This window comes from Actinophytocola xanthii (assembly GCF_001921205.1).
GTDB lineage: Bacteria > Actinomycetota > Actinomycetes > Mycobacteriales > Pseudonocardiaceae > Actinophytocola > Actinophytocola xanthii.
The window spans coordinates 1-57,021 of record NZ_MSIE01000032.1 but is presented as its reverse complement, the minus strand read 5'-3'; the positions used below and the strand labels follow the sequence as shown (position 1 = coordinate 57,021).

54 protein-coding genes and 1 riboswitch (1 of these 55 only partly in view) are annotated in these 57,021 nt (G+C 73.0%); of the genes, 12 read left to right on the top strand and 42 right to left on the bottom strand.

All coding sequences use genetic code 11. The features are described 5' to 3' along the window. The 3 genes in view from nadC to nadA are tightly spaced (each overlapping or abutting the next) and all read right to left on the bottom strand, a layout consistent with a single transcriptional unit that may run on beyond the window. Positions 1-578, bottom strand: partial view of a carboxylating nicotinate-nucleotide diphosphorylase gene (gene nadC, locus BU204_RS18335; protein ID WP_075126910.1) — the 5' portion only. Its footprint begins 271 nt before the window's first position; 578 of the gene's 849 nt are visible here — the first part of the coding sequence; its start codon is at positions 576-578; its stop codon lies off the left edge, out of view. After that, positions 575-2,185 carry an L-aspartate oxidase gene (locus BU204_RS18330; RefSeq protein WP_075126909.1) on the bottom strand — a complete coding sequence of 537 codons (1,611 nt, stop codon included), beginning with the start codon at positions 2,183-2,185 and terminating at the stop codon, positions 575-577. The genes nadC and BU204_RS18330 overlap by 4 nt, the downstream gene beginning before the upstream one ends. Beyond that, the gene (nadA, locus tag BU204_RS18325; RefSeq protein ID WP_075126908.1) at positions 2,182-3,204 is read right to left on the bottom strand and encodes a quinolinate synthase NadA; all 1,023 of its coding nucleotides are present in this window, start codon (positions 3,202-3,204) and stop codon (positions 2,182-2,184) included. The genes BU204_RS18330 and nadA overlap by 4 nt, the downstream gene beginning before the upstream one ends. Positions 3,205-3,273: 69 nt before the next feature. On the opposite strand from nadA, the gene BU204_RS18320 reads away from it, so the two are divergent. Together BU204_RS18320 and BU204_RS18315 are read left to right on the top strand one after the other, a co-directional pair. Beyond that, entirely contained in the window at positions 3,274-3,990 is a 717-nt protein-coding gene (locus tag BU204_RS18320) for an NUDIX hydrolase (protein WP_075126907.1), read from the top strand. A gap of 9 nt (positions 3,991-3,999) precedes the next feature. Then, positions 4,000-4,692, top strand: a complete 693-nt coding sequence (locus BU204_RS18315; protein ID WP_075126906.1) for an LON peptidase substrate-binding domain-containing protein — start codon at positions 4,000-4,002, stop codon at positions 4,690-4,692. Between the two features lie 2 nt (positions 4,693-4,694). Here BU204_RS18315 and BU204_RS41385 read toward each other — a convergent pair whose 3' ends face one another. The 4 genes from BU204_RS41385 to bioD form a co-directional block, all read right to left on the bottom strand. After that, the gene (locus BU204_RS41385) at positions 4,695-5,660 is read right to left on the bottom strand and encodes a DUF2567 domain-containing protein (protein ID WP_233160398.1); all 966 of its coding nucleotides are present in this window, start codon (positions 5,658-5,660) and stop codon (positions 4,695-4,697) included. A gap of 45 nt (positions 5,661-5,705) precedes the next feature. Continuing rightward, positions 5,706-5,963, bottom strand: a complete 258-nt coding sequence (gene bsaP, locus BU204_RS18305; RefSeq protein WP_075126905.1) for a biotin synthase auxiliary protein BsaP — start codon at positions 5,961-5,963, stop codon at positions 5,706-5,708. After that, the gene (gene bioB, locus BU204_RS18300) at positions 5,960-6,949 is read right to left on the bottom strand and encodes a biotin synthase BioB (RefSeq protein ID WP_408608017.1); all 990 of its coding nucleotides are present in this window, start codon (positions 6,947-6,949) and stop codon (positions 5,960-5,962) included. The genes bsaP and bioB overlap by 4 nt, the downstream gene beginning before the upstream one ends. Positions 6,950-7,119: 170 nt before the next feature. After that, the gene (gene bioD, locus BU204_RS18295; RefSeq protein WP_075126903.1) at positions 7,120-7,839 is read right to left on the bottom strand and encodes a dethiobiotin synthase; all 720 of its coding nucleotides are present in this window, start codon (positions 7,837-7,839) and stop codon (positions 7,120-7,122) included. 69 nt (positions 7,840-7,908) lie between these two features. On the opposite strand from bioD, the gene BU204_RS18290 reads away from it, so the two are divergent. Then, positions 7,909-8,196: a glutaredoxin family protein gene (locus BU204_RS18290; RefSeq protein ID WP_075126902.1), complete on the top strand. Its 288-nt coding sequence runs from the start codon at positions 7,909-7,911 to the stop codon at positions 8,194-8,196. 45 nt (positions 8,197-8,241) lie between these two features. Here BU204_RS18290 and BU204_RS18285 read toward each other — a convergent pair whose 3' ends face one another. The 3 genes from BU204_RS18285 to dnaE are packed head-to-tail and all read right to left on the bottom strand — an operon-like array spanning position 8,242 to position 14,692. After that, positions 8,242-9,510 carry an adenosylmethionine--8-amino-7-oxononanoate transaminase gene (locus tag BU204_RS18285; RefSeq protein WP_075126901.1) on the bottom strand — a complete coding sequence of 423 codons (1,269 nt, stop codon included), beginning with the start codon at positions 9,508-9,510 and terminating at the stop codon, positions 8,242-8,244. An 8-nt stretch (positions 9,511-9,518) separates the two neighbouring features. Beyond that, complete coding sequence (locus tag BU204_RS18280) at positions 9,519-11,114, bottom strand: phosphodiester glycosidase family protein (protein ID WP_075126900.1); 1,596 nt, start codon at positions 11,112-11,114, stop codon at positions 9,519-9,521. Next, positions 11,111-14,692, bottom strand: coding sequence for a DNA polymerase III subunit alpha (gene dnaE, locus BU204_RS18275; RefSeq protein WP_075126899.1), 3,582 nt, complete (start codon positions 14,690-14,692; stop codon positions 11,111-11,113). Before dnaE ends, BU204_RS18280 begins: the two co-directional genes overlap by 4 nt. Positions 14,693-14,822: 130 nt before the next feature. Here dnaE and BU204_RS18270 point away from each other — a divergent pair, with 130 nt between their 5' ends. The 3 genes from BU204_RS18270 (at position 14,823) to BU204_RS18260 (ending at position 16,575) form a co-directional block, all read left to right on the top strand. Further along, on the top strand, positions 14,823-15,458 hold the full coding sequence (locus BU204_RS18270; protein WP_075126898.1) for a nucleoside/nucleotide kinase family protein: 636 nt from the start codon (positions 14,823-14,825) through the stop codon (positions 15,456-15,458). Between the two features lie 136 nt (positions 15,459-15,594). Beyond that, positions 15,595-16,020 (top strand): OsmC family peroxiredoxin, encoded by a 426-nt coding sequence (locus BU204_RS18265; protein ID WP_075126897.1) that lies wholly within the window; start codon positions 15,595-15,597, stop codon positions 16,018-16,020. Positions 16,021-16,062: 42 nt separating this feature from the next. Next, on the top strand, positions 16,063-16,575 hold the full coding sequence (locus BU204_RS18260; RefSeq protein WP_075126896.1) for a GNAT family N-acetyltransferase: 513 nt from the start codon (positions 16,063-16,065) through the stop codon (positions 16,573-16,575). Positions 16,576-16,584: 9 nt separating this feature from the next. Here the strand turns inward: BU204_RS18260 and BU204_RS18255 are convergent, their stop codons facing one another. Continuing rightward, positions 16,585-17,211, bottom strand: a complete 627-nt coding sequence (locus BU204_RS18255) for a LysE family translocator (protein ID WP_075126895.1) — start codon at positions 17,209-17,211, stop codon at positions 16,585-16,587. Between the two features lie 246 nt (positions 17,212-17,457). Here BU204_RS18255 and BU204_RS18250 point away from each other — a divergent pair, with 246 nt between their 5' ends. From BU204_RS18250 to BU204_RS18245, 3 genes are read left to right on the top strand one after another with little or no spacing between them, the layout of a single operon-like run. Then, positions 17,458-17,673 carry a hypothetical protein gene (locus tag BU204_RS18250; protein ID WP_075126894.1) on the top strand — a complete coding sequence of 72 codons (216 nt, stop codon included), beginning with the start codon at positions 17,458-17,460 and terminating at the stop codon, positions 17,671-17,673. A gap of 28 nt (positions 17,674-17,701) precedes the next feature. Continuing rightward, positions 17,702-17,836, top strand: coding sequence for a hypothetical protein (locus BU204_RS41960; RefSeq protein WP_269844651.1), 135 nt, complete (start codon positions 17,702-17,704; stop codon positions 17,834-17,836). Continuing rightward, positions 17,833-18,012, top strand: coding sequence for a hypothetical protein (locus tag BU204_RS18245; RefSeq protein ID WP_075126893.1), 180 nt, complete (start codon positions 17,833-17,835; stop codon positions 18,010-18,012). Before BU204_RS41960 ends, BU204_RS18245 begins: the two co-directional genes overlap by 4 nt. Positions 18,013-18,027: 15 nt before the next feature. On the opposite strand, the gene BU204_RS18240 is transcribed toward BU204_RS18245, so the two are convergent. From BU204_RS18240 to BU204_RS18220, 5 genes are all read right to left on the bottom strand, one after another. Further along, entirely contained in the window at positions 18,028-19,095 is a 1,068-nt protein-coding gene (locus BU204_RS18240; RefSeq protein ID WP_075126892.1) for an ABC transporter ATP-binding protein, read from the bottom strand. After that, positions 19,095-19,916 carry a carbohydrate ABC transporter permease gene (locus BU204_RS18235; RefSeq protein WP_075126891.1) on the bottom strand — a complete coding sequence of 274 codons (822 nt, stop codon included), beginning with the start codon at positions 19,914-19,916 and terminating at the stop codon, positions 19,095-19,097. The genes BU204_RS18240 and BU204_RS18235 overlap by 1 nt, the downstream gene beginning before the upstream one ends. After that, positions 19,913-20,788, bottom strand: coding sequence for a carbohydrate ABC transporter permease (locus tag BU204_RS18230; RefSeq protein WP_075126890.1), 876 nt, complete (start codon positions 20,786-20,788; stop codon positions 19,913-19,915). Before BU204_RS18230 ends, BU204_RS18235 begins: the two co-directional genes overlap by 4 nt. Next, positions 20,781-22,178, bottom strand: coding sequence for an extracellular solute-binding protein (locus BU204_RS18225; RefSeq protein WP_198942910.1), 1,398 nt, complete (start codon positions 22,176-22,178; stop codon positions 20,781-20,783). The genes BU204_RS18230 and BU204_RS18225 overlap by 8 nt, the downstream gene beginning before the upstream one ends. Before the next feature lie 95 nt (positions 22,179-22,273). After that, a complete protein-coding gene (locus BU204_RS18220; RefSeq protein ID WP_075126889.1) occupies positions 22,274-23,485 on the bottom strand; it encodes a CehA/McbA family metallohydrolase in 1,212 nt (403 codons plus the stop codon). A gap of 122 nt (positions 23,486-23,607) precedes the next feature. Between BU204_RS18220 and BU204_RS18215 the strand changes: the two genes are divergently transcribed. Beyond that, positions 23,608-24,567, top strand: coding sequence for an AsnC family protein (locus BU204_RS18215; protein WP_075126970.1), 960 nt, complete (start codon positions 23,608-23,610; stop codon positions 24,565-24,567). On the opposite strand, the gene BU204_RS18210 is transcribed toward BU204_RS18215, so the two are convergent. The 4 genes from BU204_RS18210 to BU204_RS18195 form a co-directional block, all read right to left on the bottom strand. After that, positions 24,564-24,824 (bottom strand): hypothetical protein, encoded by a 261-nt coding sequence (locus BU204_RS18210; RefSeq protein ID WP_075126888.1) that lies wholly within the window; start codon positions 24,822-24,824, stop codon positions 24,564-24,566. The two genes, BU204_RS18215 and BU204_RS18210, sit on opposite strands and share 4 nt — an antisense overlap. Before the next feature lie 67 nt (positions 24,825-24,891). Then, entirely contained in the window at positions 24,892-25,818 is a 927-nt protein-coding gene (locus tag BU204_RS18205) for an RluA family pseudouridine synthase (RefSeq protein ID WP_143229575.1), read from the bottom strand. Beyond that, positions 25,815-26,474 (bottom strand): signal peptidase II, encoded by a 660-nt coding sequence (gene lspA / locus BU204_RS18200; RefSeq protein ID WP_075126887.1) that lies wholly within the window; start codon positions 26,472-26,474, stop codon positions 25,815-25,817. Before lspA ends, BU204_RS18205 begins: the two co-directional genes overlap by 4 nt. Before the next feature lie 35 nt (positions 26,475-26,509). Then, entirely contained in the window at positions 26,510-27,838 is a 1,329-nt protein-coding gene (locus BU204_RS18195; RefSeq protein ID WP_075126886.1) for an aminotransferase class V-fold PLP-dependent enzyme, read from the bottom strand. A 34-nt stretch (positions 27,839-27,872) separates the two neighbouring features. Further along, a riboswitch (SAM riboswitch) is annotated at positions 27,873-27,988 on the bottom strand. A gap of 51 nt (positions 27,989-28,039) precedes the next feature. Here BU204_RS18195 and sthA point away from each other — a divergent pair. Then, positions 28,040-29,452, top strand: a complete 1,413-nt coding sequence (gene sthA / locus BU204_RS18190; RefSeq protein WP_408608015.1) for a Si-specific NAD(P)(+) transhydrogenase — start codon at positions 28,040-28,042, stop codon at positions 29,450-29,452. 15 nt (positions 29,453-29,467) lie between these two features. Here sthA and BU204_RS18185 read toward each other — a convergent pair whose 3' ends face one another. Then, the gene (locus BU204_RS18185; protein WP_075126885.1) at positions 29,468-30,955 is read right to left on the bottom strand and encodes a potassium/proton antiporter; all 1,488 of its coding nucleotides are present in this window, start codon (positions 30,953-30,955) and stop codon (positions 29,468-29,470) included. A gap of 107 nt (positions 30,956-31,062) precedes the next feature. Between BU204_RS18185 and BU204_RS18180 the strand changes: the two genes are divergently transcribed. Then, the gene (locus BU204_RS18180) at positions 31,063-32,094 is read left to right on the top strand and encodes a M28 family metallopeptidase (protein WP_075126884.1); all 1,032 of its coding nucleotides are present in this window, start codon (positions 31,063-31,065) and stop codon (positions 32,092-32,094) included. On the opposite strand, the gene BU204_RS18175 is transcribed toward BU204_RS18180, so the two are convergent. From BU204_RS18175 to BU204_RS18075, 21 genes are all read right to left on the bottom strand, one after another. Beyond that, positions 32,075-32,350, bottom strand: a complete 276-nt coding sequence (locus BU204_RS18175; protein ID WP_075126967.1) for a DUF167 domain-containing protein — start codon at positions 32,348-32,350, stop codon at positions 32,075-32,077. The two genes, BU204_RS18180 and BU204_RS18175, sit on opposite strands and share 20 nt — an antisense overlap. A gap of 23 nt (positions 32,351-32,373) precedes the next feature. Further along, a complete protein-coding gene (gene ileS / locus BU204_RS18170; protein ID WP_075126883.1) occupies positions 32,374-35,499 on the bottom strand; it encodes an isoleucine--tRNA ligase in 3,126 nt (1,041 codons plus the stop codon). A 241-nt stretch (positions 35,500-35,740) separates the two neighbouring features. Continuing rightward, entirely contained in the window at positions 35,741-36,442 is a 702-nt protein-coding gene (locus BU204_RS18165; RefSeq protein ID WP_075126882.1) for a hypothetical protein, read from the bottom strand. Positions 36,443-36,480: 38 nt separating this feature from the next. Then, on the bottom strand, positions 36,481-37,311 hold the full coding sequence (gene wag31, locus BU204_RS18160) for a DivIVA-like cell division protein Wag31 (RefSeq protein WP_075126881.1): 831 nt from the start codon (positions 37,309-37,311) through the stop codon (positions 36,481-36,483). A 46-nt stretch (positions 37,312-37,357) separates the two neighbouring features. After that, the gene (locus BU204_RS18155; protein ID WP_075126880.1) at positions 37,358-37,642 is read right to left on the bottom strand and encodes a YggT family protein; all 285 of its coding nucleotides are present in this window, start codon (positions 37,640-37,642) and stop codon (positions 37,358-37,360) included. A gap of 20 nt (positions 37,643-37,662) precedes the next feature. Next, a complete protein-coding gene (locus BU204_RS18150; protein ID WP_075126879.1) occupies positions 37,663-38,346 on the bottom strand; it encodes a cell division protein SepF in 684 nt (227 codons plus the stop codon). Between the two features lie 46 nt (positions 38,347-38,392). Then, positions 38,393-39,142: a YggS family pyridoxal phosphate-dependent enzyme gene (locus tag BU204_RS18145; protein ID WP_075126878.1), complete on the bottom strand. Its 750-nt coding sequence runs from the start codon at positions 39,140-39,142 to the stop codon at positions 38,393-38,395. 10 nt (positions 39,143-39,152) lie between these two features. Beyond that, positions 39,153-39,869: a peptidoglycan editing factor PgeF gene (gene pgeF, locus BU204_RS18140; RefSeq protein WP_075126966.1), complete on the bottom strand. Its 717-nt coding sequence runs from the start codon at positions 39,867-39,869 to the stop codon at positions 39,153-39,155. 16 nt (positions 39,870-39,885) lie between these two features. After that, positions 39,886-41,232 carry a cell division protein FtsZ gene (gene ftsZ / locus BU204_RS18135; protein ID WP_075126877.1) on the bottom strand — a complete coding sequence of 449 codons (1,347 nt, stop codon included), beginning with the start codon at positions 41,230-41,232 and terminating at the stop codon, positions 39,886-39,888. 168 nt (positions 41,233-41,400) lie between these two features. Then, on the bottom strand, positions 41,401-42,165 hold the full coding sequence (locus BU204_RS18130) for a cell division protein FtsQ/DivIB (RefSeq protein ID WP_075126876.1): 765 nt from the start codon (positions 42,163-42,165) through the stop codon (positions 41,401-41,403). Then, complete coding sequence (gene murC, locus BU204_RS18125; RefSeq protein WP_408608016.1) at positions 42,162-43,613, bottom strand: UDP-N-acetylmuramate--L-alanine ligase; 1,452 nt, start codon at positions 43,611-43,613, stop codon at positions 42,162-42,164. The genes BU204_RS18130 and murC overlap by 4 nt, the downstream gene beginning before the upstream one ends. 60 nt (positions 43,614-43,673) lie before the next feature. Further along, entirely contained in the window at positions 43,674-44,774 is a 1,101-nt protein-coding gene (murG, locus tag BU204_RS39180; protein ID WP_075126874.1) for an undecaprenyldiphospho-muramoylpentapeptide beta-N-acetylglucosaminyltransferase, read from the bottom strand. Beyond that, positions 44,771-46,162: a putative lipid II flippase FtsW gene (gene ftsW, locus BU204_RS18115; RefSeq protein WP_143229574.1), complete on the bottom strand. Its 1,392-nt coding sequence runs from the start codon at positions 46,160-46,162 to the stop codon at positions 44,771-44,773. Before ftsW ends, murG begins: the two co-directional genes overlap by 4 nt. Beyond that, positions 46,159-47,547: a UDP-N-acetylmuramoyl-L-alanine--D-glutamate ligase gene (murD, locus tag BU204_RS18110; protein WP_083661411.1), complete on the bottom strand. Its 1,389-nt coding sequence runs from the start codon at positions 47,545-47,547 to the stop codon at positions 46,159-46,161. Before murD ends, ftsW begins: the two co-directional genes overlap by 4 nt. 25 nt (positions 47,548-47,572) lie before the next feature. Then, positions 47,573-48,676: a phospho-N-acetylmuramoyl-pentapeptide-transferase gene (mraY, locus tag BU204_RS18105; RefSeq protein WP_075126872.1), complete on the bottom strand. Its 1,104-nt coding sequence runs from the start codon at positions 48,674-48,676 to the stop codon at positions 47,573-47,575. Then, entirely contained in the window at positions 48,673-50,136 is a 1,464-nt protein-coding gene (locus BU204_RS18100; RefSeq protein WP_075126871.1) for a UDP-N-acetylmuramoyl-tripeptide--D-alanyl-D-alanine ligase, read from the bottom strand. Before BU204_RS18100 ends, mraY begins: the two co-directional genes overlap by 4 nt. Continuing rightward, positions 50,133-51,683 carry a UDP-N-acetylmuramoyl-L-alanyl-D-glutamate--2,6-diaminopimelate ligase gene (locus BU204_RS18095; RefSeq protein WP_233160396.1) on the bottom strand — a complete coding sequence of 517 codons (1,551 nt, stop codon included), beginning with the start codon at positions 51,681-51,683 and terminating at the stop codon, positions 50,133-50,135. The genes BU204_RS18100 and BU204_RS18095 overlap by 4 nt, the downstream gene beginning before the upstream one ends. 71 nt (positions 51,684-51,754) lie before the next feature. Then, the gene (locus BU204_RS18090; protein ID WP_075126870.1) at positions 51,755-52,426 is read right to left on the bottom strand and encodes a rhomboid family intramembrane serine protease; all 672 of its coding nucleotides are present in this window, start codon (positions 52,424-52,426) and stop codon (positions 51,755-51,757) included. A gap of 72 nt (positions 52,427-52,498) precedes the next feature. Beyond that, entirely contained in the window at positions 52,499-54,109 is a 1,611-nt protein-coding gene (locus tag BU204_RS18085; protein ID WP_075126869.1) for an SWIM zinc finger family protein, read from the bottom strand. Then, positions 54,106-55,002, bottom strand: a complete 897-nt coding sequence (locus tag BU204_RS18080) for a haloalkane dehalogenase (RefSeq protein ID WP_075126868.1) — start codon at positions 55,000-55,002, stop codon at positions 54,106-54,108. Before BU204_RS18080 ends, BU204_RS18085 begins: the two co-directional genes overlap by 4 nt. 9 nt (positions 55,003-55,011) lie before the next feature. Then, positions 55,012-57,021, bottom strand: a 2,010-nt coding sequence (locus BU204_RS18075; protein ID WP_233160395.1) for a peptidoglycan D,D-transpeptidase FtsI family protein, incomplete at its 5' end; no start/stop codon positions are given.

The window sequence follows — 57,021 nt, the reverse complement described above, 5'->3', positions numbered from 1 at the left end:
GGCAGGTCCGGGGCGTGTTCGCGGGCCGCGGTCAGGGCGGCGGTGACCGAACCCGCCGCCAGGACGTGGTTGTCCTTGATCAACACCGCGTCGCCCAGGCCCAGGCGGTGGTTGCTGCCGCCGCCGCACCGGACGGCGTACTTCTCGAGGAGGCGCAGGCCCGGGAGGGTCTTGCGGGAGTCCCTCACCACGGCGCCGGTGCCGGCGAGTGCGTCCACCCACGCCGCCGTCGCCGTGGCGATGCCGGACAGGTGGCAGAGCAGGTTCAACGCCGTGCGTTCCGCGGTCAGCAGGCCGCGGACCCTGCCTCTGACCACCAGGACAGGCTCACCGGGGGCGACCCGTTCGCCGTCCTCGCGTCGGGACAGCACCTCGACGTCGGGCAGGACCGTCTCGAACACGGCCAGCGCGGCGGGGACGCCGGCGACCGTGCCGGAGGCGCGCGGGGTGAGCTCGGCGACGGCCTCGGTGGCCTCCGCGACGGTGGCCGCGGTCGTCGCGTCCGGGCCGTAGCGCAGGTCCTCCTCCAGGGCCGTCGCCACCACCCGGCGCAGGTCCGCCAGGTCCAGGTCGGTCATGCCGCTCCTCGGGTCAGCAGCGCCGGACGGTCCAGCATCGGTTGGCCGGACGGGGTGAGGCGCACCGCCAGGCCGTGCGCGAAGCCCTCGTCGACCTGCGGGAAGTCGGTGCGCACGTGGCAGCCGCGGGACTCTGTCCTGGCCTGCGCCGCCGCGATCAGGGCCCGCGCGGTGAGGGTGAGCGCGGCGTCCTCCACCGCCGCCCTGCTCGACAGGGGGCGGTCCACGGCCGACACGTCGAGGACCGAGCCCACCACCGCGAGCCCTTCGGCGTCCCGGCCGATGCCGGCGTAGCGGCTCATCACCCGCTGCAGGGTGTCGCGGCCGGCGGCCGGCGCCACCGGCACCGGCGGGCACGCGGCGAGCCGCCGCTCGGCCCGCGGCGCGGCGGCCAGGTCCGCCGCCACCGCCTCGGCCGCGCGCGCTCCCACGACCAGGCCCTCCAGCAGGCTGTTGGAGGCAAGGCGGTTCGCGCCGTGCAGCCCGGTGCGCGCGACCTCGCCCGCGGCGTACAGGCCGGGCACCGCGGTCCGTCCGTCCACAGTAGACATAACGCCGCCGCAGGCGAAGTGGGCGGCCGGCGAGACCGGGATCGGGTCCACGACGGGGTCCACGCCAGCGGCCTGGCAGGCCGCGAGCACGGTGGGGAACCGGCGCTCGAACGTGGGGCGGTCCAGGTGGGTGGCGTCCAGGAACACGTGGTCCTCGCCCAACGCCGCCAGCCGGCGGTTGATCGCGGCCGACACCACGTCGCGCGGGGCCAGGTCGGCCAGCGGGTGGACGCCGGCCATCACCCGGGCACCAGTCGAGTCGACCAGCACCGCACCCTCGCCGCGCACGGCCTCGGTCACCAGCGGGCACCGGCCGCGCGCGCCCTCGCCGGTGTAGAGCACGGTGGGGTGGAACTGCACGAACTCCAGGTCCTGGACGGGCGCGCCGGCCCGCAGCGCGAGGGCCACGCCGTCGGCGGTGGCCACCGCCGGGTTCGAGGTCGCCTGGTACAGCTGGCCGAGCCCGCCGGTCGCCAGCAGCACGGCGGGAGCGGTGAGCACCCCGGGCACCCCGTCGCCGTCGAGCACGAGCAGACCGGCCACCTCACCGGCCGGCGTGCGCAGGGTGTCGACGGCGACATGGTGCTCCAGCACGGGCAGCCCGCCGTCCCGCGACGCGGCCAGCAGCGCGCGCTCCACCTCGGCCCCGGTGGCGTCGCCGCCGGCGTGCACGACGCGTAAGGCGGTGTGGCCGCCCTCCCGGGTGCGCGCCAGCCGCTCCGGTGGGCCGTCGAACACCGCACCGCGTGCCCGGAGCCGGGCCACCGCGGCCGGGCCCGCGCCGATGATTCGCGTCGTGGCCTCGAGATCGCACAGGCCGCCGCCGGCCACCAGGGTGTCCTCGACGTGGCGCCGCACCGAGTCGTCGGGCATGTCGCCGAGCACCACGGCGACCCCGCCCTGGGCCCAGCGGGTGTTTCCGCCGTCGGCCGCCTCCTTGGTGACCACCAGCACCCGCAGGCCGAGTTCGCGCGCCCGCAGCGCCGCGGTCAACCCGGCGACACCGGTGCCCACGACCACCAGGTCCGCACGCGCCTCCCAGCTGGGGCCGCTCACTCGCCACCGCCCGGCTTGCCGATCTCGATCATGCGGCGGACCGCACCCCTGGCCCGCTCGGCGACCGCCGGGTCGACGTGCACCTCGTCGGCGCCCTCGCGCAGGGACCGCAGCAGGGCCGCCGGCGTGATCATCTTCATGTACCGGCAGGAGGCGCGGTCGTTCACCGCGCGGAAGTCGATGTCCGGTGCGGCCCGGCGCAGCTGGTGGAGCATGCCGACCTCGGTGGCGACGAGCACCGTCGTGGCCCGCGTCGCCCTGGCCTCGGTGACCATGTCGCCGGTGGAGAGGATCTTGACCTGGGCGGCGGGCACCACGCCCTCGCCGGCCAGGTAGAGCGCCGAGGTCGCGCAGCCGCACTCGGGGTGCACGAACAGGTCGGCCTCCGGGTCGGCCGCGGCCCGCGCGGCGAGCTCCGGACCGTTGATCCCCGCGTGCACGTGGCACTCCCCCGCCCAGATGTGCAGGTTCTCCCGGCCGGTCTCCCGGCGCACGTGGGCACCGAGGAACTGGTCGGGCAGGAACAGCACCTCGCGGTCGGCCGGGATCGAGCGGACCACGTCCACGGCGTTGGACGAGGTGCAGCAGATGTCGGTCTCCGCCTTCACCTCGGCCGTGGTGTTGACGTAGGAGACGACGACGGCGCCGGGGTGCTCGGCCTTCCACGCGCGCAGCTGGGCGGCGTCGATGGAGTCGGCGAGCGAGCAGCCGGCCCGGGCGTCCGGGATCAGCACGGTCTTGTGCGGGCTCAGGATCTTCGCCGTCTCGGCCATGAAGTGCACGCCGCAGAACACGATCGTCGAGGCGTCGCTCTCGGCGGCGATCCGGCTCAGCGCGAGGGAGTCGCCGGTGTGGTGGGCGATGTCCTGGATCTCCGGCAGCTGGTAGTTGTGCGCGAGCAGCACCGCGTCGCGTTCCTCGGCCAGCCGGCGCACCTCGTCGCGCCACGCCGCGTCGGCCTCGACGCCGCCGTAGGGCGTCAGGTCGTCGGTCCGCTCACGTTCCGCGGTAGCGGCCATGTCGTCCTCCTCGCATTGGCAACCCTTGCCGGTTTCCCATCCCGAGGTTTTCGCCTTAGGATCGAAAACATGGTCGATGCTACCACTCCTCCCCTGCCCGTAGCCCATGAAGTCCTGGCCGCGGTGCTCCAGGTGCGAGCAGGCTCACTCCAGGTCCTGCTGTGGGAACGCGCGCTGGAGCCGCATGCGCACCGGTGGTCACTGCCCGGCGGGCGGCTCGGCGCGGCCGAGGACGTGGAGAGCTCGATCAAGCGCCAGCTGGCGGAGAAGGTCGACGTGCGGCAGCTCTCCCACGTCGAGCAGCTCGCCGTGTTCAGCGCGCCGGACCGGATCCCGGACGAGCGCGTCGTGGCAACCGCGTTCCTGGGCCTGGTCCCCTCCGACGTCGACCCCGGCCTGCCGCCGGACACCCGCTGGCACCCGCTCGACGCCCTGCCGCCCACGGCGTTCGACCACCAGTCGATCGTGCACCGAGCGCGGGACCGGCTGCGGTCGAAGCTGTCCTACACCAACATCGGCTTCGCCCTCGCGCCGCCGACGTTCACCATCTCCGCGCTGCGCGGCCTGTACTCGGCGGCACTGGGCTACCGGGTCTCGGCGACGAACCTGCAGCGGGTGCTGTCCCGGCGCGGTCTGCTCGAGCCGACCGGTGAGACGGCGCCGCCGGGCCGCACCGGCGGACGGCCCGCGGCGCTGTTCCGGTTCGTCGAGCGGACCATGGCGGTCACGGACCCATTCGCGGTGCTCCGCCCGCCGAACCAAGCGCGGGGCGGCGTCCCGTCGTAGGTTGGGACGGTGCCCGAGACGCTTCCGCTCTTCCCGCTGCAAACCGTGTTGCTGCCGGGCACCACGCTGCCACTGCACGTCTTCGAGCCGCGCTACCGACAGCTCACGGTCGACCTGATCACCGAGACGCTGCCCGGCAAGCGTTTCGGCGTCGTCGCGTTGAAGCCGTCGCACGACGTCGAGATCACCTCGTGCGAGCAGCTGCGCGCGATCGGCTGCGCGGCGGTGCTGCGCCAGGTGACCCGGCTGCCGGACGGCCGGTTCGACATCGTCACGCTCGGGGAACGGCGGTTCCGGTTGCTGGCGGTGGACTCCACCAGCGCGCCCTACCTGATGGGTGCGGTGGAGTGGGTGCCGGACGCGCCGGCGGTCGTCCCCGGGCAACGCGAGGCCGAGGACGCCGTCGCCTCGCTGGCCAACACCGCCCGTGCGGCCTACCGCCGCTACTGCCAGGCGGCCTGGCAGCAGGGCGACTGGGACGAGCCCGCCGAGGACGTGGAGATCGCCCAGCTCGCTCACCTGCTGGCGACCGACTGCCTGCTGCCCCTGGAGGACCGGCAGCGATTACTGGAGGAGACCCGACCCCTGCACCGGCTCCGCCTGGCGGGCCGGCTGCTGAACCGGGAGGCCGGCATCCTGACGGCGCTGCGCGCGGTCCCGGCGCCGCCGGCCGAGCTGCGCCGGCACGCCAGCCGGAACTAGGGCTAGCCCAGCCGTCGGCCCAGGTCGTCCATGCTGTTCCAGGCGGCGAGGACGCCGTAGGCCAGCGCCGTGGTGAGCGGCCAGGCCAGCAGTACCCACATGCTCTCCAGCCGGGGCGCCACCTCGACGATGTCGAGGGTCTGCACCTCGCCCGGCGTGGGGTAGCGGCCCTCGGCCCAGGCCGTCCCGAGCGCGGTGGCGAGCCACCCGCCCAACGCCGACCCCGCCACGGCGGCGGCCATGACCACGGGCCCGCGCCGTTCGCGCAGGAACCAGACGGCGACACCGCTGACCAGCCCCGCGGCCAGGCCGAGCAGGATGAAGATGACCATGCCGTCGGCCCGGTGGTAGCTCTCCGCCACGAGAGGGAAGGGCTGCCCGTCGTTGCCGATCACCATCCGCACCGGCGGCGCGAGCACCGACCACAACCAGGCCACCGCGAAGCCGAGCAACGCGACCGTGGACATGACGCTGACGGCGGGGACGAGGTCGGCCCGGACGACCACGCGCGGCCGGGGCTGGTGCCAGGGGTAGGGCAGGTAGTCGGGGTAGGCCTGGTGGGCCGGGAGCCCGGGGACCGGTGTCGGAGCGGCCGGAGCGGGACCGGCCGGGTGACCGGGGCCGGGGTGGGGCTCGGAACCGGCGGAGTGCCCGGAGAGGGCCGCCGAAGCGGCCGGATAGCCGGAGCCAGGCTCCGAGCCAGCCGGGTGACCGGGAGCCGGCCCCACACCGACCGGGTCGCCGGAGACCGGCGCCGAACCAGCCCCGTCGCCGGAGACGGGCTCTGGACCAGTCAAGTCCCCGGCGGTGGGCGCCGAGCCGACCGAGTGGCCCACGGGCTCGGAACCGGGCGGTCGGGTGCCGTTGCGGCTGCCGGTTCCAGAGCCGCCGCCGTCACCACCGTCGCCGTTGGCGGGGTCGGGTCGGAGCGGCGCGGCGCCCTGTGCCCCGGCCGGTTGTTCCGCCACGCCGTCCTCCGCTCGCCCGCTCGCCGTCCGCCTACCAGGCGAAGACTAGTCGGTCGGCGAGACCGCGTTGAACGAAGAGCCTTCCGGCGCGGAGGCTCTCGGAAACGCCTCCGCCCGGGAGGAACGCTCGCCGTGGCGGCTGCACCGGGCCGACCAGCCCGTGGGCGTCACCTGCACGACCATGCGGCGGGCGCACTCCGGGCAGTAGCGGGGCGGGTCGACCGCCGCACGCAACCTGGCGCACCGGCCGTGGTCGCCCTCGGCCGGTGGCTTGCCGCAGTGCACGCAGAACGCCGCCGTCACAGCGTGTCGCTCAGCGCCTTGATCGGCATGTTCAGCTCGGTCAGCATGTCGAGGTCCTGCTGGGCCGGGCGGCCGAGGTTGGTCAGGTAGTTGCCGACGATGATCGCGTTGATCCCGCCCAGCATGCCCTGCTCGGCGCCGAGGTCGCCGAGGGTCAGCTCGCGGCCGCCGGCGAAGCGGAGCAGCGTGCGCGGCAGGGCGAGACGGAACGCGGCCACGGTGCGCAGCGCGTCCCTGCCCTCGACGATCTCGTAGTTCTCGTACGGCGTGCCGGCCTGCGGGATGAGGAAGTTCATCGGCACCTCGTGCGGGTCGAGCTCGGCGAGCTGCGCGGCGAACTCCGCGCGCTGCTCGACGCTCTCCCCCATGCCGATGATGCCGCCGCAGCAGACCTCCATGCCGGCCGCGTGCACCATCCGCAGCGTCTCCCAGCGCTCCTCCCAGGTGTGGGTCGTGACCACAGACGGGAAGTGCGAGCGCGCGGTCTCGAGGTTGTGGTTGTACCGGTGCACGCCCATCGCGACCAGCTCGTCGACCTGCTCCTGGGTGAGCATGCCGAGCGAGCACGCGATCTGGATGTCGTTGCCGTCCTCGCGGATGGCCTTGATGCCGTCCCGAACCTGGGACAGCAGACGCTTGTCCGGCCCGCGCACCGCGGCCACGATGCAGAACTCGCTGGCCCCGGTCTCCGCGGTCTCCCTGGCCGCGCGGACCAGGCCGGGGATGTCCAGCCAGGCCGAGCGCACCGGCGAGGGGAACTGCCCGGACTGGGAGCAGAAGTGGCAGTCCTCCGGGCACCCGCCGGTCTTCAGGCTGACGATGCCCTCGACCTCGACCTCCGGGCCGCACCAGCGCATCCGCACCTCGTGAGCGAGCGCGAGCAGCTCGGGGACCCGGTCGTCGGGCAGCCGAAGGATCTCGAGCACCCGCGCCTCGTCGAGCCCGACCCCCCGCTCGAGCACCTGCTCACGAGCGAACGCCAGCACGTCGTGAGTGTCGACAGCAGCCGAATGGTCGGCCCTGCTCCGTTCGGCGGCAGCGGTCACGGGTGCCTCCTCGCTCGTGGTGATCGGCCTTCCGGCCAAGTCTGCCGCACGCGCTGCCGAGAGGAACGCGATGTATCTCACGCGCCGACCAGCCTTCGAGCCGGTCGTCATCACGCGGCGTGTTCCGCCGCGAACCCGTTCGCGTCGAACTCCCCACCGAGGGCCGGCGCGAGCGAGGCCCTGGCGACCGTCAGGAACGCCGCCCGGTCGAGCCCGCCGGCGTTCGAGGGGACCGCGCCGACCAGCGGAGCCTCGGCCACCACCGGGAGGTCGTCGAGGTTGCAGCGGGCGGCGAGGTCGGGCTCGGCGGGCCAGGAGCCGACGACCACGCCCGCGCACTCGATGCCGCGGCGGCGCAGGGCCTCGGTGGTGAGTGCCGTCGCGTTGAGCGTGCCCAGCCCGGCTTCGGCGACGACGAGGACCGGCGCGCCGATCGACCAGGCCACGTCGGCGATGGTGCCGCCGTGGTCGTCCATCCGGACGAGCAGCCCGCCCGCGCCCTCGACCAGGACCAGGTCGTGCCCGCGGGAGAGCTCCACGGCCGCGGCGGCGGCCTGGGAGGGCGTGACCGGCAGCGCTCCGGCGCGTCGCGCGGCCGTGCCGGGGGCCAGCGGGTCCGGGAAGCGGGCCAGCTCCCAGGTGGTGACCTCGTCACCGGCCAGGCGGGAGACCTCGTGCACGTCGCCCGGCTCGCCGGGCGCGACTCCGGTCTGTGCCGGCTTCAACACCGCGACGCTGTGGCCCCGGGCGCGGGCCAGCGCGGCCACAGCGGCGGTGACCACCGTTTTTCCGACTCCGGTTCCGGTACCCGTGAGCACGATGACACTCACGGAGCGTCAGGTTAGTCCCACCCGTTCGCCGCAACCGCACCCGGGCCGGTGGTAGGTATCGTCTAGGCCGTGTTCACCGGCGATGACCAGGTCCAGCTGTTCGGCGCCGACTGGTGCAGCGACACGCGGCAGATCACGGCGTGGCTGACGCGCCACCAGGTGCCGTTCGCCGCGCACGACACGAGCATCGAGGAGGTGCGGACGCGTGCGGTGGAGATCGCCGGCGGCCGCACCGAGATCCCGGTCCTGGTGACCCCGGACGGCACGGTGCTGGTCGAGCCGACACCGATGGAGCTGGCCGCCACCCTGGCCGGCCTGCGGCGCCCCCGCCGCACCTCCCGCCGCGAGTGCCGCTGACGGCGCCGGTCGGCGAGGTTCCTCGGGTCAACCGGTCGGACCCGGTCACCCGGCGGCAGCGGCGGCCAGCACGGCGCCGGTGATCGTCTCGATGTCGGCCGGTCGGCTCACGAAGGGCGGCATCGTGTAGATCAGGTCTCGGAAGGGACGCAGCCACGCCCCGTGCTCGACGGCGGCGGCGGTGGCAGCGGCCAGGTCCACCTCGTGGTCCAGCTGGACGACGCCGATCGCACCCAGCACGCGGACCTCGCGTACGCCTGGCAGGGTGCGGGCGGGGGCAAGGCCGGTCGTGAGCGCGGTCTCGATGCCGGCCACCGCGGCGCGCCAGTCCTGGGCGCGGAGCAGGTCGATGGACGCCCGGGACACGGCCGCGGCCAGCGGGTTGCCCATGAAGGTCGGTCCGTGCGCCAGTACGGGCACCGCGCCGCGGGAGATGCCGTCGGCGACCCGCGGCGTACAGAGGGTGGCCGCCATGCTCAGGTAGCCACCGGTCATCGCCTTGCCGAGGCACATCACGTCGGGGGCCACCCCGGCGTGGTCGGCGGCGAACATCTCCCCCGTGCGTCCGAAGCCGGTGGCGATCTCGTCGAACACGAGCAGGACGTCGTGGGCGAGCGTGAGCTCGCGCAGCACGTGCAGGTAGCGGGGGTCGTGGAAGCGCATCCCGCCCGCGCCCTGCACCACCGGCTCCACGATCACCCCGGCCAGCTCGTCGGCGTGGGTCTCGATCAACGTCGCGAGGTGCTCGACGTAGTCGTGCTCCAGCGCGGCGGGGGGCGGGCCGGCGAACAGCTGGTCGGGCAGCACGCCGCGCCAGAGGCTGTGCATCCCGCCCTCCGGGTCGCACACGCTCATCGGGTGGAAGGTGTCGCCGTGGTAGCCGCCCCGCCAGGTCATCATCCGCCGCTTCTCCGGCCGCCCGGCCGAGCGCCAGTACTGCAGGCACATCTTGACCGCGACCTCGACCGACACCGAACCGGAGTCGCAGAGGAACACGTGCCGCAGCGGCTCCGGGGTGATCTCCACCAGGGTCGAGGCGAGCGCGACGGCGGGCTCGTGGGTGAGCCCGCCGAACATGACGTGGCTCATCCGGCGGGACTGCTCGACGAGCGCGGCGTCGAGCACCGGGTGCCGGTAGCCGTGGATGGCCGCCCACCACGAGGACATGCCGTCGACCAGCTCCCGACCGTCGGCGAGCCGCAGGCGGACCCCCTCTGCCGACTCGACCACGAGCGGGTCGCTGGTGCCCGGCATGGGTCCGTAGGGGTGCCAGACGTGCGCCCGGTCGAGCGCGATCAGCCGATCGGCGTCCACGCCGCCCCCTATCGCAGGACCAGGATCGCGTCGCCGACCGGGCGCTCCCCCGCGGCGTCGGAGGGCGTGTTGACCACTCGGTCCCCGACGACCATCGTCGTCGAACCGCCACCGTCCAGGTTGACCGCGTCGCGCATGCCCAGGGCCGCGGCGACGTCGGCGGACTCCGGGATGGACAGTCCGAGGCTGGACAGCCCTCGACCGTCCACCGTGACCAGCAGGATCCTGCCGCGGGCGTCGACACCCGCGATCGTGCGCGGGTTCCGCTTCGCGACCCAGCCGTAGTAGAAGCTCGGGTCGCCCGGGCGGACCATGCCGTCGGCCCTCGGTGTGGCGTGTGGACGGCCGTCGCGCACCAGCTCAGGGCCGCCGTTGACCACCATCGCCCGCCGGCCGGGCGGCGGCGCGCCGGTCAGCCTGCCGCCCACGGTGAGGGTGGCGCCGGGAACGGCCACGCGCCGCAGGTCGGCGGCCCTGCTCCCGGTGGCCTGGACCGAGCTGCCGCCGGGCGGGAGATCGCCCCCGCGCGGCTCGCGCACCTCCAGGACCCGACCGCGCCGGTCGAGCACCGCCTCCACCCCGGGCCCCGACGGCGTGGCGGCGCCGAAGTGGGTGGTGAAGGCGACCAGCTCGTCCGGGTCGGTGCAGGTCGTGTCGTGCAGCGGCCGGAAGGTGGGGAGGTCGTCGCGGGTGCCGCCGCAGTTACGGATGAGGCCGGGCACCCGGTCGAGGCCGTCGAGCCGGAGCCGGCGGTGACCCGCGCTCACCGTGCCGATCCAGCCGTAGCGGGCGACGGCGGCGTGTCGGGCGTCGGCGCCGAAGGCGAACACGGGCCGGCCGTCGACCGCCTCGCTCAGCAGCCGGCCGTCGTAGACACCGAGGCCGGCCGGGTCGCCCGGCGCACCGGCCGCCGGGTCGAGCACGAAGAAGCCAGCGTTGACCGCGGCGGTGGCGTCGCGAGCCGCGGCGAGCGCGCTCGTGGTCTCCCGCTGCTCGAGGTCGGGTCCGAAGTCGGCGACCAGGTCGCCGCGGAAGGTCCTCGGGTCGACGGTCAGCACCTGGACGCGCCAGGGCCCGCGGTCGGCGGGGTCGCCGTCCCAGCCGGTGAACACCGTGGAGGCGGTGAAGCCGGCGGCCCGCACCTGCGCCAGCACCGCGTCGGCGGCGGGCCGCTGGGCGTGGTGGCCGATCCGCACCCGGAACCCGAGCGTCCCTCCGGGGTGGTCGGCGACCCGCCGGGTGTCGACCTCCTCCACCCGCGCGGCGAACCCGCGCTCCCGCAGCGCGCCGGCCAGCCGGTCGGCGTGCTCGCGGTCGGCGACGGCGGTCGGCGGTGTGTCCGGGTCGGGGCCGCCACCGCCGGGGACGGCGACCTCGACCGTCCACCCGTTGGCCGGATCCGGCTCGCCACGCACGATCGTGGTCAGGGTGACGCCGGGCTGGAGCACCTGGAGCGTCCTGGTCTCGGGCAGGTCGGCCGGCCCGAGCGGAAGGCCGTGGCCGTGCTCGGCCGCCGCCGGCGGCGCGAGGACGGTACCGGCGACCAGGGCGACGGCGGCCAGGACGGCAGCGGTGGACCCGGTGCCCGTGCGCACCCCGCTCACGCGTCCACCGCGACGCCGGGGATCGCCTTGATCTCGCCGAGGAACGCGGGTGTCACCTTGATCGGGTAGTCGTCCAGCGCCAGCGTGACGCCGTTCTCCTTGTGCACGAACTTGAGGTGCACCGGGGTCTCGCCGCGGTGGGCGGAGAGGGTGTTCTTCAGCTCCCCCACGACCTCGTCGTTCAGCTTGCCGGGGTTGCACAGCAGGACCAGCGGCACCTCGCCCGGGCCGGTCAGGTCGGCGTCGGTGATGTCCAGCGGAATCAGGCCCGAGCCGAAGATGGACATCTTGTCCTCGCGCCAGTTGACCCGGCCCTTCACCGCGACCGCCGCGTCCTCGACCAGGTCCTGGGAGAGCACCGAGTACGACTTGGCGAAGAACAGCACCTCGATCGAGGCGTCCAGGTCCTCGATCGTGCAGATCGCCCACGGCTCGCCCTGCTTGTTCACCCGGCGTTCCAGCGCGGAGATCATGCCGGACAGGACGATCTCGCCCTCCTTGGGCGCGTCGCTGATGATCTCGGCGATGGGCTTGGGCGCGTGCTTGCGGAGCAGGCGTTCGGCGCCGTCGAGGGGGTGGGCGGAGACGTAGAGGCCGAGCATCTCCCGCTCGTAGCCGAGCAGCTGCTTGCGCGGCCACTCCTCGGCGGTGAACCTGAGGTGCGACAGCGGCGACGCGTCGACGGCCGCGGGCGTGGTGTCGTCCCCGCCGAACAGGTCGAACTGACCCATGGCCTCCTGGCGCTTGAGCCCGACGACCGCCTCGACCGCCTCCTCGTGCACCTGGATGAGCGAGAGCCGGGTGTGCCCGAGCGAGTCGAACGCGCCGGCCTTGACCAGCGACTCGATCACCCGCTTGTTGCAGCAGACCAGCTCGGACTTGTCGAGGAAGTCGGTGAACGAGGTGTAGGCGCCCTTGGCCTCGCGGGTCTGGATGATCGACTCGACGACGTTCGCCCCGACGTTGCGCACGGCACCCAGGCCGAAGCGGATGTCGGTCCCGACCGCGGCGAAGCGCAGGCCGGACTCGTTGACGTCCGGCGGCAGCACCTTGATGCCCGACCGGCGGCACTCGGACAGGTAGACCGCCGACTTGTCCTTGTTGTCGGCGACCGAGGTGAGCAGCGCGGCCATGTACTCGGCCGGGTAGTTCGCCTTGAGGTAGGCCGTCCAGTAGGACACCAGGCCGTAGGCCGCGGCGTGCGACTTGTTGAACGCGTAGCCGGCGAACGGGAGGATCGTGTCCCACAGTGCCTTGATGGCCTCCTTGGAGAAGCCACCCGGGCGCAGGTCGCTGGCCTTCATGCCGGCCTCGAACCGGGTGAACTCCTCGGCGAGGACCTCGGCCTTCTTCTTGCCCATCGCCTTGCGGAGCACGTCGGCCTGTCCCATGGAGTAGCCGGCGACCTTCTGGGCGATGAACATGATCTGCTCTTGGTAGACGATCAGTCCGTAGGTCTCGGACAGGATCTCCTTGAGCGGTTCCTCGAGCTCGGGGTGGATCGGCTTGATCTTCTGCCGGTTGTTCTTGCGGTCGGCGTAGTCGTTGTGGGCGTTCATGCCCATCGGGCCGGGGCGGTACAGCGCGCCGACCGCGACGATGTCCTCGAACCCGGTCGGCTGCATGCGCCGCAGCAGGTCGCGCATGGGCCCGCCGTCCAGCTGGAACACGCCGAGCGTGTCGCCGCGGGAGAGCAGCTTGTAGGTGTTCGCGTCCTCCAGGCCGAGCGTGTCGAGGTCGATGTCCTCGCCGCGGTTGGCCCTGACGTTGTCGATCGCGTCGCCGATGACCGTGAGGTTGCGCAGGCCGAGGAAGTCCATCTTCAGCAGGCCGATGGCCTCGCAGGACGGGTAGTCCCAGCCGGTGATGATCGAGCCGTCGTCACGCTGCCAGAGCGGGATCGACTCCATCAGCGGGGCCGAGGAGAGGATCACCGCGCAGGCGTGCACGCCGGCGTTGCGGATCAGCCCCTCGAGGCCCCGCGCGGTCTCGAAGATCTTGCCGACCTCGGCGTCGGTCTCGATCAGCGTGCGGACCTCGGCGGCCTCGGCGTAGCGCTCGTGCTTCGGGTCGACGATGCCGGACAGCGGGATGTCCTTGGCCATGATCGGCGGTGGCAGCGCCTTGGAGATGCGGTCGGCGATGGAGAACCCGGGCTGGCCGTGCAGCACCCGGGCGGAGTCCTTGAGCGCGGCCTTGGTCTTGATGGTGCCGAACGTGATGACCTGCGCGACCTTGTCCGTGCCGTACTTGTCGGTGGCGTAGGCGATCATCTCGCCGCGCCGGCGGTCGTCGAAGTCGATGTCGATGTCGGGCATGGCCGTGCGCTCGGGGTTGAGGAACCGCTCGAACAGCAGACCGTGCGGGATCGGGTCGATGTTGGTGATGCCCAGCGCGTAGGCCACCAGCGAGCCGGCCGCCGACCCACGGCCCGGACCCACCCGGATGCCGACCCGCCGGGCGTAGCTGACCAGGTCGGCGACCACGAGGAAGTAGGCCGGGAACCCCTTCTGGGTGATCACGCCCAGCTCGAACTCGGCCCGCTCGACGTAGCCCTCCGGAATCCCGTCCGGGAACCGCCAGTCGAGGCCGCGCATGACCTCCTTGTGCAGCCAGCTGGCCTGGGTCTCCCCCTCCGGCACGTCGAACACCGGCATCCGGTCGGCGTAGGCCCACACCTCCTCGTAGGACTCCACCCGCTCGGCGATCAGCAGCGTGGAGTCGGCGGCGCCGGGTACCTCGCGGTCCCAGTACTCGCGCATCTCGGCGGCGGACTTGAGGTAGTAGCCGTCGCCGTCGAACTTGAAGCGGTTCGGGTCGGACAGCGTCTTGCCCGACTGGACGCAGAGCAACGCCGCGTGGGCCTCGGCCTGGTCGCGGGTGACGTAGTGCGAGTCGTTGGTGGCCAGCGGCCGCAGCTCGAGCTTGCGGGCGACGTCGAGCAGGCCCTCGCGGACCGAGCGCTCGATCGGCAGGCCGTGGTCCATCAGCTCGAGGAAGAAGTTGTCCCGGCCGAAGATGTCCCGGTAGTCGGCGGCGGCCTGGAGCGCCTCGGCGGTCTGGCCGAGGCGGAGCCTGGTCTGCACCTCGCCGGAGGGGCAGCCGGTGGTCGCGATGATGCCCTCGGCGTGCTCGGCGATCAGCTCCCGGTCCATCCGCGGCTTGCGGTAGTAGCCCTGGATGCTCGCCAGCGAGGAGAGCGTGAAGAGGTTGCGGAGCCCGGTGGCGTTGCCGGCGAGCATGGTCATGTGCGTGTAGGCGCCGCCGCCGGAGACGTCGCCGCCCTCGCCGAGCTCGTCGCTGCTGCGCTGGCGCGCCTCGCCCCAGAAGATCGGCTTCTTGTGGTAGCGGCTCGCCGGGGCGACGTACGCCTCGATGCCGATGATCGGCTTGATGCCGGCCTTGCGGGCGCCCTGGTAGAACTCGTCGGCCCCGTACATGTTGCCGTGGTCGGTCATACCCACCGCCGGCATGCCGAGCCGGGCGGCCTCGGCGAACAGCGGCGCTACCTTGGCGGCGCCGTCGAGCATCGAGTACTCGGTGTGTACATGGAGATGAACGAAGGAGTCAGCCGCCACGAGGCACCACCCTACGACGAGAGGACGACCACCGACGCACACCCTCCGCGGCGTGTTGGGCCCGCGCCGGGCGTGACCGGTTTCTACCGCGTGGCACCGACAATCCGCGGCCGCGTGGCATGATCGGCCGGTGCGGTTCCGCCCCGTCTCCCCCGGCCTGCTGGTCGACGAGCTGGCCGAGCTGATCTCCGCGGGCCGGACCGGGACGTGGACCAGGGTGGCCGTGGACGGCGCCCCGCCGGCCGAGCCCGGCGCCCTCGCTGACGGGCTGGCCGAGGCGCTGCGGCTGCGCGGACGGCCGGTGCTGCGGGTGCGCGCGGCGGACTTCCTGCGGCCGGCCTCGCTCCGGTTCGAACGGGGCCGCGAGGACCCGGACGCGCGCTACGAGGACTGGCTCGACCTCGGCGGACTGCGCCGCGAGCTCCTCGATCCCCTCGGACCGGACGGATCCGGGCGGGTGCTGCCCTCGCTGTGGAACGCCGAGACCGACCGGGCCAGCCGGGCCGACTACGTCGAGCTGCCCAGCGGTGGCGTGCTGGTGCTCGACGGCGCCCTGCTGCTGGGCCGCGGGCTGCCGTTCGAGCACACCGTGCACCTGTGGGTCTCCGCGCCCGCCCTGGCCCGGCGGATGCCCCCGGACCAGGCGTGGAGCCTGCCGGCCTTCGCGCGCTACGACGCCCAGGCGCGGCCGCTGCACACCGCCGACACGGGCGTGCGCGTGGACGACCCCGCACACCCGGCCCTGCTCGACGACTCCCCCGTCTGACGCCACCCGGGTAGCGTATCGAACAGGTGAGCGAGACGCTGACGTGCTGGTCGGGGGCAGGTCACATGCGGATGCGCGGTACCGGGGGGTGCGGGCAGGATGGGGCAGGAGATCATCCACACCACGAGGAGGACCCATGGCAACCGTCCGCACCGCCAACGCCCACTGGGAGGGCGCTCTGCTCGACGGCTCCGGCACGGTCTCGTTGGACTCGTCCGGCATCGGTTCCTACCCGGTGTCCTGGCCCTCGCGGGCCGAGGCGGCCAACGGCAAGACCAGCCCGGAGGAGCTGATCGCGGCCGCGCACTCGACCTGCTACTCGATGGCCCTCTCGCACGGCCTCGCCGGCGCCGGCACCCCGCCCACGACGGTGGACACCAAGGCCGAGGTGACCTTCCAGCCCGGCGAGGGCATCACCGGCATCCACCTGACCGTGCGGGCGAGCATCCCCGGGATCTCCAAGGAGGACTTCGCCGCCGCGGCCGAGGACGCGAAGAAGAACTGCCCGGTGTCCCAGGCGCTGGCCGGCACGAAGATCACCCTCGACGCCGAGCTCGCCTGATAACCAGTACGCCCGGTCGGCCGGCACGGCTACGGTGCCGGCATGACCGAGCGGATGCGGCTGCGGCCGGTCACCGAACCGGATCTCGACCGTCTCGAGGAGATGTTCGACGACCCGGAGGGGATCGGCGAGTACAACTGGGGCGGCTTCGGCAGCGGTAGGTCCTGGCGTCGGCAGTGGGCCGAGGACCGGCTGATCGGCGACCGGACCGTGCTCATGGTGGCCCTCGGTGACGAGACGCTGGGGTTCGTGTCCTGGCACCGGGTGCAGACCGGCCCGCAGGTGCACGTGCTCGAGTTCGGCATCTGCCTGTGGCCGCGGTGGCGCGGGCGGGGCCACGGCACCGCGGCGCAGCGCCTGCTCGCCGCCTACCTGTTCGCCCACCACCCGGTCAACCGCATCCAGGCGTGGACCGACGTGGACAACATCCCCGAGCAGCGGGCCCTGGACAAGGCCGGCTTCGTCCGCGAGGCGGTGCTGCGCGAGTACGCCTGGCGCGCCGGCGCCTGGCGCGACGAGGTGCTGTACCGGATGCTGCGCCGCGAGCTGCCCTGAGGCCGTCGGTCAGCGGTCGGCCACCAGCCGCACCGCCAACGCACCGAAGATCGCCGCCGAGAGCCGGTTCAGCCACCGCTGGACGGCCGGACGGCGCAGCAGCAGCGCGGACAGCGCCCCGGAGGCGAAGCCGACCGTCCCGTCCACCGCGAACCCGATGACGACGAGGATCGCGCCCATCACGAGGAACTGCACCGACGTGGACCAGCCGCCGACGGTCAGGAACTGCGGGAAGAAGGCGATGTAGAACAGGATCACCTTGGGATTGGCCAGGTTGGTCAACACCGCCATGACGTAGGTCCGCCGAAGCGACCGCCCGCCGTACCGCTCCGGCGCCACCTCGGCGACGTGCCGCGCCGACCGCAACGTCGAGATCGCGAGGTACACCAGGAACACCGCGCCCACGATCCGCACCGCGTCCAGCGCGATCGGCGCCGCCTGCAACAACGCGCCCAGCCCGAGCGCCGCCGCGATCGTGTGCACCGCGATCCCCGTGGACATCCCCAGGGCGGCGAGCACCCCGGCCGTGCGCCCCCGGGCGATCCCGTTGGCGATGATGAACATCATGTCCGGCCCGGGCACCACACTGATGACCACACAGGCCGCGGCGAACGCGATCAGGAGCGAGAGGTCCATAGAGTCATCCAAACAGCGTGGGCAACGGAATAACCCGGTCAGGGCTACGCACTCCTGGTTCCCCTCGGTACCGACACCGAAACGTCCCCTGCGGACGCCTCGGCGGACACGAGGAGCCGCTTGGTCCATCCGTCGGATTGCCAGCCGAGCGGCACCTGCCTAGCGTGGTCGAGCGTGTCCGGAGCGTACACACGCTCGGTCGAAGTCGCCTGGCGTTTCCGCCGGTGTCGCGGAGAGGACGCTCGAATGACGGCGGAGGGGGAACCGCGGAGGGCCAATGGGAAGAAGAAGATCCTGTTGGCGGTGCTCGGCTTCGTCCTCGCGTCGGTCGCCGTGGGTGTTCTCGTCGCCCACATCGAGGTGACCACGGGACAGACCTGGCCGAGGTGGCCCCTGGGCGCCCTGGTCGTCGGCCCCGCGGTCATCCTGCTGCTCCGCCATGTCGATCCCCCGTCGAAGTGACGGCTCACCTACGGGAACCGGGTCCGTCGTGTCCAGAGGAAAGTGGCGTTGGACCGCCGTCATCACGCTCGCGGCGCTGTTCGTGTCGGGCATGGTCATTGGCTTTCGCATCAACGAGCAGGCTCCGTGGTTCGGCAGGCGAGTCGAGGAGGACGGGAATTGAGGCTGCGCCCGCGCACGGCACCGTGGGTCATCCTGTGGCTGACCCTCTCGATCACGTTCTTGGTTCTCGCCCTGTTCTCCACCGGCGTCCTACGGTTCCTGCTCCTGGTCACCGCGCAGGTGTTGGCCCTCGTCGCTGTCTTTCCGGACAAGGACAACCGGCGCGGTTTCGGCTGAGCGATCGCGCCGCGCCTACGAGCCGAGGAGGACGCCGGTCTCGCCGTCGTAGAGGAGGAGGCGGCCGGGTTCGGGGGCGGCGGTGAGCGTCGTCCCGACGGCGGGTTCGTCCTGCTCTGGCACGGTCAGGCCGACCAGCGCCCCGTCCGGGCACTCGAGGGTGACCAGGGAGGTCACGCCAAGGTTCTCGACGATGGACACGGTGCCGGTGATCCCCTCTCCGCCGCCGTCGACCCGCAGGTACTCGGGGCGGATGCCCACCGTGACCGCGGTGTCGTCGGTCAGCTGGACGCCGGGTGGGAGTGGGAGCCGGGTGCCGGCCACCTCCAGGTGCCCCTCCCGGACGATGGCGCTCAGCAGGTTCATCGGCGTCGAGCCGATGAAGTTGGCGACGAACGTGTCCCTCGGCCGTTGGAACACCTCTTTGGGGCTGCCGACCTGCCGGATGCGGCCCTCGGACATCACGGCTATGCGGTCGGCCAGCGCCAGGGCTTCGGCCTGGTCGTGGGTGACGAACACCGTCGTCATGCCCAGCTCGCGTTGGAGGCGCTTGAGGAAGGTACGTGCTTCCAGGCGTAGGCGGGCGTCGAGGTTGGACAGGGGTTCGTCCAGGAGCAGCACCTCGGCCTCCATGGCGATCGCCCTGGCGAGGGCGACCCGTTGCTGCTGGCCGCCGGACAGCTGCGCTGGGCGGCGTTCCAGCAGCGTCCCCAGGCCCAGGCCGCCGGACGTGCGCACCGCGGCCTCCTGCCTGGCCTGCTTGGTGGCCCGGCGCACCCGCAGGGGGTAGGCGATGTTCTCCGCCACCGTCATGTGCGGGAACAGCGCGTAGTCCTGGAACACCATCGCCACCTGGCGACGCCCCGCCTCGAGCCGGGTCACGTCGGCGCCGTCGATGAGCACTGTCCCGGAGGAGGACTGCTCCAGGCCGGCGATCGTCCGCAGCAGCGTCGTCTTGCCGCAGCCGGAGGGGCCCAACAGCGCGAAGAACTCGCCGTCGGTGATCGACAGGTCGAGGTCGTCCACGGCGCGCACACCGTTCGGGTACACCGTGGACAGCCCGGTCAGCTCGATGCCCGCCATCAGGCCTTGATCCCTCCGTGGAAGCGGAACCCGTACCGCTTGCTGACGAACAAGTACAGCGCCACCACCGGAACCGCGTACAGCAGTGAGAACACCGGGATCACCGTGAGGTTCGCGCTCCCGCCCTCGTCCTTGAGCGTGCGCAGCAGCACCGCCGCCGGCTGCTGCGACACGTCCCGCAGCAGCAGGAACGGCAACAGGAAGTTCCCCCACGCCTGGACGAACGCCCAGACCAGGATGGTCGCGATCCCCGGCCGCGCCACCGGCAGCACCACATGCAGCAGCACCTGGGTCGGCGACGCGCCGAACACCCTTGCCGACTCCTCATAGGACCGCGGCACCGAGTCGACGAAGTCCTTGAGGATGAAGATCGCCGCCGGCAGCATTCCCCCGGCGATCACGAGCCCGGTCGCGTACTGGGAGTTGATCAGTCCCAGCTGGAACATCATCACGAAGATCGGCACCATCGCCGCCGTCCCGGTGACCACACTGGACAGCAGCAGCAACACGTACAGCAGCGCGTCCCGGCCCGGGATGCGCACCCGGGACAGCGCGTAGGCGGCCAGCGTGGCGAGCACCGTCGTCACCGCCGTCGCGACGACGCACAGCACGATCGAGTTGACCAACGAGCCCAGCGCGTAGGGATGGTTGAACGTCGTCTCCCAGTTGGCCAGCGTCCAGTCCGGCCAGCGCAGGCCGATCCCGGGGTCGCTGTCGAACGGCGCGGAGGCCAGCCACAGCATCGGCACCGCGAAGAACGCCAGCACCACCGCCATGAACGCCACGTAGCCGGTGCGGCGCAGCATCTGCCGGGTCGTCATGACCGCCTCCGCAGCAGGAGCAGGTACAGCGCGGCGACCACCAGGTTGACCAGCAGCAACAGTACCGAGATCGCCGCGGCGTAGCCGAGCCGGCCGCTCGCGATCGCCTGCTGGTAGATGAAGATCGGCAGGGTCTCCGACTCGTGGTTGGGGCCGCCAGCGGTCAGCAGGAACGGGGTGAAGTCGTTGGCCGTCCACAGCGAGATCAGCAGCGTGTTGGTCAGCACGTGCCCCCGGATGTGCGGGAACACCACGTCACGCACGGTCTGCCAGCCGCTCGCGCCGACCGTGCGGGCGGTCTCCAGCTGGGAGGGCGGCACCGCGGCCAGTGCCGAGCCGTAGAGCATCATCGAGAACGCCGTGCCCCGCCAGGTGTTGAAGATGACCAGCGACGCCATCGGGTACTCGACCAGCCACGCGGTCCCCGGCGAGCCGAGCAGGGCGCCGAGCGTGCCACCGTCCCGGTCCAGCACCGCGATCCACAGGTAGGCGACCACGACGCTGGGCAGGATCCAGGAGAGCAGCACCAGGCCCTCGACCACGCGCCGCAGCGCCGGCCGGGCGCCCCGCAGCAGCCAGGCGAGCGCGAAGCCGAGCAGGTTCTGCCCGATCACGGCCGAGCCGAGGACGAACACGACGGTCAGCCACAACGCGTTGGTGAACAGCGCGTCGTCCAGCGCCTCGACGAAGTTGTCCAGCCCGACCACGCTGGGTGCGACCGAGGAGGGACCGGTGAGCGCGTAGTCGGTGATGCCGATGTAGATCGTCCACAGCGCCGGGAAGACCAGGAACACCCCGATCAGCAGCAGCGCGGGCGAGACGAACGCGACTGCTCGCCCGACGCCGAGGCCGGCGGTGTCCCGGCTAGCCACCGCTGACCTGGTCCTCCCCCACCGCCTTCACCAGCGCCTCCTGGTACCCCGCCGTGGCCTCCGCCGCGCTGCTGCCCGCGACGATGTCGGCCGTCGCCTGCTGCAGCGCGGTCGAGACCTTCGGGTAGTCGGCGAGCCCCGGCCGGAACCGGGTCAGCGGCAGGACCTCCTCGGCGATGAAGCTCAGCATCGGGTCGCCGGCGAGCACCTCGGCGTTGACGTCCTCGCGCTGGGTGATCTGCGCGGTGTCGCCGAGCCTGGCCTTCGTGGCCTCCGCCGAGTTCATGAACTCCAGCAGCTCCCACGCCTGCTGGGGGAACTCGGTCTTCGGGTTGATCACCCGGATCGAACCGCCGGACATGCTGACGAAGTCCTGACCGTCCACACCGGAGCCAGAAGTCATGGCGGGGATCTTCGCCCAGCCGACCGCGGTGTCCCGGTCGGCCATCTTCGCCACGCCGGTCGTCGGGTCGACCACCGAGCGCCAGAAGTAGTCGCTCTCCAGCAGCATGCCGACCTTGTTCTGGGCGAACAGCTCGAAGGACCGGTCCCGCCCCTTGGCCTCCTGCTGCAGGACCGGGTCGCCAAGACCGCCGCGGTAGACCTGCTCGTAGACGTCGAGCACCGCGCGCACGTCCTCGGTGCCGCCCTGCCACTTTCCGTCGGCCCAGATCTCCGAGCCGGTGCCGGCGAGCAGCGGCAGCACGCCCTGCATGGTCGTCGCCTCCGACATGGCAGTGCCGGCGTTGAGCTGCAACGGGATCACGCCGGGCAGCGCCTTGAGCTTCCGCGCGGCGGAGATGATCTCCTCCCAGGAGGTGGGCTGCCAGTCGGCGGGCAGCCCGGCCTGGGCGAACAGCTTCTTGTTGAAGAAGATCACCCGGCCGTCGGTGCCGAGCGGGACCCCGTAACGCCTGCCCTCGAACTCGCCGAGGGCCTCCACCGCGTCGGGGATCTGCTCCCAGCCGTCCCAGCCGTCGACCTCCTCGCCGACCACGTCCTCGAGCGGGCGTACCTGGCCGCCCTGGGCGAACTCGCCGAGCCAGATGCCGTCGATCTCGACGATGTCCCCGCCGATGTCGGTGCCGAAGTCCAGGGCGACCTTGGCCTTGTAGTCCGCGTCGTCGACGCCCACCCCGTCGTGCCTGATCGTGACGTTGACGCCCTTGTCCTTCTGCCGCTTGGTGAACTCCGGAATCACCCAGTCGTTGACCCACTTCGCGCCGAGCTCGTTCTTGCCGCCCTCGACCGAGTTCGAGGTGATCGTGAGCGTGACGTCCTTCGCGTCGGCGTTGCGGCCGGAGTCGGCCTCCTCCTGCTGCCCGAGACAGCCCGACAGCACCAACGCGCCGGCAACCGCGGCTGCCAGGGCGACCTTGCCTCGCATCATCGCGCACCTCTCCTCGTCGAGCGGGCGACGGTGGACTTCCACCAACCGGGGACCGAATGTGGGAATCTTGTAACACCGACGGCCCGCTGACAAGGTCAGCTTCGCCCGGCCAGCGCCAGCACGCTCCCGTCATGGCTACAGAGGACCTGGCCACCGCCCCGCACAGTGTCCGAATCGGACATCACGGCGGCGCGGTAGCCGGGTCCGAGGACCAGCGCGCCGGAAGCGCCCAGCGCGAGCAGCTCGTCACCCAGCGGAAGCAGCACGGGTGCCTCCCGGTCCCGGGAGACCGCAGTCCGCCCGGCCGCCAGTCCGTCGAGCACGGCGGGCACCAGCTCGTCCGGGGTCCGCGCGGCCGCGTCCACCGCGACCCACGTCGTGGGCACGCCCAGAGCGGTGGAGCCGTCGGGGCGGTGCCAGTCGCTGCCGCCGACGGGTGTGGTGTCCGCTCCCCAGGCCTGCCACCAGGCCACCGGGCCGCCCCAGGTCGGCGCGAGCCAGCTGGAGTGCCAGACCTCGGCCAGCGGCGGGCGGTGCGGCAGCGGATGCCGCCAGGCGCAGTCGGCCGCCAGCGGGTGGTTGACCGACAGCAGACCGCCGCGCGCCTGCACAGTGCTCACCCAGGCCGGCGCCGGCTCGCGGAAGTCGACCCAGCCGATGTCGCCGAACGCGTTCGCGTGCCCCAGGTCGGTCGTCACCTCCTGACCGGGGACCAGCGCGACACCGTAGTGCCGGCCGACCTCGGCCAGGTGGGCGTGGTGACTCGTGGTGTTGTGGTCGGTCACCGCCAGCGCGTCGAGACCGGCCGAGACCGCCCGGGCGGCCAGCTCCGCGATCGTGAGCTCGCCGTCGGAGTGGAGCGTGTGCGCGTGCAGGTCGGCCGCCACCCACCGCAGCCCGGGCAGCGCGGGCAGCACCCGGCGCGGCGGCCGGTCGGGCACCGGGGGCCACGGCCGCTCCGGCTCGACCTCGCCGCCGGGGCGGACCGTCACCGTCACCTCGACGCCCTGCGCCGGCACCCGGTGCAGGCCGAGGACCACCTGCCAGGTCCCTGGCTCGAGCTCACCGGGCAGGTAGCCCGGGGTTGCACCGGTCGGGGTGATCACGAAACGGCTGCGCGCACCGCCGGACCAGCCGCGCCAGCCGGCCGCCCCCGCACAGCCCAGGTCGATCACCGCGTCCGGGCGCGCCACCTCGAGCTCGACGGTGATCCCGGGGCCGGCGGGCGGCACCTCGAACGGCAGACCGGGCCAGGGGTCCGCTGCCCGGTCCTCGCGCGTCCAGCGGCCGCGGTGAACGATCTGCACGGCCCGATCCTGCCAGCCGAGCCGCCACGGGCGCGGCTGTCGCCGCGTTGCTCGGGGAACCGGGTAGCGTTCGGACCGTGACGGATCCGGTAGACGCCCGGCTGCTCGGCGTGGTCGCCGAGATGGGGAGAGCAGCGGTGCACGAGGTCGCCGCCCGGCTGGGGATGGACCCGCGGGAGGTCGCCTCGCGCCTCGTCGCGCTGTCCGCGACCGGCCTGCCCCTGCTCGTGGGCGTGGAGTGCGACCCGGCCAGGCTGCGTGCGGCGCTGGCGCCCGTCCAGCCCGTCCCCTACGGCTACCCGCACCCGCCCTACCAGGCCGCCCCGTCCGGGCCGGTGCCCGCGCAGTACGGCTACGCCACGCCACTGCCCCCGCCCGGGTCGGTACCGCCCGGCCCGCACTCGGTGCCCTCCGGACCCCACTCGGTCCCGTCCGGGCCGTACCCGGTGCCGCCGGGGAACTTCGCACCGCGCACCGGGCCGCCGAGCGCGCCGTTCCCGAGCCAGAGCGGGCCGCCCAGCTCACCGGTCCCCCTGCCGCAGGCCGACGCGCCGATGAGCACGTGGGGACCGCCGCAGACCTCGACCTGGGCGCGCGGCGACCAACCGCCGCAGGAGATGACGCAGCCAACCGTGCGCACCGAGCGACCGGGCGCGGGCGTGCGGCAGGGCAAGGTCGGCACCGTGCTGCAGACCGAAGGGCTCGAGGGCGAGAAGCTCGCGATCCAGCTGGTCGAGGTGGTGGACCCGGCGGACTACCTGTTCACCGCGGCCGGCTACCGGCTGCAGGAGGGTGAGCGGTCGGTGGTGGTGCACACGGAGCTGACCAACCGCGGCCAGGTCGCGTTCCAGTCGCTGCCCGACCTGTACCTCGTGCTGGTCACGCCCGACGGGACGACGATCTCCAAGGCGCCGGTCTCGTTGTCCTCGCGGCCCCCGCACCGCATCGGCGTCCCGCCCGGTGAGACCGCCGGCGGGCACACGGTCTACGTCGTGCCGGAGAACATCGAGGTCACCCAGGTGCGCTGGAGCCCGCGCCCGGACGAGGAGTCCCGCGCGCTGACCTGGACGGTCGACAACTAGGGCGCGTCCCGCCGCAGGACCCTGGCCAGCCAGGACCGCCGCTCGGGCCGCGGTCGCTGGTCCGGCCCCGCAGCCGGGATCGGCGCGGTCGGTGGGTCGGGGTAGGCCGGCGGGTCGGCAGAGGTCACCGGCTCCGGCGCCGGCTCACCCCCGATGACCGCCGGGGGGACCCCGTCGACCAGGAAGCGGTCGACCCGTGGGTCCTCCACGCGGTCGTTCTCCTCGCCCCAGGCGTTCCTGCCGTCCAGCTCAGTCATGGCACCACCTCGTACCCGGCCACAGTGCGCACAACCTACGCCGACGACGCGGCGGAACGGGAGGTGTTCAGCTCTCCTCGGCGAGTCGGTCCAGTGCGGCACGTAGGTCGTCCGGGTACTCGCTGACGAACTCGACCCGCCGGCCGTCCGCCGGGTGGTCGAAGGCGAGGCGTCGGGCATGCAGCCACTGCCGGGTCAGGCCGAGACGCTTGGCGAGCACGGGGTCCGCGCCGTAGGTGAGGTCGCCGACGCACGGGTGGCGCAGCGCCGCGAAGTGGACGCGGATCTGGTGGGTGCGCCCGGTCTCCAGCCTGATGTCGACCAGCGACGCCGCGCGGAACGCCTCCAGCACCTCGTAGTGGGTCACGCTGGGCCGCCCGCTGGCGACCACCGCGAACTTGTAGTCGTGCTTGGGGTGCCGGTCGATCGGGGCGTCGATCGTGCCGGAGGTTGGGTCGGGGTGGCCCTGGACGAGGGCGTGGTAGCCCTTGTCGACCGTCCGCTCCTTGAACGCCCGCTTCAGCACGGTGTACGCGTGCTCGCTCTTGGCCACGGCCATCACGCCGGTCGTGCCCACGTCCAGCCGGTGCACCACGCCCTGGCGCTCGGCGGCGCCCGAGGTGGAGACCCGGATACCGGCGGCGGCGAGCCCGCCGACGACGGTGGGACCGGTCCAGCCCGGGCTGGGGTGCGCGGCGACGCCCACCGGCTTGTCCACGACGATCAGGTCGTCGTCCTCGTGGAGGATGCTCATGCCGGCGACGGCGACCGCCTCGACCTCGACCGGCCGGTCCGGGTCGGGCAGGGTGACCTCGAGCCACGCCCCGGCCACGAGCCGGTCGGACTTACCGGCCGGCCGGCCGTCCAGGCTGACGTCCCCGGATTCGGCGATCGCGGCCACGGCGGTCCGGGACAGGCCGAGGAGCTTGGCGAGCCCGGCGTCCACCCGCATCCCGTCCAGGCCGTCGGGCACCGGCAGCGTGCGTGAGGTCACGCCCGCTCCCTCGTCTCCCTCGTCGAACTGCCGTCGTAGTCCCGGCCCAGCAGGGCCATGAGCACGATCAGCGCCCCGCCGCAGACGATCGAGGAGTCGGCGACGTTGAACACCGGGAAGGCGTCGCCGTTGGGGGCGAACACCGAGACGAAGTCGACGACGTGGCCGCGCAGCGGACCCGGCTCACGGAAGAACCGGTCGACGAGGTTGCCCAGCGCGCCGGCCAGCACGAGCGCGAGCCCGACCGCCCAGCCGACCGAGCGCAGCTTCGGCATGATCCAGATGATCGCGACCACCACACCGATGGCGACCAGCGTGAGCAGCCAGGTCATCCCGGTCGCCATGCCGAACGCGGCGCCCGGATTGCGCACGATCTGCAGGTAGACGAACCCACCCAGCACCCGCACCGGCGGTTCGCCGTCCAGTGTCGCGACCGCCACGACCTTGGTGACCACGTCAGCGACCAGCACGATCGGGGCGACGAGCGCGAACAGCCAGGCCCGACGCGGCGGCAACGGCTCCGTCGGGGCCTTCGGGTCCTCTGCCTCGCCCTCGGGCTCCGCGCCGGAAGCCTCGGCCCGGGTCTCGACCTCCGTGTCGGCTCCGGTGTCGGCTCCGGTGTCGGCCGGCGTGTCGGTGCTGCGCTCGTCACTCACCCGACCATTGTCCACGGCCGGCGAACCGACGTGCCCTAGGCGTCCCCGCCGAGGAACGGCGGCAGTGGGCGGGGGTCCGGAGTCGGCGTCCAACGACCGTCCACCAGCTCGTAGGTCCACCGAGGACCGTCGGCTACCAGCGTGTGCAGCGCGGCGACCAGGCGGTCGACGTGCTCCTCCGTGGTACCCAGGCCGATGCTGGCGCGCAGGGCACGGGTGCCGGCCGCCCCCGCCGTGGCCAGCAGGCGCCGGGTCGCCACGTGCGCGCAGAAGGCGCCGTCGCGCACGCCGATGCCGTGCTCGGCCGAGAGCGCCGCGGCCAGCAGGCCGGGGTCCTGGCCGTCGACGGCGAAGCTGACGACAGCGACCCGGTCGGCCGAGCGTTCGGCCCCGAACAGGCTGAGCTGGCGGACCCCGGGGACGCCGGCGAGGCCCGCGCGCAGCCGGGCCAGCAGCGCCCGCTCGTGGGCGATGATCGCGTCCCAACCCCAGTCGGCGATCGTCGCGCAGGCCACGGCCAGGGCATGGGCGCCGACCACGTTCGGGGTACCGGCCTCGTGCCGCTCCACGCCGACCGCCCAGGTGACGCTCAGGTCGTCATGGACCTGGCTGGTCGCCCCGCCGCCGGCCAGGTACGGGGCCGCCGCGCGGAGCCAGTCGGCGCGACCGACCAGGGCACCCACCCCGAAGGGCGCGTAGAGCTTGTGGCCGGACAGCACGACGTAGTCGACGTCGAGCGCGCGGATGTCGACCGGCCGGTGCGGCGCGAGCTGGGCGGCGTCCAGCACCACCCGCGCACCGTGGCCACGGGCCACCGAGACAACCTCCGAGACCGGCCACAGCTCACCGGTCACGTTGGACGCGCCGGTCACCACGACCAGCCGGGGACCGGTCGGACAGCTCCGCAGGGCCGCGTCCAGGGCGGCCACCGTCGAGATGCGGCGCACGAGCCGACCCCGCCAGGGCAGCAGCGCCGCGTGGTGGTCGGTGTCGAACACCACCACCGACGTGCCCTTCGGCAAGGCCCTGGCCAGCAGGTTCAGCGCGTCGGTGGTGTTGCGGGTGAACACCACCGCGTCGGTGCGGCGGGCGCCGACGAACTCCCGGACCACGGTGCGGGCGTGCTCGTAGACCCGGGTGGACACCTGGGAGGCGAGGCCGGCGCCGCGGTGCACGCTGGCGTACCAGGGCAGCAGCTCGTCGACGGCGTCGCGCACCGCCCGCAGGCACGGGGCGCTGGCGGCGTGGTCGAGGTTCGCGTAGGGCACCGACCGGCCGTCGACCAGCGGCACGGCCAGCCCGGCGCCGAGGACGGGTGGCACGGCGTCGGACACGGCACGGGCATGGGGTATGGCGAGCGTCATCTCGGGTTCTCCCGGGTCGGGGACCCCGTCCGGGGGCCCGCGCTTGCCCGCCCGCACCTCGCGGAGGGCCAGGTCCTCACCCGGGGCACCCCACCGCGGTAGGAGGGTTGCCGGTCAGCGAGCCGGGGCTTGGCGCTGACACTCATGACCTTCGGGGTGAAGAGTAGCCGATTCCACTCAGAACTTGCCAGACTGGCCGACATGACCGACATGAGCGACTTCGACGTGCTGGTTCTCGGTTCGGGCCCGGGCGGCCAGCGTGCGGCGATCGCGGCCGCCAAGCTCGGGGCGAGAGTCGGCCTGGTCGAGCGCCGCACGATGATGGGCGGCGTCTGCATCAACACCGGCACCATCCCCTCCAAGACCCTGCGCGAGGCCGTCCTTTACCTGACCGGGATGAGCCAGCGCGAGCTGTACGGCCAGAGCTACCGCGTCAAGGACGAGATCACGATCGGCGACCTCACCGCCAGGACGAGCCACGTCGTCGGCCGCGAGGTGGATGTCATCCGCGCCCAGCTCACCCGCAACGGCATCACCGTGCTCCCGGGGATGGGCAAGTTCATCGACCGCCACACGCTGCAGATCTCCGACGGGACCGGGCACGCCCGCTCGGTCACCGCCGACAAGGTCGTGATCGCCACCGGCACCTCCCCCGCCCGTCCGCCCACAGTGGATTTCGACGACCAGACCATCATCGACTCGGACGGCATCCTCGGGCTGGAGCGCATCCCGCGCTCGATGGTCGTCGTCGGCGCCGGGGTGATCGGCATCGAGTACGCGTCGATGTTCGCCGGACTGGGAACCAAGGTCACGGTGATCGAGCAGCGGATGCGGATGCTCGAGTTCTGCGACACCGAGGTCGTCGAGGCGCTCAAGTACCACCTGCGCGACCTCGCGGTGACCTTCCGGTTCGGCGAGACGGTGACCGCGGTCGAGCGCTACGCCAAGGGCACGGTCACCATCCTCGAGAGCGGGAAGAAGATCCCCGCCGAGACCGTGCTGTACTCCGCGGGCCGGCAGGGCATGACCGACCACCTCGACCTGCCGGCGGCCGGGCTCAGCGCGGACAAGCGCGGCCGGATCACCGTCGACGACACCTTCCGCACCGAGGTCGACAACATCTACGCGGTCGGTGACGTGATCGGCTTCCCGGCCCTCGCCGCGACCTCGATGGAGCAGGGCAGGCTCGCCGCGCACCACGCCTGCGGTGAGCCCGCGCACCCGATGCACGAGCTCCAGCCGATCGGGATCTACACGATCCCCGAGATCAGCTACATCGGACGCACCGAGGACGAGCTGACCGAGGAGCGGATCCCGTTCGAGGTCGGCGTGTCCCGCTACCGCGAGCTGGCCCGGGGCCAGATCATCGGCGACTCCTACGGCGTGCTGAAGCTGCTCGTCTCGCCGGACACCAGGTCCCTGCTCGGCGTTCACGTGTTCGGCACCGGCGCGACCGAGCTCGTCCACATCGGACAGGCCGTGATGGGCCTTGGCGGGACGGTGGACTACCTCGTGGACACGGTGTTCAACTACCCGACGCTCGCGGAGTCCTACAAGGTCGCGGCGCTCGACGCGACGAACAAGATCCGCCAGGTCAACCAGCTGACCGACTGATCCGACCGCCCGGGGTCACTCCTCCCGGCCGGTCTCGCCCCGCCAACGCGCCAGCCGGCCCGCCCGGTCCACGGCGCGGATGCGGTGCTCGGTCTCGGCCCGGACCTGCTCGGTGGCCACCACCAGGAGCTGGTCCTGCTCCTGCAACCGGGTCGTCGGCGAGGGGGTGTGCCCGACGCCCTCGCGCACCAGCAGGCTGACCGTCGCGCCCTTCGGCAGCCTCAGCTCGGTCAGGTACACGCCGTGCATCTTCGATCCCGAGGGGATGCGGACCTGGAGCAGGACCGCACCCATCTCGTCGAGCGGCGCGGCGTCCACGTCGACCTCGTGCGACCGCGCCCCGTGGCCAAGCCCGAGCAGCCGGGCGAGCAGCTGTAACGTGCTGCCCTGGACCAGGGTCAACACGATGACCAGCACGAACACCGCGTCGACCAGGTCACGCGCGCCCGGCAGGCCCTCGGTTATCGGGATCATGGCGAGCACGATCGGCACGGCGCCGCGCAGCCCGGCCCAGGACAGGAACAGCTGGTCGCGCCAGCGCATGCGGAAAGGCGTCAGCGACACGGCCACCGAGAGCGGGCGGGCGAGCAGGGTGACCACCGCACCGGCGACCAGTCCCGGCACCACGGCCTCGAGCAGTCGGTCCGGCGACATGAACAACCCGAGCAGGACGAACAGGCCGATCTGGGAGAGCATGCCCAGCCCCTCGGCGAAGGAGCGGGTGTCGGCGCGGTGCGGGAGCCGCGAGTTGCCGAGCACCAGCGCGGACACGTACGCGGCAAGCAGGCCGGACGCGTGCAGCGCGGAACCGCCGGAGTAGGCCAGAACCGACACCGAGACCGTCGCAAGTGGATAGAGACCGGTGGCGGGAAGGGCAGCCCGGCGCAGTGCCTCCGCCCCGAGCCAACCGAGACCGAAACCCAGCAGCGCGCCCGCCAGGAGCTCGTAGAGCATCATGAACGGCACGTCCCAGGTGAGCGTGCCGCCCGAGGCGAGCAGGACCACCGCGATGTAGGCGGGGGCGTCGTTCATGCCGGACTCGAGCTCGAGCGCGCCGACCAGCCGCCGGCTCACCGAGACGTTGCGCAGCACGCTGAACACCGCCGCCGCGTCGGTCGGTGCGAGCACCGCGCCCCAGAGCAGGGCCAGGCGCATGTCCAGGCCGAGCAGCCAGTGCAGTGCGGCGCCGGTCACCACGACGCTGACCCCGACGGCCACAGTGGACAGCACGATCCCCGGCCACAGCGAGGCCTTCACCTGTGTCCAGCGTGTCGTGAGCCCGCCCTCGGTGAGGATGAGCACCAGCGCGGCAAGCCCGAGCGACTCGGTGAGCGCGGCGTTCTCGAACTCGACGCCGATGCCGGCCTCGCCGAGGACGACCCCGATCCCGAGGTAGAACAGCAGTGACGGGAAGCCGAGCCGGACCGAGACCCGCACCGCGACCACGGCGACCAGCAGGACGGCCGCTACCGCCCCGAGCACCACGGAGAGCTCGGGGGACACACGCACCTCCTCCTGCGTCGGCGAGACCTTCCGTCGAGGCGAACCTATCGTGCTGGCCGTACCGTTGACACGTTGGCGAGTTGCCGGCACTCGTTGGAGGGATCGCCATGGGAGCTCGTCGGCTGCTGGTCGCCGCCGGTGCCGCGGCCACCGTGGCGCTCGCGGCGTGCTCGGCACCGACCGAGACCTCCGCGCCGTCCGAGACCTCCGCGCCGCCAGGACCCTCCCGGGCACCGGCCTCGTCAAGCCCGCCGGCGCCGCCGGTCTCGAGCCCCGGTCGCCCGGTGCCGGACGTCCCGGTCGCCGACGTCCAGGCGCATCTGGTTCAGCTGCAACGGATCGCCGAGGCCAACGGCGGGAACCGGGCACACGGCCGGCCCGGCCACCTGGCCGGCCTGGAGTACGTGCGGTCCGCGCTGGACGCCGCCGGGTACACCACCACGCTGCAGGAGTTCTCCTCCGGCGGCACCGGCTACAACCTGGTCGCCGACTGGCCGGGCGGCGACGAGAACGCGGTCATGATGTTCGGCGCTCACGCCGACGGGGTGGCGGCCGGGCCGGGGATCAACGACAACGGCTCCGGGACGGCTGCGCTGCTGGAGGTCGCGCTGACCGTCGCCGAACAGGACCCGCGGCCGGCGAGGCAGCTGAGGTTCGCCTGGTGGGGTGCCGAGGAGGTAGGCCTGGTGGGGTCGGCCCACTACGTGCGCCGGCTCCCCGCCGACGAGCTCGAGCGGATCGACGGCTACCTCAACTTCGACATGATCGCGTCGCCGAACGGAGGCTACTTCGTCTACTCGTCCTCGGGCCAGCCCGAGGGCTCGGCCGCCTTCGAACGCCTGCTGAACGGCCACTTCGCCGATGCCGGGATCGAGACCGAGCCGGTCGACCTCGCCGGCCGCTCCGACCACGCCCCGTTCGCCGACGCCGGCATCCCCACCGGTGGCGTGTTCACCGGCGCCGAGGGCACCAAGACCCCCGAGCAGGCCCGGAAGTGGGGCGGCACCGCGGGCAAGCCCTTCGACCCCTGCTACCACCGGGCCTGCGACACCACCGCCAACATCGACCCAGAGCTGCTGGGCCGCACCACGGCCGCGCTGGCCGCCGCAGTCTGGACCCTCAGCCAAGAAGATGGGTGAGGAGCGCGGATGCCCGCGGGGCATTGCTGAGCTCGACGAGCTTGTCCCGGGAGTGGGTGCCGGAGACGATCTCGACGTCCTGGCGCCGGACGGCGAAGGCCGTGGCGAGGGCCCGGCGGACCGCCTCGTTGGCCTTGCCGTCCACGGCGGGCGCGGTGACCGCGACCACGAGGGCGTCGCCGCGGGGACCGGGCCAGCGGCCGCCCACCGCCTCGCGGCGGGCGGCCGGCTTGACCCGGACCGGGAAGCGGACCACGCCGGGCCGGGAGTCGGGGGACGTCACACCCTGGTGACGGCCACGACGACCTCGGCACCGTCGCCGACCGTGCCGGCGAAGCCCTCCGCGGGGCCGTAGGCGACGGAGTCGGCCAGCGTCTCACCGGCGACGAAGGACTCGAACGCCCGGAGCGCCTCCACCACCGACGGCTCGGCCCGCACGGTCAGCGCGATCCGGTCGGACACCTCCAGCCCGGCCTCGCGGCGGGCCTGCTGGACCACCCGCACCAGGTCGCGGGCGACGCCCTCGGCCTCGAGCTCGGGGGTCACCGCGGTGTCCAGCACGACCAGGCCGGAGCTGGCCGGCAGCTCCGCGGTGGCGCCGGTGTCGGTCGCGACCAGCCGGCGCTGGAACTCGCCGGGCAACAGCTCGATGCCGGCCGCCACGACCTTGTCGCCGCCCTCGGCGGGCTGCAGGGTCCACTCCCCCGCCTTGACCGCGCGGATCACCTTCTGCGTGTCGGCGCCCAGCCGGGGGCCGCAGGCACGCGCGTTGACCACGAGCTCGAAGTGGCCGTGCGCGGCGACGTCGGTGGTCAGCCGGACCTCCTTGACGTTCACCTCGTCGGCGATCAGCTCGGTGAACGGCTCCAGCACCGCCGCGTCCGGCGCGGCCACGACCAGCGAGGCCAGCGGCAGCCGCACCCGAAGCTTGTTGGACTTGCGCAGGGCCAGCGCGGACGAGCAGACCTGGCGCACCCGGTCCATCGCGGTCACCAGGTCGTCGTCGGCCGGGAGCGCGTCGGCCTCCGGCCAGTCGGCCAGGTGCACCGAGCGCTCGCCGGTCAGCCCGCGCCAGACCACCTCCGCGGTCAGCGGCAGCAGCGGCGCGGTCACCCGGGAGACCACCTCCAGCACGGCGTGCAGGGTGTCGATCGCGTCCCGGTCGCCGTCCCAGAAGCGGTCCCGCGAGCGGCGCACGTACCAGTTGGTCAGCGCCTCCAGGTAGTCCCGCACCCCGGCGCACGCGCCGGACAGGTCGTACCGGTCCAGCGCGGCCGTCGTCGACTCCACCAGCGAGTGGGTCTTGGCCAGGACGTACCGGTCCAGCACGTGCGCGGAGTCGGTCCGCCACCGGCCGGAGGTGCCCTCGGCGTTCGCGTAGAGCGCCAGGAAGTACCAGCAGTTCCACAGCGGCAGGACCGCCTGCCGGACCGCGTCGCGGATGCCGCGCTCGGTGACCACGAGGTCGCCGCCGCGCAGGATCGGCGAGCCCATCAGGAACCAGCGCATGGCGTCCGAGCCGTCCCGGCCGAACACCTCGTTCACGTCCGGGTAGTTCCGCCGCGACTTGGACATCTTCTGCCCGTCGTCGCCGAGCACGATGCCGTGCGCGACGCAGTTGCGGAACGCCGGCCGGTCGAACAGCGCCGTGGCCAGCACGTGCATGGTGTAGAACCAGCCGCGGGTCTGCCCGTTGTACTCGACGATGAAGTCGCCCGGGTAGTGGTGCTCGAACCACTCGCGGTTCTCGAACGGGTAGTGCACCTGCGCGTAGGGCATCGACCCGGACTCGAACCAGCAGTCGAGCACCTCCGGCACCCGGCGCATCGTCGAGCGGCCGGTGGGGTCGTCCGGGTTGGGCCGGGTCAGCTCGTCGATGTGCGGCCGGTGCAGGTCGGCCGGCCGGACGCCGAAGTCGCGCTCGAGCTCGTCGAGGGAGCCGTAGACGTCGACGCGCGGGTGGGCCGGGTCGTCGGAGACCCAGACCGGGATCGGCGAGCCCCAGTACCGGTTGCGGGAGATCGACCAGTCGCGGGCGTTCTCCAGCCACTTGCCGAACTGCCCGTCCCGGACGTGGCCGGGCACCCAGTTGATCTCCTTGTTCAGCTCCACCATGCGGTCGCGGAACTGGGTCACCGCGACGAACCAGGACGAGACCGCACGCTGGATCAGCGGGTTGCCGCAGCGCCAGCAGTGCGGGTACGGGTGGTCGTAGGTCTCGTGCCGCAGCAGTGAGCCGGCCGCCCGCAGGTCGCGGATGATCTGGCCGTTGGCGTCGAAGACGTGCATGCCCTCGTAGGGCGGCACCTGCGCGTCGAACCGGCCGCGCGCGTCGACCGGCGTCACCGGCGTGATGCCGGCGGCGTCGGTCACCACCTTGTCCTCCTCACCGAAGGCCGGCGCGATGTGCACGATGCCGGTGCCGTCCTCGGTGGTCACGTAGTCGGCGGCGAGGACCTGGTGGGCGTTCTCGTGGCCGAGGAAGAAGTCGAACGGCGGGGTGTAGGTGCGACCGAGCAGGTCCGCGCCCTTGAACCGGGCCAGCACCGGCGGGTCCTCGCCCAGCTCACGGGCGTAGGCGGCGAGCCTGGCCTCGGCGAGGACGTACCTCTCGCCGTCGTGCTCGACGGTGACGTAGTCGACGTCGGGGTGCACGGCCATGGCCAGGTTGCTCGGCAGCGTCCAGGGCGTGGTCGTCCAGACCAGGGCGAGCTCGCCGGTCTCCAGCCGCAGGCCGACGGTGACGGCGGGGTCCTGCCGGTCGAGGTAGACGTCGTCCATCCGGGTCTCGGTGTTGGACAGCGGCGTCTCGCAGCGCCAGCAGTACCAGAGGACGCGGTAGCCCTCGTAGATCAGGCCCTTGTCCCAGAGGGACTTGAAGGCCCACATGACGCTTTCCATGAAGTCGGTGTCGAGCGTCTTGTAGTCGTTGTCGAAGTCGACCCAGCGCGCCTGGCGGGTGACGTACTCGCGCCAGGCACCGGTGTAGCGCAGGACCGAGGAGCGGCAGGCGTCGTTGAACTCGGCGACGCCCATCTCCTCGATCTCGGCCTTGGTCTTGATCCCCAGCTGCTGCTCGGCCTCGAACTCGGCGGGGAGCCCGTGGCAGTCCCAGCCGAACCGCCGCTCGACGTGCTTGCCCCGCATGGTCTGGTACCGGGGCACGACGTCCTTGACGTAGCCGGTCAGCAGGTGCCCGTAGTGCGGCAGGCCGTTGGCGAACGGCGGGCCGTCATAGAAGACGAACTCGTTCGCACCGTTGGTGCCGGCGGGGCGTGCGTCGACGGAGGCGGTGAAGGTGCGGTCGGTGTCCCAGTAGTCGAGCACGGCCAGCTCGAGCGACGGGAAGGCCGGCTGGCGGGCGACTCCCTCGCCGGTGCCCAGCTTCGCCTTGGGGTATGCCATCGGGTTCCTCGCGGTCGATCGTTCCTGTGCCTGTTCGGTGCTGCTTCGGCACGGGGACGACGAACGCCGCGGTACCACCCCGTTTGCCACCGCCGTACGCGATGACCCCTCGTTGGTCGGCTGTGACGGGCCTACCCGTCCGGTTCTACTGGGGCTCTCGCCCGTTCTTCCGGAGGCTCCCCGGTGATGGCCGGATCGACGCCGCTACCAACAAGACTAACCGGAGCCGCAAACCGGTTCTTCAGCGGGCGGCACGGTGCCGGGCGGCCAGCACGGCGTCCGGTCCGCAGTAGCCGCAGGGCGTGAAGCCGAGCTGGCGGGCCTCGTTGACCGGGAGCGGGAGCGTCTGCTTCGTCGCCAGCCAGCGACAGCTGCCGAGGTGGTACCGCGGGTGCTCGTCCACCACCCGGACCTCCGCGGTCAGCTCCGAGACCACGAGCAGGTCGGCCGCGTCGGTGGCCTCCTCCTCCGGCTCCTGGTCCGGCGGCGGCGGCTGGACCGGCGTGCCATGGACGGCGGTCTGCTCCACGTCACGCTCGGGCTCGACCGCCACCGGTGGCCCGGAGACCGGCTCCCGGGCGTCCCGGTCCTCGGGCGACCGGTTCTCTGGCGGCCGGTCCTCCGACAACCCCGTCGGCGGCGGCGCCGTCAGCGTGGACGAGCCCGGTGGCTCGCCGGTCGCTGCGCCGACCGGTTCCCTCGGCGGCCCACCGGCAGGTGCCTCCGCGGGAGGAGGGCCGGCGGGGGCGCGTGTGGTCGCGGCCGACGCCGTCGCGGGTGTCCGCGGACGGCGCCTGGTGCTCACCCAGTCGGCGATGAGCAGGGCGGCGGCGACCACGCTGATCGTGACCGAGACCCACGCCCAGAGCGTGTTGGCGGTCGTGAGGGCGGCGATCAGCAGGCCGAACGCGGCGAGGACGAGGGCGAGGACGATGTACAGCACGTGTACCCAGCAGGAGGCGCGGCGGGAACGGGGACGGGTCAGCCGGCCTCGGCGGCCCGGGGTCCGAAGGCGTAGCCCTGTTGCCCGCTCGCCGACCTGCTGCCACCCTCGGCCGGGTTGGACGGCGCGGCCGGGCCGCGGTCACCGAGCTCGCGAAGGCTGGATTCCAGCAGCATCTTCAACCTGGTCCGGTACTCCCGCTCGAACGTACGCAGCTCGTCGATCTTCTTCTCGAGCGCCGTCCGCTCCGTCTGCACCTGCCCGAGCACCTCGGTGTGCTGCCGCTGCGCGTCCCGCTCGAGGGCGGTGGCCTTGTCCCTGGCCTGCCGTTCGAGCGACTCCGCCCGCGTGCGGGCGTCGTTGAGCATCGTCTCGGCCCGCGTGCGCGCCTCGTTGACCATCGTGTCCGACTTGGCCCGCGCGTCGGACAGCAGCTGCTCGGACTTCGTGCGCGCCTCGGCGAGCATGCTGTCGGACTCGGCCTTGGCCTCGCCGGTGAGCCGGTCGGCCATCTCCTGGGCGAGACCGAGCACCTTGGCGGCCTGGACGTGATGATCGCCACCCGCCTGGCCCGGCGAGGTCTGCTCGAGTGCGCTCGGCGGGGGCACCGGCGTCAACCGCCGGGGCTCCGGCGCCGGTGCCGGTGCGACGTTGCGGCTCGCGTCCTCGATGTCGGCGCGGGCCGACTCGAGCTGCGCGTCGAGCTGTTCGACCTGCGCACGCAGGTCGTTGTTCTCCTCGATCAGGCGGGAGAGCTCCACCTCGACCAAGTCGAGGAACGCGTCCACCTCGTCCTCGTTGTAGCCCCGCTTGCCAATGGGAGGCTTGCTGAACGCGACGTTATGCACGTCAGCGGGGGTCAACGACATCTGATCACCTCACGCACTCTTGGCTGCGGCCCGCCCGGTGTCCCCGTCACCCGGGATAGGCCAGTCGCATCAGGATGAACACGACCAACAGCAGCACCATAATCGATAGGTCCAGCCCTACGCCTCCGATCCGGACCATCGGGATCAGCCGACGGACCAGGCGGACCGGAGGATCGGTCACTGTGTAGATGGTCTCCAGCGTTACCGCAACCCCGCCGGCCGGGCGCCACTCCCTCGCGAACGCTCGGACGAGCTCCACCACGACACGCGCGGTCAGGAACAGCCAGAAGACGAACAGTACCCAATACAAGACAAGCCGCAGGGGATCCACGTTGTCAACTCTGCCATCACTCAGCTGCGCTTGAGTAACCCGCCCTCGGCAATCCTCCTCTTGTCCTCGGCGGTCGGATCGACGTTCGGCGGTGAGATCAAGAACACTTTGTTGGTGACCTTGTCCATCGCACCGCGCAGCGCGAAGGCCAGCCCGGCCGAGAAGTCGACGAGGCGCTTGGCGTCCGCGTCGTCCATCTCGGTCAGGTTGATGATCACCGGCGTCCCGTCCCGGTAGTGCTCACCGATGGTCCTGGCCTCGGCAAAGCTCGTCGGGTGGAGCGTCACGATGCGCCCCATCGGGTAGCCGCTCGGCGACTGCTGGGCCGCCGGCTCGGGCCGCGGCCGGGGGGCCGGCGGCCGGGCGGGCTCGACGGCGAGCGCCCCCTGGACGGGGGTCTCGGACCACGCGGGACGGGGCCTGCCCGGCCGCGGGATGAAGTCAGCTCGACCGCTCAACTCGGTGTCCAACCGCTCGTCGTACCGTTCGTCGCTTAGATCGTCCCGGTAGGCGCGCCGCCCGGCGGCAGCCCGGCCGCGGCCGTCCGGGTACGGCTCGTAGTCGTCCTCGTCGCCCAGGTACTCGGGCCGGCGGTACCCCGACCGGTAGCCGTCGCCGTCGTCGAGGTCGTCCAGGTCGTAGCCGTCGTACTCGTCGGCAGGAACCATCCCGAAGTAGGCCTTCAGCTTCTGCAGCGTGCCCATTACCTGCCCTCGATTACCTCGAATACCCCACGGCTCCCGGAACGTGTTAAGGGGAGGCTAGTGCCCGGGTACCCAGCAACGCGGTTCCGACACGCACGCAGGTGGAACCGTGGGTGATCGCCGCCTCCAGATCGCCGGTCATCCCGGCGGAGAGCTCGGTGGCCCCCGGGTGGTCGCGGCGCAGCCGCTCGGCCGCGGCGGCCAGGCGCTCGAACGCGGCCCCGGGGTGCATCTCCCGCGGTGCCACGGCCATCGTCCCGCGGAGTCGAAGATCACCTGATCGAGTGACCGCGTCCGCGAGCGCGTCGAGCTCGTCGAGTGGGCAGCCGCCGCGGGCGGGGTCCCCGTCGATGCTCGCCTGCAGCAGCACGTCGAGCGGACCGGACCGTTCGCCAGCCGCGACCGCCGCGGCGACGGCCCTGGCCAGGGCCTCGGCCAGGCGGGGCGAGTCGACCGACTGCACCTCCGCCGCCCAGCGCACCACCGACCGGGCCTTGTTGCGCTGGAGCCGGCCCACCATGTGCCAGCGCACGGCCACACGGGGACGCAGCTCCGGCAGCTCGACGGCCTTGCGCGCGGCCTCCTGCTCCCGGTTCTCGGCCAGGTCGAGCACGCCGAGGTCGCACAGCAGCGCGGCGTCGCTGACCGGGAACGTCTTGGTCACGGCGAGGAGCCGGACCTCGCCCGGGTCGCGGCCCGCGGCCCGGCAGGCCGCGTCGATCCGGGCCCGGGTGTGGGACAGCGCGGCGGCCAGCTCGGCCCGCCTCGGCTCGGTCCGCTCGCTCTGTTCGGTCATGCGGCACCGGTCATGCGGCGTCGCTCCGCTCGAGCCAGGTGACCGCGGCCAATCGCCCAGTGGTCCCTTCTCTGCGGTGACTGAACAGCGTCGGATCCTCCACCGTGCACCGGGGGTCCACTCCGATCTTGGCCACCCCGGCGTCGGCGAGCTGGCGCCACAGGCCGGCCCGGAGGTCGAGCCCGGGCGTACCGCCGCGGGTCCGGCACGCGCTGCCGGGCAGGTGCCGCTCCACATCGGTCTGCATCGCCACGGGCACCTCGTAGCAGGCACCGCAGACCGAGGGGCCGAGCAGCACCTCGATCCGGTCCAGGGCGGCTCCCGCCTCGGTCATCGCCCGCAGCGTGGCGAGCAGCACCCCGATCCGGGCACCCACCCGGCCCGCGTGCGCCGCCCCGACGACACCCGCCGCGGGGTCGGCGAGCAGGACCGGAACGCAGTCGGCGCACAGAGCGACGAGCGCGAGCCCTGGTTCGGTGGTGACCAGCGCGTCGGTGGCCTCGACGGCAGTGGGGCGCGGGCCGTCGACGATCTCGGCGTTGCGGCCGTGCACCTGCTCCATCCACACGAGCCGGTCCCGGCCGAGGCCGAGCTCGTCGGCGAGGCGGTTCCGGTTGGCGGCGACCGCCGCCGGGTCGTCACCGACACCGGCACCGAGGTTGAACGACTCGTACGGGGGTCTGGAGCTGCCCCCGGCCCGGGTCGTGACGACCCTCCTGATCCGCACGCTCACGCCGGGCAGATTACCGGCGCATGAAGGGCGGGACATCCACCTCGTCGTCGGGCTCCTCGCCGAGCGGGAGCGCACGGCTGGGCAGGCTCCCGGTGGACGGCGTCGGCGAGGGGCGGCGGGGCGGAGCCGAGGGCGGCACGGCGCCACTGGTCGGCCCACCGGCCGAGCTCACGACGCCGCCACCGGCCGGCGTGCCGTAACCGCTGGCGGCCTGGCGGGGCGGCGGCGCGGTCTGCTGGTCGACCGAGGTCGGGGCCCGCTCCGGCGGCGGGGGCGGCGCGGTGACCGGGGGTGGCTGCTCGACGGCGGGCGGGGGTGGCGGCGGCGGGGCGCTCACCTGCCCCGACTGCGCCGAGGCGACCGGGGTCCGGGAGCTGACCATCGTCGGGTCGAGCTTCTTGTGCGTGGGGGTGCCGCTGTCGAACCCGGCGGCGATCACGGTCACCCGCACCTCGTCGCCGAGGGAGTCGTCGATCACCGTTCCGAAGATGATGTTCGCCTCGGGGTGGGCGGACTCCTGCACGAGCGAGGCCGACTCGTTGATCTCGAACAGGCCCAGGTCCGAGCCGCCGGCGATGGCGAGCAGCACGCCGTGCGCGCCGTCCATCGACGCCTCGAGCAGCGGCGAGTTGATCGCCTTCTGCGCGGCCTGCACGGCCCTGCCCTCACCCCGGGCCGAGCCGATGCCCATCAGCGCGCTGCCGGCGCCGGACATCACGCTCTTGACGTCGGCGAAGTCCAGGTTGATCAGGCCGGGGGTGGTGATGAGGTCGGTGATGCCCTGCACACCGGAGAGCAGCACCTCGTCCGCCGAGCGGAACGCGTCCATCAGGCTCACGCCGACGTCGCCGAGCTGGAGCAGCCGGTCGTTCGGAATCACGATCAGCGTGTCGCACTCGTTGCGCAGTTCGGTGATGCCCTCCTCGGCCTGCCTGGCCCGCCGCTTGCCCTCGAAGGCGAACGGGCGGGTCACCACGCCGATGGTCAGGGCACCGAGCTTGCGCGCGATCGAGGCGACGACCGGGGCGCCGCCGGTGCCGGTGCCGCCGCCCTCGCCCGCGGTCACGAAGACCATGTCGGCCCCCTTGATGACCTCCTCGATCTCCTCGCGGTGGTCCTCGGCGGCCTTGTGCCCGACCTCCGGGTTGGCGCCGGCGCCGAGGCCCCGGGTCAGCTCGCGGCCGATGTCCAGCTTCACGTCGGCGTCCGACATCAGCAGCGCCTGGGCGTCGGTGTTCACGGCGATGAACTCGACGCCCTTGAGCCCGACCTCGATCATGCGGTTGACGGCGTTGACCCCACCGCCGCCGATGCCGACGACTTTGATCACCGCCAGGTAGTTGTGCGGGGGCGTCATCGGATCCGCCTTCCTGATCAAGCTCGTGCTGTCCTACAACCCCGATCCGCCACGACCGAAGAACCCTGAACCTCAACAAGAGACTTAGAGTTATGTCAAGCCCTGGCGTCGAATACAGGACGGTAGGCATCGGAGGAGTCCGATTCCAGCCGCCACGCCGTGTGAACCTCAGGAGACCGTGGGGAAGTCGGGGGTGGCCACGTCGTAGGTCCGGCCGGGGCGGGTCAGCAACGGCGCCAGCACCGCCGCCTTGCGCGTGTTGTTCTCCGCGTCGCCCCACTTCACCGTCCGCTTCCCGGTGAGGGTCAGCCGGACGTCACCGGCGGTGCGCGCGGAGACCTCGACGATCCGGGACCGCAGCTGGTCGGGGACGGCCGCCAGCACGGTGACCGCGGCCCTGGTCGCCGGGTCCTCGGGGCTCACCGTGGCGACCCGCAGCTCCGGCAGCCCGCGCGGGGCGGTACGCACGGTGGCGTAGTCCACACCGGTGCGGTCGATCAGGTGGACGCCGTCGCGGAGCCGCCGGACGGCGACCGGATCGCGCTCGGTCACCGCGATCTCCACCGTGCTCGGCCACGACCGGGACACCTGCACCTCGAACACCCGGGGCAGGTCGGCCACCCGCAGTGCGATCTCGTGGGTGGAAAGCCGCACCATCGGGGTACCGAGCTCGACCGCGGCGGCCTCGCGCACGGTGTCCCCGGACAGGTCGCGGGTGCCGGTCACGCTGACCGAGCGGACACCCAGGACCGAGGTGAACGTCACCACGTAGCCGATCCCCAGCAGGGCCAGCACGACCAGCGCCGCGGTCCAGCGCCGGGCCAGGTAACGGCGGCGGCTGGGCCGGCGGCGCGACTCGCGCGGCTCCCCCGGTCGGGTCCGCTCGCCGGACCGGCGCCGGTCGGGCGAGCGGACCCGGCCGGTGCTCGTCATGCCGGCCTGAACCGCCGGTCCAGCTCGCCGACCAGCTCCGGGCCGAGCATCGTCACGTCGCCGGCGCCCATCGTGAGCACCAGGTCCCCGGGCCGGACGAGCTCGGCGACCAGCGGGGGCACCCGGTCGAAGGCCGGTTCCCAGTGCACCCGTTCGGCCGGCAGCGGGACAGCCTCGGCCACCAGCCGGCCGGTCACCCCGGGCTCGGGCTGCTCGCGCGCGCCGTAGACGTCGAGGACGACCACCTCGTCGGCGAGCGCGAGCGCCGCGCCGAACTCGGCGGCGAACAACTTGGTACGCGAGTAGAGGTGCGGCTGGAAGACCACGACCAGCCGGCCGCCGGCCGCGGCCGGGCGGGCGGCGGTCAGCTGGGCGGCCACCTCGGTCGGGTGGTGGGCGTAGTCGTCGTAGACCCGCACGTCCCCCACCCGGCCCTTGAACTCGAACCGCCGGCGGACGCCGCCGAACCCGGCGATGCCCTCGACCAGCCCGTCGAGGGGCGCGCCGAGCTCGAGCCCGGCGACCAGGGCAGCCACCGCGTTCGCCGCCATGTGCTCACCCGGCACCGCGACGCGCAGCTCGACCTCGGTGCCGTCCAGGGCGACCCGGGCGAGGCCGGTGCCCTCCACCGGGCGGTAGTCGGTGATCCGCACGTCCTGGGCGGAGCGGCCGTAGCGGCGCACCCGCACCCCGCGGGCCTCGGCGGACGCGGCGAGGGCGGCCGAGCCGGGGTCGTCGGCGCACGCGACGAGCACCCCGCCCGGGGTGATCCGGTCCACGAACGACTCGAACACCGCGGTGTAGGCCTCGACCGTGCCGTGGTGGTCGAGGTGGTCGGCCTCCACATTGGTGACCACGGCGACCGACGGCGCGAACGCGAGGAACGAGCCGTCGCTCTCGTCGGCCTCGGCGACGAAGATCCCGCCGACGCCGTGGTGGGCGTTCGCGCCGGACTCGTTGAGGTCTCCGCCGATCGCGAACGACGGGTCCAGCCGGCAGTGCTGCAGGGCCACGGTCAGCATCGAGGTGGTGGAGGTCTTGCCGTGGGTACCGGCCACGCAGGCGATCCGGTGGTCGGCCATCAGCTCGGCCAGCGCGGCCGAGCGGTGCAGCACGGTCAGCCCGCGCTCCCGGGCCCCCACCAGCTCCGGGTTGTCGTCCTTGATCGCGCTGGAGACCACGACCGCGGTCGGGCCCGCCTCGCCGTGCAGGTCCAGGTTCTCCGCGGACTGCCCCACGGCCACCTTCGCCCCCTGGGCCCGCAGGGTGAGCAGCGCCGGCGACTCCTTGGCGTCGGACCCGGAGACCGCGAGGCCCCGGTCGAGCAGGATGCGGGCGATCCCGCTCATCCCCGCGCCGCCGATACCGACCAGGTGCGTGCGCGCCAACACGTCCGTGGGCGGCGGGCTCGCCGTCCGCGCGTCGGATCCCACCGGGTCCGTGGTCACCGGGTTCATCGTTCGCTCCCCTCCGCTGACACGCCTGCTCCCCTTCCCCTCACCGGGCGGTCACTTCCGGACCACGTCGAGCACCATCCGCGCCAGCAGGTCCGCCGCCGCCCGGTGGCCGGTCCCCTGGGCCGCGGCGCTCATCGCGGCCAGCCGACCCCGGTCGAGGAGCATCGGGATGGCCAGCTCGGCGACCCGGTCCGGGGTCAGCTCCGCGTCGGGCACCAGCATGCCGCCGCCGGCGTCGACCACCGGGCGCGCGTTGAGCGCCTGCTCCCCGTTGCCGTGCGGCAGGGGGACGAAGATCGCGGGCAGGCCGACCGCGGACACCTCGGCCACCGTCATCGCCCCGCTGCGGCAGAGCACGGCGTCGGCCGCGGCGTAGGCCAGGTCCATCCGCTCGAGGTAGGGCACGCCGACGTAGCGCGGCGCGCCGGGCACCTCCTGCACGGCGATGGACTTCTTCGGCCCGTGGGCGTGCAGTACGCCGATCCGGGCGTCGGCGAAGCGCCGGGCGCAGGCGGAGACGGCGGTGTTGATCGACTGGGCGCCCTGGGAGCCGCCGAACACGAGCAGGGTCGGGGCGTGCGGGTGCAGGCCGAAGAAGTGGCGGGCCTGGGCCCGCAGCGCGGCGCGGTCGAGCCGGATGATCGACTCGCGTAACGGGATCCCGATCACCTCGGCCTTGGGCAGGCCGGTGTCCGGCACGGCCACCGCGACCTTGTCCGCGAAGCGGGCACCGACCTTGTTGGCCAGCCCGACCCGGGCGTTGGAGTCGTGCACGACGATCGGCGTGCGGCCGCGGGCGGCGAGGTAGGCGGGCAGCGCGACGTAGCCGCCGAAGCCGACGACGACGTCCGCGCCGACCCGGTCCAGCACCTCGCGGGTGGTCTTCACCGCCGCACGCACCTTGAGCGGCAGCCTGAGCAGGTCCACGTTGGGCTTCCGGGGCATCGGCACCGGAGGAATCATCTCCAGGGGGTAGCCGCGGCTCGGGATGATCGACTTCTCCAGGCCGCGCTCCGTGCCCAGCGCGACGATGCGCGCGTCCGGGCGGAGACGACGCACCGCGTCGGCCAGCGCGAGCGCGGGCTCGATGTGCCCGGCGGTGCCACCGCCGGCGATCACGACACAGGGCCCACGGCGGGTGGGGTCGGTCAAGAGGTTCCTCCTCGAGAGCTGCGCGGGTGGCGCCGCTGGTCGGCGCGGCCGCGCGAGCGAGCGGGTGCGCGTGCCGGCCGGCGTCGGGTCGGCGGCTGGTACGGCTCCGGAGCCGGCAGCCGCATCAGCCGGCCGAACCGGCCGGGCCCCTGAGAGCGTAATGCGGCCACGGATTCGGGTTCATGCCGCGCACAGTTCGCGAGGATTCCGAAGACCAGCAGCGTGACGACGACCGACGTCCCCCCGGAGGAGATGAGCGGCAGCGTGATCCCGGTGACCGGCAACAGGTTCACCACGTAGCCGATGTTGATCGCGGCCTGGGCCACCAGCCAGACGGTCAGCGTGGCCGCGACCGTCCTGATCCACGGGTCGATGTTGCGGGTGGCGATCCGCATGCCGACGACGGCCAGCATCCCGAACAGCCCCAGCACCAGCACGCAGCCGAGGAACCCGAGCTCCTCGCCGATCAGCGCGAAGATGAAGTCGTTGTGCACGTTGGGCAGGTACTGGTACTTCGACGGGCCCTGGCCGAGCCCCTTGCCGAACAGCCCACCGTCGGCGAGCGCGTAGAGCGCCTGGTTGGCCTGGTAGGAGGCGCCGTCCGGGTCGGCCTCGGGGCTGAGGAACGCCAGTACCCGGGAGAGCCGGTAGTTGGTCCCGATGGCCAGCACCACCACTCCGGCGAGCGCGCCGAGCGCGAGCGCGCCGAACAGCCGCAGCTGTGCGCCGGCGAACCAAAGCAGCGCGATCAGGACCACGCCGAGCGTGACCGTGCCCCCGAGGTCGGGCTGCAGCATGATCAGCGCGAACATCACCAGGGCGACCGGCACGACGGGCACGAGCAGGTGCCGGTACTGGTGCAGCAGGCCGCGCTTGACCACCAGGATGTGCGCGCCCCACAGCGCGAGGGCGACCTTGGCGACCTCGACCGGCTGGAAGCTGAGTGGGCCGAGGGTGAACCAGCTGCGGGTGCCGTTGATCTTGGTGCCCAGCCCGGGGATGAGCACGAGCACCAACATCGCGATGCTGACCCACAGCGCGGTGGGGCTGAACGCGCGGATCCGCCGCAGCGGCACGCGCAGCCCGATCCAGAACAACACCAGCCCGACCAGCACGAACACGACCTGCTTGCCGAACACGGCGTAGGCCGAGGCGTCCTGCCGGATCGAGATCACCGAGGACGCCGAGAGCACCATCACCAGGCCGAGCACGACCAGCAGCGCGCAGATCGCGAGCACCAGGTGGAAGGAGGCGAGCGGACGACCGAGCCAGGCGGTCAGCGCGACGCGGACTGCGCGGACGCGCCCCTGGCGCTGCCGGCGGGTTTCACGCTTCGCGGCGGTCTCGCTCGCGCCGGCGTCGGTTCGCGCCGGTTCGAGCGCGGTCATCCGCCGCGCCCGGGCTCGGCCCCTGTCCTGGTCTCGGCACCCGCACCGGGCTCGGCACCGACCGCGGCCCGGACCGCCTCGGTGAACGCCGTGCCCCGGTGCGCGTAGCTCGCGAACTGGTCGTGGGACTTGGCGGCCGGCGCGAGCAGGACCACGTCGCCCTCGCCTGCCATCGCGCCCGCCGCGCGCACCGCGGAGATCATGGGCTCATCGTCTCGTGCCGGGACCCGATGGACCGGCACATCCGGCGCGTGTCGCGCGAGCGCGGCGACGAAGGGCTCCTGGTCGGTGCCCAGCAGGACGACCCCGCGCAGCCGCGGGGCCACCTCGGCGACGAGCGCGTCGACCGGGGCGCCGTGCAGCAGGCCGCCGGCGATCCACACCACCGGGTCGAACGCGCCGAGCGAGCCGAGGGCGGCATGGGTGTTGGTGGCCTTGGAGTCGTTGACCCAGCGCACCCCGGCGGCCTGCGCGACCAGCTCGACCCGGTGCGCGGGCGGTGCGAAGGCGGCCAGCCCGGCCCGCACGTGCTCCGGGCTGACCCCGGCGGCCCGGGCCAGGGCCGCGGCGGCCAGGGCGTTCGCGACGTTGTGCGGTCCGGCCGGCCGCACCTCGGCGGCCGGCAGCAGCCGCAGGTCGCCGTGGACGAGCCAGTCGCCGGCCACGCCGTACTGGCCCGGTGCGGGCTCGGACAGGGTGAAGCCGACCTTGTGCCGGGCGGGTGCGGCGAGGCGGGTGGAGACGGGGTCGTCGGCGTTGAACACCGCGAGCCGCGCACCGGCGTAGATCCGCCCCTTGGCCGCGACGTAGTGCTCGGCGTCGCCGTGCCAGTCGAGGTGGTCGTCGGCGACGTTGAGCACGACCGCCGCGTCGGCCCGCAGCGAGGACTGCCAGTGCAGCTGGTAGCTGGAGAGCTCGACGGCGAGCACCGGGTGGCCGGCGCGCACCGCGCTGACCACCGGGAGGCCGATGTTGCCGCAGGCGACCGCGTCGACCCCGGCGGCGTGCAGGATCGCCTCGAGCATGCCGACCGTGGTGGTCTTGCCGTCGGTGCCGGTGACCGCGAGCCAGGTCCGCGGCACATCGTCGGCCGCGGCGAACCGCCAGGCCAGCTCGACCTCGCCGATCACCTCGATCCCGGCCGCGGCGGCCGCGACCAGCAGCGGGTTGTGCGGCGGGATCCCCGGGCTGGTCACCACGAGGTCGGTCCCGGGCGGCGGCTCGGTCAGCCCGGGCACGGTCGCCACCCCGACCGGGAACCCGCCGAGCCGCTCGGCGACGGCGTCGGTGACCGTGACCACGGCCCCGGCGGCGAGCAGCGCCTCGGCCACCGCAGCGCCGGTCACCCCGGCACCCGCGACGAGCACCCTGCTGCCGGAGTACACGCTCAGCTCCCGACTGCCGTACCGGTCATGGCGTCAGTCCTTCCGCGGGCCAGTGCGTCAGCCACTCGCTGTAGAACAGGCCGAGCCCGAACATCGCGCAGATCCCGGCCAGCAGCCAGAACCTGATGATCACTGTTGTCTCCGCCCACCCGGCCAGCTCGAAGTGGTGGTGGAACGGCGCCATCCGGAACAGCCGCCGCCTGGTCGTGCGGAAGATCGCGATCTGCAGCACCACCGACAGCATCTCGACCACGAACAGCCCGCCGACGATCACCATCAGCAGCTCGGTCCGGGTGGTGATGGACAGCCCGGCCACCAGGCCGCCGAGCGCGAGCGACCCGGTGTCGCCCATGAAGATCTTGGCCGGCGCGGCGTTCCACCACAGGAAGCCGATGCACGCGCCCATCGCGGCCGCGGCGATGACCGCCAGGTCGAGCGGGTCGCGCACGTCGTAGCAGCCGGGCGTGGGCTCGGCGGCGTCGCAGTTGTAGCGGAACTGCCAGAACGTGATGACCACGTAGGTGCCGAAGACCATGGCCGAGGCGCCGCCGGCGAGCCCGTCGAGGCCGTCGGTGAAGTTGACCGCGTTCGACCAGCCGGACACCGCGATGTAGCAGAAGACGACGAACCCGATCGTGCCGAACGAGATGATCGTGAGGTCCCGGACGAACGACATCTGGACCGAGGCCGGCGTCAGGCCGTACTCGTCGGCGTAGTTGACCGCGAGGACACCGAACACGACGGCGACGACCAGCTGCCCGACCATCTTCGCCGTCTTGTTCAGGCCGAGGTTGCGCTGCTTGCGGATCTTGATGAAGTCGTCCAGGAAGCCGACCAGGCCCAGACCGGTGGTGAGGAACATCACCAGCAGCCCGGAGGCGGTCGGCGCCTCCCCGTTCCGGTCGGACACCGCGTTGAACAGGTGCGCGGTGAGGTAGCCGGCCCACATCGCGACGATGATCGCGACGCCGCCCATGGTGGGGGTGCCGCGCTTGGACTTGTGCCCCTCCGGCCCCTCCTCGCGGATCTCCTGGCCGAAGCCCTGCCGGGAGAACACCCGGATCAGGTACGGGGTGAACAGGATCGAGACGATGAGCGCGATCGCGGCCGCGATCAGGATGCCGATCACGCGCTGGCCCCCAGCAGGGCGTCCGCGACCCGCCACAGGGCCGCCGCCTTCGAGGCCTTCACCAGGACCACGTCACCCGGCGCCAGCTCCGCGTCCAACAACGCGACAGCCGCTTCCACATCCGGCACCAGCACCGGCTCCTCTCCGTTGACCCCCTCCAGTCGGGCCCCGTGCCGGATGCCCCCGGCCCGCTCGTCCACGGCGACCAGCCGGTCGATGTGCAGGCGCACCGCCAGCCGGCCGATCTGCTCGTGCTCCTGCTCCCCGGCGTCGCCGAGCTCGGCCATCACGCCGAGCACCGCCCACGTGCGCCGCTCGCCCTCGCCGCCCATCCGCGCGAGCGTGCGCAGCGCCGCGGCGACCGACTCGGGGTTGGCGTTGTAGCTGTCGTTGACCACGGTCACCCCGTCCGACCGGGTGGTGACCTCCATCCGCCGCTCGGAGAGCCGCCGGGCCTGCTCGAGCCGGGCGGCGACCTCGTCGAGGCTCGCGCCGAGCTCGAGGCCGACGGCCGCGGCCGACAGGGCGTTGCCGACGTGGTGCGCGCCGTGCAGCCCCAGCCGGACCCGCCGCTCCCCGTGCTTGGTGACCAGGGTGAACGTCGCCCTGGCGCGGTCGTCGAGCTCGACGTCGACGGCACGTACCTCGGCCTTCTCGCTCTCCCCGACGAGGACGACGCGGGCGCGGGTGCGCTCGGCCATCGCGGACACCAGCGGGTCGTCGGCGTTGAGCACCGCGACGCCGTCAGGCGGCAGGGCCTCGGCCAGCTCGCCCTTGGTGCGCGCGATGCCCTCCCGGGAGCCGAACTCGCCGAGGTGGGCACTGCCGACGTTGAGCACGACGCCGACCCGCGGCGGCGCGACCTCGCACAGCGCGCGGATGTGGCCGGGTCCGCGCGCGGACAGCTCCAGCACCAGGTGCCGGGTGTCGCGGTCGGCCCGCAGGACGGTCCACGGGTGCCCCAGCTCGTTGTTGAACGAACCGGGCGGGGCGACCGTGGGTCCCATCGGCTCGAGCACCTGGGCGATGAGGTCCTTGGTGGAGGTCTTGCCCGACGAGCCGGTGACCCCCACGACGACAAGCCCACCGGCCGGCTCGCCGAGCCGGTCCACGACGGCTCTGGCGATCTTGGCGAGGCCGGCCAGGACGGCGGCGCCGGAGCCGTCGGTGTCGCCGATGAGCGCGAAGGACCGCTTGTGCGCGCTGTCCGCGGGCGGCACGACCACCGCCGGCACGCCCACCTCCCGGGCGGCGAGGGTGGCCACCGCGCCGGCGGCGGCCGCGGTCGCGGCGAAGTCGTGCCCGTCGACCTTCTCCCCCGGCAGCGCGACGAACAGCCCGCCGGGCCCGACGCGGCGGGAGTCGAACTCGACCGAGCCGGTCACCACCTCCTCGCCGGTGGCGTCCACGACTCGGCCGCCGGTGATCTTCGCGATCTCGGCCAGGGTCAACCGGATCATCGCGGCCTCCCGTCCAGGCGGGCCAGGATCGCCGCGCGCAGCTCGTCGTGGTCGGAGAACGGGTGCACGACGCCGTCGACCTCCTGGCCGGTCTCGTGTCCCTTGCCGGCGATGACGACCACGTCACCGGGCTCGGCGCGGGCCACAGCGGTCTCGATCGCCGCCCGCCGGCCGCCGACCTCGACGACCTGGCCGCGCTCGTCGCCCGGCACGCGCAGCGCGCCGGCGAGCATGGCGGCGCGGATGGCCGCGGGGTCCTCGCTGCGCGGGTTGTCGTCGGTGACGATCAGCAGGTCGCAGCGCCGGGCCGCGGCCTCGCCCATCAGCGGCCGCTTGCCCTCGTCGCGGTCGCCGCCGCAGCCGAGGACGACGATCACCCGCCCGTCGGTGCGGCCGCGGACGGCGTCGAGCGCGAGCGCGACGGCCGCGGGCTTGTGCGCGTAGTCGACGACCGCGGTGAAGTCCTGGCCGAGCGCGACCCGCTCCATCCGGCCGGGCACCTCGACCGCCGCGAGGCCGGCGGCGAGCTGGGCCGGCGCGACGCCGACGGTGTAGGCGCAGGCCGCGGCCAGCAGCGCGTTGGCCACGTTGAAGCTGCCCGGGATCGGCAGCGTGACCGGGAGGGTCAACCCGTCCGGGCCATGCATGGTGAACGACTGCTCGCCGGTGCGGGAGGTGGTGATCCCGGTCGCGGTCCAGTCAGCGGTGCCGGCGGTGGCGACGGTGATGGTGTGCGGGGTGACGAGCCGCCGTCCCCACTCCCCGTCGACGCAGACGATCTCGCTCGTCGAGCGCCCGTCGAACAGCAGCGCCTTGGCCTGGAAGTAGTCCTCCATGTCCGGGTGGAAGTCCAGGTGGTCCTGGGAGAGGTTGGTGAACGCGCCGACCGTGAACCGGGTGCCGGCGACCCGGCCGAGGGCCAGCGCGTGGCTGGAGACCTCCATCGGCACGTGGGTCACCCCGCGCTCGACCATGACCGCGAACAGCGCCTGCAGGTCCGGCGCCTCGGGGGTGGTGAAGGCGCTGGCCAGCCGTTCGCCGGCGATCCGGGTCTCGACCGTGCCGACGAGGCCGGTGCGGTGGCCGGCGGCACGCAGCGCGGCCTCGAGCATGTAGGAGGTCGTCGTCTTGCCGGAGGTGCCGGTGACGCCGAGCACGGACAGGTGCAGCGAGGGCTCGCCGTAGATCCAGGCGGCGACCGAGCCGACCACGTCGCGCGGGTCGTCGTGCACCAGGACGGGGATGTCGGCGTCGCGCAGTGCCGGCCGCGCTGCGCCGGCGGGGTCGGTCAGGACCGCCGCCGCGCCGGCGGCGATCGCCGCGTCGGCGAAGTCGGCGCCGTGGGCCCGGGCGCCGGGCAGCGCCGCGAACAGGTCACCGGGAAGGACGTGCTGTGCACGGAGCGTAACGCCGGTCACGGCCCGGGCGTCGTCGCGGGAGAGCGGGCGCGTGTCGAGCCGCGTCACCAAGGTGGTGAGCGGTACTGGCGCGGTTCTGGTGGGGCGAGGCGGTGCCGTCACGGCCTTGCCAACGAGCTTGGCGGGCACGTCGCGGAAGGTTACCTGCGCACGGAGGGCGATCAAGGACACCCTGGTGCACCCGGCCGCGTCGCGACGCGCTAACCGATCGGCGGCAGGCCCGGCGGTGCGGCGGCGGTGGCGGGCGCGGTCCTGGGCCGGCGCAGCAACACGGCGGCGAGCATCCCGCCGACGAGCCCGGCGAGGTGTCCCTGCCAGGAGATGTTGGTGACGCCGAAGCCGATCGAGTGCCACATGAGGTAGCCGTAGGCGAGGGCGATCCCGATCGACACGACGACGTCGACCGGCCGCCGGTCGACGATCCCACGCAGCAGCAGGTAGCCGAAGTAGCCGAACACCAGGCCGCTGGCACCGACCGAGAGCGAGTTGGCCGGCGAGAACAGCCAGACCCCGAGCCCGCCCACGACGACCACGACCGCGTTCATCATCAGGAAGCGCCTGATGTTCGGCACCGCGGCGATGAACCCGAGGCTGAACAGCGGCAGCGCGTTGCCGGTGAGGTGCTCGAGGTTGCCGTGGACGAACGGCGAGAACACGATGTCGATCAGGCTGCCGGGATCGCGGGCGCGGATGCCCCCGACGCGGATCAGGGCACGGTCGGACAGCGCGTTGACCAGCTCGACCAGCCAGAGCAGGGCGAGCACGGCGACCATGAACGACGCCGCGCGGCCGAGCGGGCTGGCCAGCGAGCCGTCGTCGTCGGCCGGCGCCGGTGGCGACGGTTCGAACGACCCGGTGGGCTGGATGCTCATCACCCGCAAGTATGACCGAGCCGGGAGCGGATCGCCCGTGTTCGAGGTGGTCGTGACGGGGAGGGCTGTTCTCTAGAGGCCGCGGCGGTGCAGCTCGCCCAGCAGGCTCGACCGCCGCCGGTACCGGTCGCGGATGTCGGCGAGCAGCGCGTCGAACTCCGCCTCCGCGCCGCAGCGGGCGGACAGGTCGCGCAGCTCCTCCAGGAGCAGGCCGATCTCCCGGTAGGCCTCCCGGCCGGTGCGCCGCAGGCAGTTCTCGACGATCCGCCGGTAGCCGGCGACCACCTCGGCGGGGTTCGTCGCGCCGTGCTCGCGGGCCACCTCGAGCCAGGCCCGGTCGGCGCACCCGTGTTTCTCGGCCACCCGCCAGGCCTCGGTCACCTCGCCCTCGTCGAGCAGGGCGCCGACCAGCTCGCTCGCGTCGCCCGACTCGGCGGCCGCGTGGAGCAGGTCCAGCGCGGCCTCCCTGGCCGCGGGCCAGGCCCCGGTGGCCTCGGCCGTCGAGCGCAGGTTGGCGTAGGTGAGCCGGGTCGGCGCGTCCCGCAGTGCGGCCTGCCGCACCGCCAGGGCCTGCTCGGGCCGGCCGGCGTCGACGTAGGAGCGGATGAGGGTGTCGGCGAGTCGCGGGTCGCCGGTCTCCTCGAGCCCGCGCTCGGCCCACCGGATGGCCCCGGCGAGCTGCCCGGCCTCCCGCAGCAGTGCCGTGATCGCGAGGAACGCCTTCGGGTCCGGGACGTCCTCGGCCAGGATGTCGACGTGCCCGTCGAGGTCGCCGTCGAGGGCGGCGAGCTGCTCACGCATCGCCCGCACGACGAGGGCGCGCTCCGGGTCGGCCTCCTGCCGGGCCCGGTCGACCAGGGCCCGGTACTCCTCCAGGCCCACCCTGCCCAGCGCCTCGGCGAACTCGGCCAGCTCGAGCGCCGGCCACCCCGGCCCCTCCATCCTGGTCCGGAAGATCCAGGCGGCGAGCTTGGCCGGGTTCGGCCGGGCCGCCGTGCACACCCTGGCGTACAGGGAGAACGCGCGCCGGCAGACCGTGACGACGGCGCCGGTGACCTCGTCCATCAGCGGCATCGCGGCGGTGACGCCCTCGACCGCGCTCCTGGCCAGCGGGCGGGCCTCGGCCGGGTGCCCCGACTCCACCAGCTCGGTGACCGTGTCGAGCACGTCGCCGGCACGGCGGACGTAGTCCGTCGTGGCCTGCCGGTCCAACCGCCCCCGCACCCGAAGCGCGTCCTCGACCCGCCGCCGCAGCACCGCGACCTGCGGCGCCCCGGTGGTGCCGACCGCGCGCAGGGTGAGCCTGCGGTACAGGGTGGTGTCGCGTTCGGCCTGGGCCAGCAGCAGCTCGACGAGCTCGGCGTGGTCGAGGGTGCGGAGGTAGGAGGCCAGGTCCGGCTCGGCCGACCCCGGCGCCCCCTCGTCGAGCAGGACGAGCCCCACGGCGACGCAGTGCTTGCAGAAGTTCCCGTCGGCGCCGAAGGGGCACTCGCACTCCCCCACCAGCCGCTCGCCGTCCCGACCGAGCCACACCCGGTAGCTGTCCCCGCCGCGGACGCAGGCGCTGACCCCCAGTGCCGTCGGCTGCACGTCGCCCACCGCCGCGACGTACTCGCGACCGCGGGCGAACGAGGTGTCGCCGGCCGCCGCCCGCAGGTCCCGCTCGGTGAACCAGGCCGTCATCGACCCTCCAGCACGAACGCGGCGACGATCTCGCCGAGCCGTTCCCCCGCGTCCTCCTGGAGAAAGTGACCGGCCCCGGTCAGCGTGGGGTGCTCCCGCCCGGCGGCGCCGGGGATCCGCTCCCGCAGAACCGGCGCCATCGCCCCGGTGATCGGGTCGCTGTCGCCGAACGCGGTCAGGAACGGCTTGTCCCAGGCCGCCAGCACCTCCCAGGCGGCCACGTTGGCCGCCGCGGCCGGGTCGTCGGTGCTCACCGGGACGAGGCCGGGCATCGCCCGGGGACCGGCCTGGTAGGTCGGGTCCGGAAACGGGGCGTCGTAGGCCGCCCGGACCTCGGGGGCCAACCGGGTTCGGCAGCCGGCCTGCACGAAGCGGCCGATGTCCAGCGCCGGCGCGTTCTCCACGGCGCGGCGGAACTCCCACCAGACCGGCGGCATGTCGTGCTCGCCGGTCGGCAGCCCGGTGTTGGCCGCGACGAGCCGGGCGAACCGGTCCGGGTGCTCTGCGGCGAGGCGCAGGCCGATCAGCCCGCCCCAGTCCTGTCCGACCAGGGTCACCTCGCGCAGGTCCAGCACGTCGAAGGCCAGGCCGCGTAGCCATTCCACGTGGCGGGCGTAGCTGTGGTCCTCGGGCGAGGCCGGCTTGTCCGAGCGGCCGAAGCCGACCAGGTCCGGGGCCACCGCGCGGACGCCGGCCGCCGCGAGGACCCGGATCACGTGCCGGTAGAGGAACGACCAGCTCGGCTCGCCGTGCAGCAGCAGCGCGACAGGACCGTCCGCCGGTCCGTCCTCGACGAACGCCATCCGCACGCCGTCGAGGTCGGCACAGCGCGGCGGGTACGGGAAGTCGGGCAACGCGGTGAACCGCTCGTCCGGCGTACGGAGCAGGCGCATCGGGCAAGCCTATTGGGCGATGAGCGGCACCACGGGACTCGCCTTCTTCGACAGCGGGATCTTGTACAGCTGTGCCAGGCGGGAGGCGATGTCGTGGAACAGCGGCGCCGCCGAGCGGCCCTCGATCCGCCCGCCGGAGTAGTTGGGGCGGTCGAGCACGATGCCCACGACGAACCGCGGGTCGTCGGCGGGCAGGATCCCGGCGAACGTGATCCAGTACAGCGAGCTCGAGTACCCGCCGCCGGGGTCGATCTGCTGGGCGGTCCCCGTCTTGCCGGAGATCTGGTAGCCGGTGAGGGCGGCGGTGGTCCCGGTGCCGTCGTTGAGGCCGTCGCCGTCCTGCGCGACCGCGCGGAACATGTCGCGCACGGTGCGGGCGGTCTGCTCGCTGACCACGCGTACCCCCTTGGGGCGGGGCTCGGCGACCCGCCTGCCGTCCGGGGTGATCCGGGCGCTGACGATCCGCGGCGGCACGCGCACCCCGTCGTTGGCGACGGTCTGGTACATGGCGGCCATCTGCAGCACGGTCATCGACAGGCCCTGGCCGATCGGGAGGTTGCCGAACGTGGAGCCGGACCACTGGCCGCGCGGCGGGACCCGGCCGGGGCTCTCGCCGGGGAGGCCGACGCCCGTGCGCGCGCCGAGGCCGAGGCGCCCGAGCAGGTCGGCGAAGGCGTCCTGGCCGCACTGGTCGGCCAGCATCAGCGTGCCGACGTTGGAGGACTTGGCGAAGACCCCGGTCGTGGTGAACGGCAGCGTGCCGTGGCTCCAGGCGTCGCGCACGGTGCGGTCGGCCACCGCCCGCCTGTCGGGGACCATGTGCACGTCCCCCGGCTTCGCGATGCCGTTCTCGATCGTGCACAGCGCGGTGACGACCTTGTTGACCGAGCCCGGCTCGTAGGGCGTGGTGACCGCGGGGTTGCCCATGGTCCTGGTGTCCAGCGTGGGGGCGGTCGGGTCGAAGGTCCGGTCGTTGGCCAGTGCGTAGACCTCGCCGGTGTGCGCGTCCAGCACGACCGCGCTGGCGCTGGTCGCCTCGGCGCGCTCGACGTAGTCGGCGAGCGCCTCCTGCAGGAAGTACTGGAGGTCGGCGTCGACGGTCAGCTCGATGTCCGAGCCGTCGACGGCCGGCTGCACGTCGCGCTCGGTGCCGGCGATGACGACGCCGCTGCCCTCCGCGGTGTCCATTGTCTGGCGCCCCGGCTTGCCGGCGAGCTGTTCGTCCCGCAGCGTCTCCAACCCGGCCAGGCCGTGCAGGTTGTGCTTCCTGGGGTCCGGGTCGTCGGTCCGCCAGTTCGCGACGCCGACGATGTTGGACGCGAGCGTGCGGCCGGGGTACTCGCGCGCGGCCCGGTACTCGGAGATGACCTCGGGGAACCGCTCGGTGATCTCCCGTGCGGTGGCGGGCTCGACCTCGTCGATGAGGTAGACGAACGTGGCGTCCTGACGGAGCTTCGCCAGCAGCGCCGACTCCACGGCGCGTCCGCCGATCATCTCTCGCAGGCCCCGGGCGATCTCCGCGGTGCGCTCGTGGAAGTCGAGCTTGTCGTCGGGGTGGTCCCGGTTGAACTCCGCGATCTGCCGGCGCACGGCCCTGGGCTGGAACGCGAGCACGCGCGACTCAACACTGAACGCGAGCGCGACCCCGTTGCGGTCCAGGATGGACCCGCGGGTGGCCGGGATGTCGATCTCGGTGCTCCGTTGCTGCTCGGCCTTGGCCGCCAGCGCCTCCGCCTCGAAGCCCTGAACCTGGACCAGCTTGAGCCCGGCCGCCACCAGCGCGGCGATCAGCACGAACCGGACGGAGACGACCCGGACGTGGTGGTTGCCGGTGCTTCCGCGCACGATCCTGCGCGGTCCGACCTGGACGCGGCGCGGCGTCGCGGTGCTGTGCCTCGGTACGGGTGCCCGACGGTGCGAGCTGGCGGCCCCGGGTCTGGCCCGGGCTCCGTGCGGGACCGGTCGCCGCGGCTCGCGCCACGGCGGGACCGGCCGGGGCGGCGTGCCGCGGCCGGTGCC

Excerpts from the sequence above, each read along its gene's own strand:
- BU204_RS18130 (WP_075126876.1), bottom strand. The coding sequence starts at position 42,165 with ATGACGAGCACCGGCCGGGTCCGCTCGCCCGACCGGCGCCGGTCCGGC.
- BU204_RS18100 (WP_075126871.1), bottom strand. The coding sequence starts at position 50,136 with ATGATCCGGTTGACCCTGGCCGAGATCGCGAAGATCACCGGCGGCCGA.
- BU204_RS18240 (WP_075126892.1), bottom strand. The coding sequence starts at position 19,095 with ATGGCGGGCATCGAGCTGACCGGGCTGTCCACGGTGTACCCGAACGGT.
- BU204_RS18255 (WP_075126895.1), bottom strand. The coding sequence starts at position 17,211 with ATGGACCTCTCGCTCCTGATCGCGTTCGCCGCGGCCTGTGTGGTCATC.
- BU204_RS18215 (WP_075126970.1), top strand. The coding sequence starts at position 23,608 with ATGGGGAGAGCAGCGGTGCACGAGGTCGCCGCCCGGCTGGGGATGGAC.
- BU204_RS18260 (WP_075126896.1), top strand. The coding sequence starts at position 16,063 with ATGACCGAGCGGATGCGGCTGCGGCCGGTCACCGAACCGGATCTCGAC.
- BU204_RS18090 (WP_075126870.1), bottom strand. The coding sequence starts at position 52,426 with ATGAGCATCCAGCCCACCGGGTCGTTCGAACCGTCGCCACCGGCGCCG.
- ftsW (WP_143229574.1), bottom strand. The coding sequence starts at position 46,162 with ATGACCGCGCTCGAACCGGCGCGAACCGACGCCGGCGCGAGCGAGACC.
- BU204_RS18225 (WP_198942910.1), bottom strand. The coding sequence starts at position 22,178 with ATGATGCGAGGCAAGGTCGCCCTGGCAGCCGCGGTTGCCGGCGCGTTG.
- BU204_RS18320 (WP_075126907.1), top strand. The coding sequence starts at position 3,274 with ATGGTCGATGCTACCACTCCTCCCCTGCCCGTAGCCCATGAAGTCCTG.
- BU204_RS18150 (WP_075126879.1), bottom strand. The coding sequence starts at position 38,346 with ATGGGCACGCTGCAGAAGCTGAAGGCCTACTTCGGGATGGTTCCTGCC.
- wag31 (WP_075126881.1), bottom strand. The coding sequence starts at position 37,311 with ATGTCGTTGACCCCCGCTGACGTGCATAACGTCGCGTTCAGCAAGCCT.
- BU204_RS18210 (WP_075126888.1), bottom strand. The coding sequence starts at position 24,824 with ATGACTGAGCTGGACGGCAGGAACGCCTGGGGCGAGGAGAACGACCGC.
- BU204_RS18080 (WP_075126868.1), bottom strand. The coding sequence starts at position 55,002 with ATGCGCCTGCTCCGTACGCCGGACGAGCGGTTCACCGCGTTGCCCGAC.
- BU204_RS18085 (WP_075126869.1), bottom strand. The coding sequence starts at position 54,109 with ATGACGGCCTGGTTCACCGAGCGGGACCTGCGGGCGGCGGCCGGCGAC.
- ftsZ (WP_075126877.1), bottom strand. The coding sequence starts at position 41,232 with ATGACGCCCCCGCACAACTACCTGGCGGTGATCAAAGTCGTCGGCATC.
- nadA (WP_075126908.1), bottom strand. The coding sequence starts at position 3,204 with ATGGCCGCTACCGCGGAACGTGAGCGGACCGACGACCTGACGCCCTAC.
- BU204_RS18195 (WP_075126886.1), bottom strand. The coding sequence starts at position 27,838 with ATGACGCTCGCCATACCCCATGCCCGTGCCGTGTCCGACGCCGTGCCA.
- BU204_RS18265 (WP_075126897.1), top strand. The coding sequence starts at position 15,595 with ATGGCAACCGTCCGCACCGCCAACGCCCACTGGGAGGGCGCTCTGCTC.
- BU204_RS18180 (WP_075126884.1), top strand. The coding sequence starts at position 31,063 with ATGGGAGCTCGTCGGCTGCTGGTCGCCGCCGGTGCCGCGGCCACCGTG.
- BU204_RS18250 (WP_075126894.1), top strand. The coding sequence starts at position 17,458 with ATGACGGCGGAGGGGGAACCGCGGAGGGCCAATGGGAAGAAGAAGATC.
- BU204_RS18145 (WP_075126878.1), bottom strand. The coding sequence starts at position 39,142 with ATGACCGAACAGAGCGAGCGGACCGAGCCGAGGCGGGCCGAGCTGGCC.
- BU204_RS18235 (WP_075126891.1), bottom strand. The coding sequence starts at position 19,916 with ATGACGACCCGGCAGATGCTGCGCCGCACCGGCTACGTGGCGTTCATG.
- sthA (WP_408608015.1), top strand. The coding sequence starts at position 28,040 with ATGACCGACATGAGCGACTTCGACGTGCTGGTTCTCGGTTCGGGCCCG.
- ileS (WP_075126883.1), bottom strand. The coding sequence starts at position 35,499 with ATGGCATACCCCAAGGCGAAGCTGGGCACCGGCGAGGGAGTCGCCCGC.